General features: G+C 58.0%; 46 protein-coding genes and 1 pseudogene (1 of these 47 running past the window's edge). 27 read left to right on the top strand and 20 right to left on the bottom strand.

The features are described from left to right. Positions 1 to 580: 580 nt before the first annotated feature. Positions 581 to 1,603 carry a zinc-dependent alcohol dehydrogenase family protein gene (locus tag C4J94_RS13235; protein WP_124386574.1) on the bottom strand — a complete coding sequence of 341 codons (1,023 nt, stop codon included), beginning with the start codon at positions 1,601 to 1,603 and terminating at the stop codon, positions 581 to 583. 269 nt (positions 1,604 to 1,872) lie between these two features. On the opposite strand from C4J94_RS13235, the gene C4J94_RS13230 reads away from it, so the two are divergent. Next, the gene (locus C4J94_RS13230; protein WP_010210548.1) at positions 1,873 to 2,787 is read left to right on the top strand and encodes a LysR substrate-binding domain-containing protein; all 915 of its coding nucleotides are present in this window, start codon (positions 1,873 to 1,875) and stop codon (positions 2,785 to 2,787) included. 224 nt (positions 2,788 to 3,011) lie between these two features. Here C4J94_RS13230 and C4J94_RS13225 read toward each other — a convergent pair whose 3' ends face one another. Then, a complete protein-coding gene (locus tag C4J94_RS13225) occupies positions 3,012 to 5,348 on the bottom strand; it encodes an FdhF/YdeP family oxidoreductase (protein WP_124386573.1) in 2,337 nt (778 codons plus the stop codon). 738 nt (positions 5,349 to 6,086) lie between these two features. Here C4J94_RS13225 and C4J94_RS13220 point away from each other — a divergent pair. The 8 genes from C4J94_RS13220 to C4J94_RS13185 all read left to right on the top strand — a co-directional run bounded on the left by C4J94_RS13220 (position 6,087) and on the right by C4J94_RS13185 (position 13,170). After that, positions 6,087 to 6,617, top strand: coding sequence for a DJ-1/PfpI family protein (locus C4J94_RS13220; RefSeq protein WP_124386572.1), 531 nt, complete (start codon positions 6,087 to 6,089; stop codon positions 6,615 to 6,617). 53 nt (positions 6,618 to 6,670) lie between these two features. Next, the gene (locus tag C4J94_RS13215; RefSeq protein WP_124386571.1) at positions 6,671 to 7,423 is read left to right on the top strand and encodes an SDR family oxidoreductase; all 753 of its coding nucleotides are present in this window, start codon (positions 6,671 to 6,673) and stop codon (positions 7,421 to 7,423) included. Between the two features lie 68 nt (positions 7,424 to 7,491). Then, positions 7,492 to 8,238, top strand: coding sequence for an SDR family NAD(P)-dependent oxidoreductase (locus tag C4J94_RS13210; RefSeq protein ID WP_256657699.1), 747 nt, complete (start codon positions 7,492 to 7,494; stop codon positions 8,236 to 8,238). Positions 8,239 to 8,325: 87 nt separating this feature from the next. Further along, positions 8,326 to 9,342: an alpha/beta hydrolase gene (locus tag C4J94_RS13205; protein WP_124386569.1), complete on the top strand. Its 1,017-nt coding sequence runs from the start codon at positions 8,326 to 8,328 to the stop codon at positions 9,340 to 9,342. Between the two features lie 117 nt (positions 9,343 to 9,459). Then, positions 9,460 to 10,308, top strand: coding sequence for an alpha/beta fold hydrolase (locus C4J94_RS13200; protein ID WP_164485578.1), 849 nt, complete (start codon positions 9,460 to 9,462; stop codon positions 10,306 to 10,308). Between the two features lie 59 nt (positions 10,309 to 10,367). Further along, positions 10,368 to 11,789: a mechanosensitive ion channel family protein gene (locus tag C4J94_RS13195; RefSeq protein WP_256657698.1), complete on the top strand. Its 1,422-nt coding sequence runs from the start codon at positions 10,368 to 10,370 to the stop codon at positions 11,787 to 11,789. A 97-nt stretch (positions 11,790 to 11,886) separates the two neighbouring features. Beyond that, the gene (locus tag C4J94_RS13190; protein WP_124386566.1) at positions 11,887 to 12,534 is read left to right on the top strand and encodes a hypothetical protein; all 648 of its coding nucleotides are present in this window, start codon (positions 11,887 to 11,889) and stop codon (positions 12,532 to 12,534) included. Between the two features lie 69 nt (positions 12,535 to 12,603). Continuing rightward, entirely contained in the window at positions 12,604 to 13,170 is a 567-nt protein-coding gene (locus C4J94_RS13185; protein WP_164485577.1) for a thioredoxin domain-containing protein, read from the top strand. A 21-nt stretch (positions 13,171 to 13,191) separates the two neighbouring features. On the opposite strand, the gene C4J94_RS13180 is transcribed toward C4J94_RS13185, so the two are convergent. Next, positions 13,192 to 14,148, bottom strand: coding sequence for a LysR family transcriptional regulator (locus tag C4J94_RS13180; RefSeq protein WP_124386565.1), 957 nt, complete (start codon positions 14,146 to 14,148; stop codon positions 13,192 to 13,194). A 100-nt stretch (positions 14,149 to 14,248) separates the two neighbouring features. Between C4J94_RS13180 and C4J94_RS13175 the strand changes: the two genes are divergently transcribed. Next, positions 14,249 to 15,007 carry an SDR family oxidoreductase gene (locus C4J94_RS13175; RefSeq protein ID WP_124386564.1) on the top strand — a complete coding sequence of 253 codons (759 nt, stop codon included), beginning with the start codon at positions 14,249 to 14,251 and terminating at the stop codon, positions 15,005 to 15,007. Between the two features lie 34 nt (positions 15,008 to 15,041). Continuing rightward, positions 15,042 to 16,130, top strand: coding sequence for an alkene reductase (locus C4J94_RS13170; RefSeq protein ID WP_124386563.1), 1,089 nt, complete (start codon positions 15,042 to 15,044; stop codon positions 16,128 to 16,130). A 38-nt stretch (positions 16,131 to 16,168) separates the two neighbouring features. Here the strand turns inward: C4J94_RS13170 and C4J94_RS13165 are convergent, their stop codons facing one another. The 8 genes from C4J94_RS13165 to C4J94_RS13130 all read right to left on the bottom strand — a co-directional run bounded on the left by C4J94_RS13165 (position 16,169) and on the right by C4J94_RS13130 (position 27,835). Then, the gene (locus tag C4J94_RS13165; RefSeq protein WP_124367008.1) at positions 16,169 to 17,077 is read right to left on the bottom strand and encodes a LysR family transcriptional regulator; all 909 of its coding nucleotides are present in this window, start codon (positions 17,075 to 17,077) and stop codon (positions 16,169 to 16,171) included. Between the two features lie 2,510 nt (positions 17,078 to 19,587). Beyond that, positions 19,588 to 21,078, bottom strand: a complete 1,491-nt coding sequence (locus C4J94_RS13160; RefSeq protein ID WP_124386562.1) for an aldehyde dehydrogenase — start codon at positions 21,076 to 21,078, stop codon at positions 19,588 to 19,590. A 1-nt stretch (position 21,079) separates the two neighbouring features. Beyond that, complete coding sequence (locus C4J94_RS13155) at positions 21,080 to 21,982, bottom strand: dihydrodipicolinate synthase family protein (protein ID WP_027616461.1); 903 nt, start codon at positions 21,980 to 21,982, stop codon at positions 21,080 to 21,082. A 160-nt stretch (positions 21,983 to 22,142) separates the two neighbouring features. Further along, positions 22,143 to 23,462: an FAD-binding oxidoreductase gene (locus C4J94_RS13150; RefSeq protein ID WP_124386561.1), complete on the bottom strand. Its 1,320-nt coding sequence runs from the start codon at positions 23,460 to 23,462 to the stop codon at positions 22,143 to 22,145. 102 nt (positions 23,463 to 23,564) lie between these two features. Continuing rightward, positions 23,565 to 24,635: a GlxA family transcriptional regulator gene (locus tag C4J94_RS13145; RefSeq protein WP_124386560.1), complete on the bottom strand. Its 1,071-nt coding sequence runs from the start codon at positions 24,633 to 24,635 to the stop codon at positions 23,565 to 23,567. Between the two features lie 98 nt (positions 24,636 to 24,733). Continuing rightward, complete coding sequence (gene proX, locus C4J94_RS13140; RefSeq protein WP_164485576.1) at positions 24,734 to 25,759, bottom strand: glycine betaine/L-proline ABC transporter substrate-binding protein ProX; 1,026 nt, start codon at positions 25,757 to 25,759, stop codon at positions 24,734 to 24,736. Positions 25,760 to 25,800: 41 nt separating this feature from the next. Further along, complete coding sequence (gene proW / locus C4J94_RS13135; protein WP_027616458.1) at positions 25,801 to 26,754, bottom strand: glycine betaine/L-proline ABC transporter permease ProW; 954 nt, start codon at positions 26,752 to 26,754, stop codon at positions 25,801 to 25,803. 46 nt (positions 26,755 to 26,800) lie between these two features. Then, a complete protein-coding gene (locus C4J94_RS13130; protein WP_124386559.1) occupies positions 26,801 to 27,835 on the bottom strand; it encodes a glycine betaine/L-proline ABC transporter ATP-binding protein in 1,035 nt (344 codons plus the stop codon). A 365-nt stretch (positions 27,836 to 28,200) separates the two neighbouring features. On the opposite strand from C4J94_RS13130, the gene C4J94_RS13125 reads away from it, so the two are divergent. From C4J94_RS13125 to C4J94_RS13110, 4 genes are all read left to right on the top strand, one after another. After that, positions 28,201 to 29,157 (top strand): LysR substrate-binding domain-containing protein, encoded by a 957-nt coding sequence (locus C4J94_RS13125; RefSeq protein ID WP_124386558.1) that lies wholly within the window; start codon positions 28,201 to 28,203, stop codon positions 29,155 to 29,157. Between the two features lie 131 nt (positions 29,158 to 29,288). Then, entirely contained in the window at positions 29,289 to 30,650 is a 1,362-nt protein-coding gene (locus C4J94_RS13120) for an MmgE/PrpD family protein (RefSeq protein ID WP_124386557.1), read from the top strand. A 193-nt stretch (positions 30,651 to 30,843) separates the two neighbouring features. Next, complete coding sequence (locus C4J94_RS13115) at positions 30,844 to 32,079, top strand: aromatic ring-hydroxylating dioxygenase subunit alpha (RefSeq protein WP_124386556.1); 1,236 nt, start codon at positions 30,844 to 30,846, stop codon at positions 32,077 to 32,079. Between the two features lie 140 nt (positions 32,080 to 32,219). Further along, the gene (locus tag C4J94_RS13110) at positions 32,220 to 33,365 is read left to right on the top strand and encodes an MFS transporter (RefSeq protein ID WP_124386555.1); all 1,146 of its coding nucleotides are present in this window, start codon (positions 32,220 to 32,222) and stop codon (positions 33,363 to 33,365) included. A 378-nt stretch (positions 33,366 to 33,743) separates the two neighbouring features. Here C4J94_RS13110 and C4J94_RS13105 read toward each other — a convergent pair whose 3' ends face one another. From C4J94_RS13105 to C4J94_RS13080, 6 genes are all read right to left on the bottom strand, one after another. Then, the gene (locus C4J94_RS13105) at positions 33,744 to 34,226 is read right to left on the bottom strand and encodes a hypothetical protein (RefSeq protein WP_256657697.1); all 483 of its coding nucleotides are present in this window, start codon (positions 34,224 to 34,226) and stop codon (positions 33,744 to 33,746) included. A 129-nt stretch (positions 34,227 to 34,355) separates the two neighbouring features. Beyond that, on the bottom strand, positions 34,356 to 35,273 hold the full coding sequence (locus C4J94_RS13100) for an alpha/beta fold hydrolase (RefSeq protein WP_124386553.1): 918 nt from the start codon (positions 35,271 to 35,273) through the stop codon (positions 34,356 to 34,358). Then, a complete protein-coding gene (locus tag C4J94_RS13095) occupies positions 35,266 to 36,912 on the bottom strand; it encodes an ABC transporter ATP-binding protein (protein ID WP_124386552.1) in 1,647 nt (548 codons plus the stop codon). Before C4J94_RS13095 ends, C4J94_RS13100 begins: the two co-directional genes overlap by 8 nt. Continuing rightward, positions 36,909 to 37,736 carry an ABC transporter permease gene (locus C4J94_RS13090; protein WP_124386551.1) on the bottom strand — a complete coding sequence of 276 codons (828 nt, stop codon included), beginning with the start codon at positions 37,734 to 37,736 and terminating at the stop codon, positions 36,909 to 36,911. The genes C4J94_RS13095 and C4J94_RS13090 overlap by 4 nt, the downstream gene beginning before the upstream one ends. Continuing rightward, positions 37,736 to 38,713, bottom strand: a complete 978-nt coding sequence (locus C4J94_RS13085) for an ABC transporter permease (protein WP_124386550.1) — start codon at positions 38,711 to 38,713, stop codon at positions 37,736 to 37,738. Before C4J94_RS13085 ends, C4J94_RS13090 begins: the two co-directional genes overlap by 1 nt. Beyond that, on the bottom strand, positions 38,710 to 40,293 hold the full coding sequence (locus tag C4J94_RS13080) for an ABC transporter substrate-binding protein (protein ID WP_124386549.1): 1,584 nt from the start codon (positions 40,291 to 40,293) through the stop codon (positions 38,710 to 38,712). Before C4J94_RS13080 ends, C4J94_RS13085 begins: the two co-directional genes overlap by 4 nt. Positions 40,294 to 40,609: 316 nt before the next feature. Here C4J94_RS13080 and C4J94_RS13075 point away from each other — a divergent pair, with 316 nt between their 5' ends. Next, complete coding sequence (locus C4J94_RS13075; protein ID WP_124386548.1) at positions 40,610 to 41,950, top strand: tetratricopeptide repeat protein; 1,341 nt, start codon at positions 40,610 to 40,612, stop codon at positions 41,948 to 41,950. A 41-nt stretch (positions 41,951 to 41,991) separates the two neighbouring features. Here the strand turns inward: C4J94_RS13075 and C4J94_RS13070 are convergent, their stop codons facing one another. Further along, on the bottom strand, positions 41,992 to 42,984 hold the full coding sequence (locus C4J94_RS13070) for a P1 family peptidase (protein WP_124386547.1): 993 nt from the start codon (positions 42,982 to 42,984) through the stop codon (positions 41,992 to 41,994). A gap of 308 nt (positions 42,985 to 43,292) precedes the next feature. Between C4J94_RS13070 and C4J94_RS13065 the strand changes: the two genes are divergently transcribed. Genes C4J94_RS13065 through C4J94_RS13035 form a run of 7 tightly spaced genes read left to right on the top strand, consistent with a single transcriptional unit; the run spans position 43,293 to position 52,105 of the window. Continuing rightward, entirely contained in the window at positions 43,293 to 45,728 is a 2,436-nt protein-coding gene (locus tag C4J94_RS13065; RefSeq protein ID WP_124386546.1) for a TonB-dependent siderophore receptor, read from the top strand. 57 nt (positions 45,729 to 45,785) lie between these two features. Further along, entirely contained in the window at positions 45,786 to 47,120 is a 1,335-nt protein-coding gene (locus C4J94_RS13060; RefSeq protein ID WP_124386545.1) for an LLM class flavin-dependent oxidoreductase, read from the top strand. Continuing rightward, positions 47,117 to 48,031 carry a 5'/3'-nucleotidase SurE gene (locus tag C4J94_RS13055; protein ID WP_124386544.1) on the top strand — a complete coding sequence of 305 codons (915 nt, stop codon included), beginning with the start codon at positions 47,117 to 47,119 and terminating at the stop codon, positions 48,029 to 48,031. The genes C4J94_RS13060 and C4J94_RS13055 overlap by 4 nt, the downstream gene beginning before the upstream one ends. After that, a complete protein-coding gene (locus tag C4J94_RS13050) occupies positions 48,028 to 49,008 on the top strand; it encodes an LLM class flavin-dependent oxidoreductase (protein ID WP_124386543.1) in 981 nt (326 codons plus the stop codon). Before C4J94_RS13055 ends, C4J94_RS13050 begins: the two co-directional genes overlap by 4 nt. Continuing rightward, positions 49,005 to 49,982 carry an LLM class flavin-dependent oxidoreductase gene (locus C4J94_RS13045; RefSeq protein WP_124386542.1) on the top strand — a complete coding sequence of 326 codons (978 nt, stop codon included), beginning with the start codon at positions 49,005 to 49,007 and terminating at the stop codon, positions 49,980 to 49,982. The genes C4J94_RS13050 and C4J94_RS13045 overlap by 4 nt, the downstream gene beginning before the upstream one ends. A gap of 16 nt (positions 49,983 to 49,998) precedes the next feature. Further along, positions 49,999 to 50,976, top strand: a complete 978-nt coding sequence (locus C4J94_RS13040; RefSeq protein WP_124386541.1) for an LLM class flavin-dependent oxidoreductase — start codon at positions 49,999 to 50,001, stop codon at positions 50,974 to 50,976. Next, entirely contained in the window at positions 50,969 to 52,105 is a 1,137-nt protein-coding gene (locus tag C4J94_RS13035) for an LLM class flavin-dependent oxidoreductase (RefSeq protein ID WP_124386540.1), read from the top strand. Before C4J94_RS13040 ends, C4J94_RS13035 begins: the two co-directional genes overlap by 8 nt. Before the next feature lie 7 nt (positions 52,106 to 52,112). On the opposite strand, the gene C4J94_RS13030 is transcribed toward C4J94_RS13035, so the two are convergent. Then, positions 52,113 to 53,192, bottom strand: a complete 1,080-nt coding sequence (locus C4J94_RS13030) for a sigma-54-dependent Fis family transcriptional regulator (RefSeq protein WP_124386539.1) — start codon at positions 53,190 to 53,192, stop codon at positions 52,113 to 52,115. Between the two features lie 298 nt (positions 53,193 to 53,490). On the opposite strand from C4J94_RS13030, the pseudogene C4J94_RS28145 reads away from it, so the two are divergent. From C4J94_RS28145 to C4J94_RS13005, 4 genes and pseudogenes are all read left to right on the top strand, one after another. Further along, positions 53,491 to 54,227: pseudogene (locus C4J94_RS28145) on the top strand (SDR family NAD(P)-dependent oxidoreductase). Between the two features lie 13 nt (positions 54,228 to 54,240). After that, on the top strand, positions 54,241 to 55,074 hold the full coding sequence (locus tag C4J94_RS13020; protein WP_124386538.1) for a CmcJ/NvfI family oxidoreductase: 834 nt from the start codon (positions 54,241 to 54,243) through the stop codon (positions 55,072 to 55,074). 415 nt (positions 55,075 to 55,489) lie between these two features. Then, the gene (locus C4J94_RS13010) at positions 55,490 to 56,059 is read left to right on the top strand and encodes a DJ-1/PfpI family protein (protein ID WP_124386536.1); all 570 of its coding nucleotides are present in this window, start codon (positions 55,490 to 55,492) and stop codon (positions 56,057 to 56,059) included. 17 nt (positions 56,060 to 56,076) lie between these two features. Next, a complete protein-coding gene (locus tag C4J94_RS13005; RefSeq protein ID WP_177413453.1) occupies positions 56,077 to 56,328 on the top strand; it encodes a hypothetical protein in 252 nt (83 codons plus the stop codon). Between the two features lie 47 nt (positions 56,329 to 56,375). Here C4J94_RS13005 and C4J94_RS13000 read toward each other — a convergent pair whose 3' ends face one another. Next, positions 56,376 to 57,671 carry the 3' portion of an ABC transporter ATP-binding protein gene (locus tag C4J94_RS13000; protein ID WP_124388972.1) on the bottom strand. Its footprint extends 513 nt past the window's final position, so the window shows 1,296 of its 1,809 coding nt (coding positions 514-1,809); its start codon lies beyond the right edge, outside the window — the gene reads right to left on this strand; it ends in the stop codon at positions 56,376 to 56,378.

The raw sequence follows: 57,671 nt of genomic DNA, 5'->3' as shown, positions 1-57,671 counted from the left end.
TGCAATAAGTTTACCGGAGCCGGCACCTGAACCACATGCACCTGACCCCGAGTACAGGCGGGCTAATCCTCGGCCATGTGCGGTCAAGACGCGAGCCTTAGGAATATTCCGACGACCTCCTACAGCGCGTTAACTAATTAACTAGCGAAAAATCCGACAAATATTAAATCAGTCGCTTAATCCTGTTTCTTGCAAAAAGACGCGATGTTTTGAGAGTTCGCCGGCGAACAGGATGTCGCCTCGTTAGTTCGCTGATGCGAGACAGTAATGTCGGATAGCTAATCATTGCTCAATCCTTGAGATGACGGTTAAGCCACAATTATCGGCACTCAAATAATGATTAATAGATACAGAACGACACAGGAAAGCAGTTCAGATGCTCCACGGCACTCACGTCAGCGGCGCCCACACACCAACGCCGCGCTGGATTTCAGGGCGGCGTAAGGGCCAAAGGTATAGTTTGCGGGGGCGCAAGGCCCTCGGAGTGGCTCAACCCTCGTGCGGGTTAAGCCCTGACAAATGGCGCATCTGCCGCATCTGCGCAGACGCTGGAGTATTCATTTGCGAATACTCCTACAGCTCAAACAGCTTCCACCTGCAACGCAACCCGTTCGCGGCAAGGGCATTCGTCCATATAGCGGTGGGCTTCGACGAACTGGCTGAACGGAAACACTGTGGTTTTCAACGGCACCAGTACCCGGTCGGCGGTCAATTGGTTGATATCACGCAACGCGCGCTGCAACGCTACCTGGTCCTGGATGATCCCCAACTCCGGCTTGCCGGTGAAGTTGCCGATGCAATGCACAAAAAACTGAATATTCTTCTGAAAAGCGGCGCAGGCCGGGAACGGGGTCTGGTTACCACCTTGCAGGCCGTACAACACCAGGCTGCCACGCGGCGCCAGCACATCACCGAGCAACGACATCTGCGGCCCGCCCAAACCGTCGAACACTACATCGACGCCGCGGTCGCCAGTAATCTTGTTGATTTGCAAGAGCAGGTCCTGCTCTTCGGTGACGATGACTTTTTCCGCCCCAAGGGACAGCAGGTACTCACGCTCCGTGCTGTCTTTGGTGGCGGCAATCACCCGTACACCCAAGGCTTTGCCCAACTGCACGAACGAAGGTCCGGCACAGTGGCTGGCATCGGTCACCAGGGCAAATTGCCCAGGCTTGACCCGCGCCAGATCCATATAGGCAAAGTAGGCAATCAACAGCGGCGTGTAATGCACGCTGGCTTCAATCGGGCTCAAGACATCCGGGTAACGGGTCAGGGCCGAACGGGGCAAGACGATCTGCTCGCCGTACACCGGGTAATCATTCGGGCTTTCGGCTGGAAAACTGGCGACCTTATCGCCTACCGCCAAGTCATCCACGCCTTCGCCCAGGGCGACCACGACGCCGGCCATTTCATGACCAAGGCCGGACGGCAGGCGTGCATGGGACGACGCCAGGTTCTGGCGCCACAGAATGTCGTACCAGCTGATACCAATCGCGTCGACACGCACCTGCACTTCGCCCGGTGCGGGCTGCACGGCCGCATGCTCTTCGCATTTGAGCACCTCGGCCGGACCAAACTTGTGAAAACGAATCGTGCGGGACATCGCAAACCTCGTCAAAGTAACCTCTAATGCCATGAACTCTATCTGGGCTTTCCCGGTAAGACCACCGGTCACCATTAATAGTCGACATGCCTGCCATTGATTCCGCTTCTGAGGAATAGACCTCAGCTAGCGTAGGAAAACTCAATTATCCGGTGCAGAGTACCAGCCTTTCCCCGTAAGATTCATGCCGGTCATGCTTCTGAATAGAACCTTGGAGGTTCTTGATATGGCCGCTCTCGTCAAGTTCGCTGACTCTTCCAGGACACAAGATGAACCGTAACGACCTGCGTCGTGTCGACCTTAACCTCTTGATCGTATTCGAAACCTTGATGCACGAGCGCAGCGTGACCCGCGCCGCCGAGAAACTGTTTCTCGGCCAGCCGGCCATCAGCGCCGCCTTGTCACGTCTGCGCGGGCTGTTTGACGACCCGCTGTTCGTACGCACCGGGCGCAGCATGGAACCCTCGGCCCGCGCCGTGGAGATCTTCGCCCTGCTCTCCCCGGCCCTGGACTCGATCTCCACCGCCGTCAGCCGCGCTGCCGAATTCGATCCCGCCACCAGCACCGCGGTATTCCGCATCGGCCTGTCCGACGACGTCGAATTCGCCCTGCTGCCGCAATTGCTCAAACGCCTGCGCGCCGAAGCCCCCGGCATCGTGCTGGTGGTGCGTCGTGTCAACTACATCCTGATGCCCGGCTTACTCGCCTCCGGCGAAATCTCCATCGGCGTCAGCTACACCGCCGACCTGCCGGCCAACGCCAAGCGCAAGGTACTGCGCCGCAGCCTGCCAAAACTGCTGCGTGCCGACAGCGTACCGGGCTCATTGAGCCTGGACGACTTCTGCGCCCGACCGCACGCGCTGGTGTCATTTGCCGGTGACCTGAGCGGGTTTATCGATGAAGAGCTGGAAAAACTCGACCGCAAACGCCACGTGGTGCTGGCCGTTCCGCAGTTCAACGGCCTTGGAACGCTGCTGGCAGGCACCGACATCCTCGCCACCGTGCCGGATTACGCGGCCGAGGCGCTGACATCAGCGGGTGGTTTGCGAGCGGAAGACCCTCCGCTGCCAGTGCGTTCGTTTGAATTGCATATGGCGTGGCGCGGGTCGCAGGATAACGATCCGGGGGAGCGGTGGTTGCGGTCGCGGATTCAGATGTTTTTCGGCGACCCTGAGAGTCTCTAGGCGTCGTCGGGCAGGCTGTTCGGCTGATCATTTCTGCCTTTCCACAAACCATGGAGCTCCATCCACCTCCAGTGGATTGCTACATTGAGGGCATATTTGAGGGCATGCTTTGGATGGTTTGAAAAGGATGCCCCCAGCCCCGAGATGGCCCAGCTCCGCGAGCAATTGAGCTTCTTGGTAATTCTGACGTGTGCCTGGCGGTGTCCTTTTGGTTTTCCGCGATATCACGGAACCGAAACATAAGAAATCAAGGGGCCACCCGCCTCAACGGCCGACCTTACAAGTTTTATAGCGACAGACTTGGACGTCGGTGTGAAGGTTCGATGTCCGTAACTTTCCAATGGGACAAGTGGGTTGGTCTCGGGATAATAAGCAGCAGCCTGGCCTGGAGGTATGTCGTAGGCGATGAGCGTAAAACTGGTCACCCGACGCTCTCGCTTATCCGGCCAGAGCGAGACAATATCGACCTGTTCTCCCGGTTCAAATCCTAGCCGAGTGATATCTTCAGCGTTTACGAATATGACATGGCGAGTACCGTGAACACCGCGATAACGGTCATCGAGCCCATAAACAGTCGTGTTGTATTGGTCGTGAGAACGAAGGGTTTGCAGGAGAAGGTCTGCCCGATCGCCGGTTTCTTCTGCGAGAGAAGTAATCTGGTCGCCCGGCAACCGGTTCGAAATGAAGCGCGCCCTGGATGTCGAAGTGCGCCAGATACGCAGGGCAACGTCGTTGCCTAAGTGAAATCCGCCACGCGCTTTAAGTCGCTCGTTGAAACCGGCGAATCCGGGAATGACGTCGGCAATCAGTGCACGAATCCGACCGTAATCCTCTATCACCCAACTCCAATCGATTGGATGCGTGTCTAATACCGCTTTCGCCAATCCCGCAACTATCGCCGGTTCGGACTTGAGTTCAGACGACTGGGGGCGCAAAGGACCGTGGGACAGGTGGACCATGCTGAATGTATCTTCGACCGTGACGCCCTGTGGACCCGATGCCTGCATGTCAATTTCAGTCCGCCCCAGGCAAGGCAAGATAAAAGCGTGTTTTCCAGTGACCAGATGACTGCGATTGAGCTTTGTGGAGATGTGCACGGTTAATTCGCAGCGCCTGAGCGCAGCATGAGTACGAGGCGTGTCCGGCGTTGCCTGCGCAAAATTTCCGCCCAGACCTATAAAGATTTTCGACTTGCCTTCCTCGAACGCCTTGATGGCGGCCACCGTGTTATGCCCCGAATGGCGCGGCACCTTGAACTGAAAGCGGGCTTCAATGGCATCCAGCAACTCTTGGGGTGGGAGCTCGTTGATACCCATCGTGCGGTCGCCCTGGACGTTGCTATGACCACGTACAGGACAAATACCGGCGCCGGGCCGTCCCATATTCCCGGTCAGCAGTTGCAGGTTGATCACCTCCTGGATTATGGCGACCGAATGGGCATGTTGAGTCAAGCCCATGGCCCAGCAAACGATCACATTGCTTGCCTTCTGGTAGACGCGCGCAGCCGCCTCTATGTCCTCCAGCGTCATGCCCGACAACGTGAGTATCTCGTCCCAATGCGTCGATTCAACGGTCTCCACATACGCTTCCAGGCCCGAGGTATGTTCTTCGATGAAGCGCTGATCAAACACCGGCTTTGTGCCGGTCGCCTGCGCTAACCTTTCCCACTGCAAAAGGAATTTCGCCATTCCGCGCATAGCCGCCATATCGCCGCCCAAGGCTGGACGAAAATACGCTGTACTGGTCGGCTTCGATCCATTGCTCAACATCTCCAGCGGATGCTGAGGATGCTGGAATCGTTCCAGGCCGCGCTCCTTCAGGGGATTGAACACGACGACCTGAGCGCCTCGAGTAACCGCTTCGTGCAGCGTCTCCAGCATCCGTGGGTGATTGGTCCCGGGATTCTGCCCCATCACGATAATCGCATCGGCCTTGGCGAAATCGTCCAGGGTCACCGTACCCTTCCCCACGCCCAAAGATTCATACATTCCAATGGCGCTGGCTTCATGGCACATGTTGGAGCAGTCCGGAAAATTATTCGTCCCATAGGCGCGGACGAACAGCTGGTACAGAAACGCGGCTTCGTTACTGGCCCGGCCGGACGTATAAAACTCGGCCTGGTCTGGGGACTCCAGCTGATTTAGCTGCTGGGCGATGAAGGCAAACGCCTCATCCCAACTCACTTCAACGTAATGACCAGAAGCCGCGTCGAACTGCATCGGATGCGTCAGCCGCCCTTGCTGTTCCAGCCAGTAATCACTTTGGCCGGATAACCAGGAAACGCTATATCTTCTGAAAAATGCCGGCCCCGCGTGCCGGTTGGTGGCCTCCCAGTTCACTGCCTTCGCACCATTTTCGCAGAATTTTACGGGACGCTTTTCAGGGCTCTCACCCCAGGCACAACCGGGGCAATCAAAGCCGTTACCTTGATTCACTGCCAGAAGCGCGCGGACATTTTTCATTGCATTACCACTTCGCATCCAATATTTCGCAACGGACAAAAGAGCTCCCCATCCTGCTGCGGGGCCGCGGTAAGGTTGATAACGCTTTTCGAAGCTCATTCCTTTTATTCTCCCGGATGTAGGACACTCAGACGTTCCCCACCACAAAGCTCAAATCTGCCCCTCGCTGCAACAGATCAATGCGGCATGTTGCTGAATAAGGCAATTGAAAAGAACTTGAATCTGTTCACTACAGTAATGACGATCACGGTCTTCCTCGTCAGTCCATACACCCATAATCGACCATTGGAATGCACTATGTGTCCAATAGCTTAATGCGTAATTAACGCATCCAGGCAACGATGCGAGGCGATCAAGGGCATCTTGCAGTTCAGGGCAAGGCCGAGGTGGACAGGCATGGAATTGCACCCGGATTTGATTATAGCTTACGAACACCTGCAGTTTTTCCGATGGCTCGTTCATTCAACACCTCACGGATTACCTTCACATATTCAATTGACGACATGCCGCCTTAGAAGGGTCACCGTGCAGATTGATCAACGAGTAAACCCTTTGCAGTTGGATCATATTTCCAAGCAGCGGAGAAGAGAACGCACGCCAGCATTTAGGACTTAAATGAATTTAGTGCTAATGCCGCTACGCTTTTAAAGCTCTGGGCTGCACGCATTTACATCGCAAGAGTTTAGGTGTTAATCCGTAGCGCACCTGTATTTTTAAATGCGACAGGGTGATGCTCACTCCAGAGCTGCAGTCGGTGCAGCGGCTACAGGTAACGGCGATAGCCAATATGCATTTTCATACGACACCTTTAGTTGGCTGCATTGTTAGGATATATCTATGAAAAGCTTAGCCATCATTATCCCGCCGAAACGGATAGACGCACCGATGCTCTTGTCGTGCCTGGGTGTATGGCGCAAAGAATATAACCTGAAAATTTTCTCAGTCGATGCACGCACTACGCAAGGAATGACTTTTGAACACATCAAGACTCAAGATTTGGAAGAACTGTACAGCGAATGTTTCGATGCCATCGCTGTCATGGGGGGAGCGGGGACTAAAGAATATTTGTGGAATAACATCAATGTTATCGCTCAACTACAAGAATTCGATAAAGCCCGAAAGTTGGTTGCCGGCATCGGACTTGGCGCAATAGTTCTTGCCCAAGCAGGCATCTTGGTTGGAAAAAAAGCAACCATCAATAACTCCGTCGAATTGGTGATTCAGTTGAGTAATTATGGCGCGATATTTATGCCCGACGATGTTGTGGCCTTGAAGTGGATCATCACTGGCAATGGAAAAGACGTTGAAGCCTTTGCACAGGCCGTATCGAACTGGCTCCGAACGTCCCTACGGCAGACCATCAAGTAGCGTCGGGCAAGACTTCAAAAATACACCACCCGCGATCAGCATGAGGATTAAACATGAACTCTATTACTTCCACGCAGGACGCCATAACCGGTGATTTAGCCGGCAAAAATATTGTTGTCTTTGGGGGGACCTCCGGAATTGGCCTGGCTGTCGCGATTCAGGCCAAGGGTCGGGGTGCAAAGGTCATTGTTCTGGGTTCAGATCCGCAACGCGCAGAGCAGGCCGCCATGACCCATGAGCTGGACGGCTGGCGTGCGGCCGATATCACCAAGCCCGAACAGATCCATGCCGCGCTGGCAGACACACAGCAGGTTGACCATTTGGTGCTGTTGGCAGGGACCTTCGTCGCCGGCAAAGTCCTCGAAGCGGACATCCCGTACTTGCAGCGCGCTTTTGATGAGCGGATCTGGGCGTCGGTACATGCCTTGCGGGCTCTCGGCGATCATCTTTCCAAAGAGGGCTCGGTGACTTTTATTTCAGGTGCGTTGGCAGATCGGCCAAACGCTTACGGCACCGCGGTGCTCGCCGCCGCATCGGCTGCCATGGAGGCATTGGCCCGTGGCCTTGCTCTGGAACTTGCACCTATCCGGGTCAACACCCTGTCTCCGGGGCCCATCAACACGCCGATCCTTGCCAAGGCCTTGGGCGATGCGCGCGATGGCTATGTCGCCGCGCTGGAGCAAGCCCTGCCGCTGCATCGCCTCGGCACGGCGGACGAAGCGGGTGCAGCCGTGGTGTTTCTGATGAGCAACGGCTTCATGAACGGCGCCACGATCAATGTCGATGGCGGTTCGCGGTTGGTTTGACGTCGAGACACCTCACGCGCTGCGTCGTCCTGACGTGGCCATGTCTTATTAGAAAAAGGGAAATCATGATGAGCAACGTCGTTCTTGTGACCGGCGCTTTAACCGGGATTGGCCGAGCCGCCTGCCTCGCATTTGCCCGCAACGGTGCATCAATCGTCGCAACCGGCAGGCGTACCGACGCGGGTGAGTCCTTGCGTAACGAACTGCTTCAGGAAGGGGCTACCGACGCAGACTTCGTTAACGTCGATGTTCGATTCGAGGACAACGTGGTGACGGCTGTGCAATTTATCGACGCCAAATACGGACGCCTGGATGTTGCCGTGAACAACGCAGGCATCGAAGGTACGTTCACCGACATCCACCAGATTACTGCAGAGATCTACCGCGAAGTATTCGACACCAATGTTCTGGGGCTGGCCCTCAGCATGAAGCACGAGTTGATCGCCATGAAACGACAGGGCTTTGGCAGCATCGTTAATTTGTCATCCATCGGCGGCAGCGTCGGCTTTCCCGGCAGCGCCCTCTATGCCGCCAGCAAACACGCGGTGGAAGGCTTGACCAAGTCCGCAGCACTGGAGGTCGCCACGATCGGCATTCGAGTCAATTGCGTCGCCCCTGGCCCGACCAACACGCCGATGGTTCACAGATTGGCCGAGATCGGCCTGACGGAAGAAGCGCTGAGCGGCCTGATCCCGGCCAAGCGTCTCGGGACCCCCGAGGAAGTAGCGCAGACCATTCTGTTTCTCGCCTCCAGCGCCGCCAGTTTCGTGACCGGACAAAGCCTGGCCGTTGATGGCGGTTATCTCGCCCAATAACACCCCCATACGAGGCTGACCGGATGACACCGATAGTCGCCGTCGTTCTTACACGCTTCATACAAACCAATAGCTTCAGGAGGCAACATGAAACACGTCGTGAAAGCAGTGCCGGCGATGATCGCCCTATCGGTTGGGTCCGCAATGGCCGCTGGCAATCCAATACCGGAACATCAAACCCAAGCCTTTCTGAATGCGTTGGCGGCGGGTGGCGGCAAGCCGCTCGAGCAATTGAGTCCAACAGAAGCCCGCGCGGTGCTGACGGGCGCGCAAAACTCGGTAAAGGTTGATCTATCGGGCGTTGAGGTGAGTGACAAGACCATTACCGCCGATGGCAAGACGATCAAGCTGACGGTGGTTCGGCCTGAAAAAGCCAAAGGCGAGCTTCCAGTCTTCATGTTCTTTCATGGTGGCGGCTGGGTCCTGGGGGATTATCCCACCCATGCGCGCCTGATTCGCGACCTTGTCGTCTCCTCCGGTGCGGTCGCGGTGTACGTCGATTACACACCATCCCCTGAGGCCCATTATCCCACCGCCATTAACCAGGCTTACGCGGCCACCAAGTGGGTGGCGGAAAACGGCAAACAGATCAACGTAGATGGAAAGCGCCTGGCGGTGGCCGGTAACAGTGTCGGCGGCAACATGGCCGCCGTCGTGAGCCTGATGGCTAAAGAAAAAGCCACTCCGAAAATTCGATTTCAGCTGCTCCTCTGGCCGGTCACGGACTCCAACTTCGAGACGGACACCTACAAGCAGTTCGCTGAAGGCCACTTCCTGACCAGGAACATGATGACCTGGTTCTGGGACAGTTACACAACCGACCTGAAAGCCAGGGCGGAAATTCATGCCTCCCCGCTCAAGGCCAGCATCGATCAGTTGAAAGGACTTCCACCTGCCCTCGTACAGACTGCGGGGCTGGACGTGTTACGCGATGAAGGCGAAGCCTACGCGCAGAAGCTGGACGCGGCCGGGGTCGATGTCACGGCGGTTCGCTACAACGGCATGATCCATGACTATGGCCTGCTGAACCCGTTGAGCCAGGTACCTGAAGTCAAGGCGGCCATGAGGCAGGCGGGCACAGAACTCAAGGCTCACCTTAACTAAGCAAGCCTTGCGCATGCCGTTCACCCGGCCGGGTCCGGCATGCATCACATTGCACACCCGCCTTACGCTCCCAGGCTCGAAAGGCCCGGGTCAGACGGGACAAAAAAGGCACTCGCCATGACCAACCTGACGCACAAACGCGCCACCGTTAACGGTGTTCGACTCAACTACGTGGTTGCCGGGAAAGGCCCCGTGGTCCTCTGTATGCACGGCTGGCCACAAAATCATCGAGAGTTCATGCCGGTCATCGACAGGCTCGCAGAGCATTACACGTTCATCGCCCCCGACCTTCGCGGCTTCGCCGATAGCGATAAGCCGTATCAAGGTTACGACCCCATCAATATCGCTAAAGACATGCTCGGTCTGCTGGAGGTTGAACAGGCTCATACATTCCACATCCTCAGCCATGACCTGGGAGGTCCACCTTCGGTTGCCCTGGCCTACCTGGCCGCTGAACGCGCTTTGTCGTTGGCCACTATCGAAACACCTTTTTTTGGCCTGGATTTTCCAGGTTATGTCGATCCGCGGGTGCCCTACTGGCATCTGAGCATGCACATGAACATGGACATCAGCCGTGCCCTTATTGAAGGGCGCGAGGATATGTACCTGCGGCACTTCTTCAGAGATTTTGCCTACAACCCGACGGCAATGCCCGAAAGCGACATCGACTATTACGTCATGCAGATGCGCCAACCGGGCAACCTGCGCGCGAGCCTGAACCATTATGGTTCTATCCCGCAAATGGCGGAGCAGACCGCGCAACTGACCAAAGGGAAGCTAACGATCCCAGTGTTGGCCTGGGGTGGCGAAGTGTCATTTGGTGACCATTGTTTTACCTCGGCAAAACACATCGCCTTGTCGGCAAAAGGTGGGGTCATCGAGCAGTGCGGACATTGGGTATTTGAGGAAAAGCCTGAATTCATCAGTGCTGAACTCCACCAGTTCTGGCGCGGCGTCGCCGTTTAATCGCGTGTTCCGCCCTTGTGTGAAAGCACGAACGCACCAGACTCCTGGAGGGTCACATCGTGACACTTGAATGGCTGTGCGCCCTCCTCGGGGCGATATTAATCGCCGATATTATTGGTTGGTGGGTGGTTCCCCGAAGGCTGCAGGGGTTGCGCGTGGGCATTAATATTTGTCTCTACGCCTGTTACAGCGCTGCCATCTTTCTGTCCGGCAACTCACCCTTGCAACCAGTGCACGATCCTGACGCTGGTTCCTGGCAGTTGGCTGCAACACTGCTGGTGATCGTCTGGTGGTTTTTAAGCGCGCGGATGCTGACGGAGTTGCTCGGCGCAATCCTGATATCCAGAACTGAGGGAGGCGGTCGCTTGCTCAGGGAAGTGCTCGGCGCTCTAATTTTCCTCGTCGCCACCGTCGCAGCGGCAGCCTACGTACTAGAACTTCCCGTCAAAGGATTGCTCGCCACTTCTGGCGCGTTGGCTATTATCGTCGGCCTGGCTTTGCAAAGCACACTCAGCGATGTGTTCAGTGGGATCGTCCTGAATGCCACTCGCCCTTATCAAGTGGGCGACTGGATTCAAATCGATGGCATGGAAGGCAGGGTCACCGACATCGATTGGCGCGCCACGTTGTTGCTGACCTCGCAAGGCAGCACCGTCGTCATACCCAATTCGGTGGCGGCGAAAACCAAAATACAAAACATGAGCAGGCCCGAAGATCAACACGGGGTGACGATCAGCCTGCACCTGCCTCTGCGATTTCGCCCCGAACGCGTCCAGGAAATACTGGAGCAGGCGCTGCTGGGTTATTCAGCGCTACTGCCAGTTCCTGCGCCCAAGGTCATTCTGAAAAACATAACGGAGGGCTTATTGGAGTATGAGGCCATCGGTTTTGTCGGCACGCCTGCCGAAAAAATTGCAGCACGTAATCGCCTTTACGACATTACTTACAGGCATCTACGCGCATCCGGCGTTGATATCGCCAATGCCGCTGAAATCCCGGTGGCCGGTATCACTCGCTTTGTGCTGGACGACGTGCGCATTTTCGCAAGTTTCACTTCAGAGGATAAAGACCGTCTCGCCATGAATCTGCTATCAACCTGGCTGGCAACTGGCGACTTTGTGTTGAAAGCCAACGAAATCAGCGACCACCTGTTGGTTATCGGCAGTGGTGTGGTGTCCGTCCAGTTGTACGATCGGGCCCATTGGGTCGAGGTCGCGCGGATGGGACCAGGGGAAGTATTAGGCGAAGAAGGCGTCATGGATAACAAGCCAAACGGCGCGCAATTCATTGCGCTTTCGGCCGTGAAAGTACTTCAACTGCACCGGGATGAAGTACGTCGGTGTATGGGCGAAAGGTCGCAATTACGCACGTCCCTCACCCGTCTCCAAATGCTCCGCCAGCAACATGCCCGCTCCATTCTTATGCAGAAAGCGCCGTCGGCGGTACCTGGAGGGTTTTTGAAATGGCTAAGGCACCACTGACCAGCTTCGAGCCTAAAAATCCATGACTTCGGGCAAACAGCTGCTTTCAAATCGTCAGCAGCATCACGCCTGAACTTTAACGCCCCAAGAGATCGACATGATAAAACACGCATCCTGGCCGCTACTCACGGAGCTGCCCAAAGATACCATCACTCCGACTGAATATAACTACGAGCAATTGGAACGTAACGATATTGACCTTCTATGCGCGCTTATCAAGTCGTGGTATCAGGACATCAGTGTCGGATCTGGGAAAAAGTATATTGACCCACGATTCTACGAGACGAAGGTTTACTTTTCGGGTGAAGAGGCGAAGGACGTTATCGTCTACATCGGTCGACACGGCGAGGAAATTGTCTGCGCCTTGTGCCTGGAAGTGGATCGAGACGCGCTGACTCTCCATAGCCGCTATGGTGTATGCGCTCCGGCGCATCGGGGCACGGGGGCTACGCTTTTTGCGGCTTATATCGTGGATGCGCTGGCTCAAGCGATGGGTATCGCAATGGCTTTTTCATACGTCACGATGAAGTCGAAAGCCATGCAACAGTTCACTGAGCGTGCGGGGTTCGAAGCTGTAGGTATCCTTCGATTTTCCGATGTCGAACTGGATGAAAACGGCGAGGTCCGGCACGTAACTGAAGCGATTTACGCCAAATATTTCAAAGAAGTCATAACACTTCAGAGCGTGTCTGAAACCAATATGACACTCAAGTTAAAACGGCTCTGGGATGTGCTCTATGCCTGAGTGTACTCAGGCTATTTTGTCTCCCGCAGGGGCCCCTCACTTCGTTCTGATTCACTGAAAGGTACTTTTATGCAAAAACCTGAAAACGACCGGCTAGTGAAAGTGGATACGCTTTCGTGGGGTCAGGGCCCTCACCTGTTTGAAGTTTTTCTCGAGCCCACCTGCCCCTATTCCGTCAAGGCGTTCCTCAAGTTCGATGCGCTCCTCGCAGAGGCGGGCGAAGACCGGATCACGTTGATCATTCGCCTGCAGTCCCAGCCCTGGCATATGTTTTCAGGCGTCATCATTCGGTGCATCCTTGCCGCAGCGACGCTTGAGGGCGGCAAAGAAAATGCCAAGAATGTCATGGCCGCTGTCGCAGCGCACCGGAGGGAATTCGAATTCGACAATCACGCTGAAGGCCCCAATCTGGACGTAACGCCCAGAGACATCATTAAGCGCCTCGAGCATTACAGTGGCATCAAACTGGCAGAGGCCTTCGCAATTCCAACCCTGGATCAGGCCATCAAATGGCAGTGCAAGTATGCTCGACAAAACGGCGTCCACGTTTCGCCCACGTTCATGATCAACGGGATTATCCGGCCGAACATGAGCAGTGGTGACCCGGTGTCCTCCTGGATCGAGCAGCTCAGTTGAGCGCTGCGCTTTCGAACGTCCTTAGCGCTGAGCATTACCCGCCGATTCGACTATCACATCCCAAGAAGCCGGTACCGGGAACACTTCTTGTAGGAAGTCTACAAATACCTTCACGTTTGGATTGCCTCTCCGGCTTTCGGGCCAGAGAGCGGTGATGACGAACCTGTCTACCGCATATTCGGGAAACACCGGTACCAACTCACCCCGCATCACATAAGGCGCGGCAACATACGTCGGAGAGATACCAATACCGCCGCCTGCGGCGAGCGTCGCCGCAACTGCATCGCTTACATCAATGGTTATGGTGGCGTCGGGAGTGATCTCGACGACGCGCTCCCCCACCTGGAATGGCCAACGTAGCGCCTGCCCCGAACTCTGATAACGGAAATTGATGCAGTCATGATTGACCAGATCATCGATATTGCGCGGTTTGCCCTTTCTCGCGAGATAGCCGGGCGATGCGAAGGTGCAGATTCGATGTGGGCCGAGAGGCTTGGAAACCAGCCTGGAGTCAGCCAGATTGCCGACCCGGATGGCGACATCTATCCCCTGCTCGATAATGTCGGCGAATTGATCGCCGAGCCGCAGGTCCACCACCAGCTTCGGGTAACGCTCACGGAAGGCCGGGAGCGCAGGAGCAAGAATGTTGACGCCGATGGGAAGCGGTGCGGTTACTTTCAGAGTGCCTGACGGCTCGCCCCTCGACGCTACCGCGGTCTGTTCAATGTCCTCGATTTCCCGGATCACCCGCAACGCACGTTCGTACAGTTCACGTCCCTCGGGAGTCAAGGTTAGCGAGCGGGTAGTGCGACTGAAGAGGCGCAGACCTAAATGCTCTTCCAATCGCTGAACGCTTTTGCTGACGGCCGAGGGTGACACGGAGAGATCCCGTGCAGCGGCTGTATAGCTGCCCAGCGAGGCCGTGCGAGCAAAGGCAATAAGACCTGTCAAACGGTCCAATCCAATTTGTGCTTTCATGGCACAATAGTAACCACTTGAAACCCTATTATCAACTTTGAAGGTTACGCATAGGCTGTCCTCACAGCATCAATTCGATGCCCTAGAGGAGCCACCAGCGATGATCGATATTTCCAACCCAGGCCATAGCAACGTACACCCACACCCCCTTCTGGATCGAACGGTGGTAGTCGTCGGCGGCACATCGGGTATCGGCCTTTCAGCTGCAATTCAGGCCAAGGCGTCTGGTGCAAAGGTCTTCGTGATCGGCTCCAACCCAGACCGGGCACAGCAAGCCGCCAATACCCACGAGCTGGATGGCTGGCGTGCCGCTGATGTCACTAAGCCCGAACAAATCCAGGCCGCTCTGGCCGACATCCCAAAGGTTGATCACCTGGTGCTGCTGGCCGGTACGTTCGTCGCCGGCAAAGTGCTCGAAGCGGATGTGGCGTATTTGCAACGCGCTTTCGACGAGCGAATCTGGGCCTCGGTATATGCCTTGAGAGCGCTTGGCAATCGCCTTTCCAAAGACGGCTCAGTCACCTTTATTTCCGGTGCGCTTGCAGATAGACCTAATGCGCACGGCACGGCGGTGCTCGCCGCGGCATCAGCTGCCATGGAAGCATTCGCCCGCGGCCTGGCCCTCGAATTGGCGCCTATCCGGGTCAACACCCTTTCTCCAGGCCCTATCGATACGCCGATCCTCGCGAAAGCCATGGGCGATGCGCGCGATGGCTTTGTCGCTGCACTGGAGAAAACCTTGCCTCTGCACCGCCTTGGCACTGCCGACGAAGCGGCCGCGGCAGTGGTTTTCCTAATGAGCAATGGCTTCATGAACGGCGCCACGATCAACGTAGATGGCGGCGCACGCCTGGTTTAAACCTGCCATTTTCGTCAACACAAAGGAGATCCACATGGCCACACTGTTCGAGCCCCTGCGTCTGGGCGCCATGACATTACCTAACCGCATCATCATGGCCCCAATGACTCGGGCCAGGGGAACGCAGAATCACGTCCCTACCCCCATCATGGTCGACTACTATGCCCAACGTGCGACGGCGGGGCTTATCATCAGCGAGGCGATCGGCATCAGCCAGCAAGGCCTGGGATGGGCCTATGCAACCGGTATCTGGTCCGCTGAGCAAATTGCCGGCTGGCGATTGATTACCGACGCCGTGCACGCTGGCGGTGGTCGAATAATCGCTCAACTGTGGCACATGGGCCGGGTTGTACATCCCAGCTTCCTTGATGGTGCACAACCCATAGGTCCCTCGGTGACGACAGCACCTGGACTGGCCCATACCTACGCGGGGAAACAACCCTATTCCCAGGCTCGAGCGCTACCGCTCGAGGAGATCCCGCCACTGATTGCCGATTTCGCCCAGGCAGGCAGGAATGCGTTGCTGGCGGGGTTTGATGGCGTCCAGATTCACGCCGCCAACGGATACCTGATCGATCAGTTTTTACGCGACAGCGGCAACTTTCGCACCGACGCCTATGGAGGCTCAATTAAGAACAGGGTCAGGCTGCTCAAGGAAGTGACGCAAGCGGTCGCGGGAGTCGTTGGAGCAGATCGGACGGGTGTTCGGTTAACCCCCAGCAGTCATGACCAGGGCGTGAGGGACAGTAATCCTGTGCCTTTGTTTACCCACGCCGCTGAAGTGTTATCCGAGATCGGTATTGCCCATCTCGAGCTTCGCGAGCCGCCGGCTGACGGGAGTTTTGGCGTCTCGGAATACCCTCCAAGCGCAGCCATCATTCGTAATGCCTTCAAAGGCACGCTTATCCTTAACTCAGATTACGATTCGGCTCGTGCCGAGGCGGTTGTGGAAGCGGGTATTGCCGACGCCGTGGCGTTCGGACGTCCATTTATCGCCAATCCCCAGCTGCCAGAGGTACTTCGCCGTCGCTTGCCGCTGAGGCAAGAGGATCGTTCGACGTGGTTCAGCCAAGGGAAGGAAGGGTACACCGACTATCCCGGGCTTTCTGTCCAGCTAGATTGAAGCAGATAGGTGTTGGCACAATAACGTCTGGCGCACGCCTAGGCGTGCGTCATCAACAGCGATTCACACTTATCTTTCAAGTACGCGTAAAGCAAACGAATCGCCGGGGTAAACTGTTTCCTGTGCGGGCAAACGAAACTCAAAGGGTAAAGCTCACCTGGAACCTCAGGTAGTAATACCTCCAAGTGACCGGCACTGACATCTTCACAAACGTCCATCCATGATTTGTACAAAATCCCCTCCCCCGCGATGGCGCATCGTCGAATGACGTCTGCGTCATCGCTTAGAACAGGGCCGTTTACAATAACGAAGTCGCTCTCCGGCAACTTGGGAAATATCCATCTGTCGTAGAGTTTTCCATTCATATGGAAACGAAGACACGCATGAGTCTTAAGATCTTCCACGGACTTGGGCCGCCCGTGCAGCGCTATATAAGCCGGCGATGCAGCCAGTACACGGCGATTGCCAGGCACTAAGGGCAAAGAGATAAAGTCGGCGTTTTGTACCGTGCCATACCTGACGGCTACATCTATCGGATCGCGAAAGATGTCCGAGACGCTATCGGACAACATCACTCGAAGCACCAGACCAGGGTTGTCTCGACGAAAATCGATCAGCCAAGGAAGCAACACATTTCTCCCGAAATCTGAGGCACTGGCGATCTGCAAGACGCCATGGAGTTTACGATCGTCCTGTTGTAACCCGGCTCGCCCCTCACTGAGTGTGTTCAAAACCTCCCGAGCATAAGGCAGATAACGTTCGCCTTCGGCTGTTAGGCGCAGACTTCGTGTTGATCTCGCAAACAGGCGCGTATCAAGTTCACACTCCAAGCGTTTGATAGCGGCGCTGATTTGAGCAGGAAAGAGATCCATTTCCCTGGCCACGACGGAGAAACTGTCAACGGTTGCCACACGCACAAAAATGGCTAGGTCGTTAAATCTGATCATTACTGCGCTCTCTTAATATGAAACCCATAGACATTTAGTTAAAAGTCCATATAAGACGGCAGAACAAAGATAGGCATTCCACGTGAGGCATAATTTTTTGATCATTTCCCTGAATCAATTCATGTGCGTTAACCGCATACCCGAGGCTGCGTACTACGTCGTCACAGCCCGAACGCGCATTTCGCATCTGGACGCCAAGCGCTTTGCAGGGCTGCTCAACAGTGGACGAGCGCTACTTGAAGAATATCTCTCATCCTTCAAACACATACGTAGGCGTCTAAATTAGGGGTTTCCGGGAGCCAGGGAAATGCGATCAGATGGAATTTCAGACATGCCGCGATGGCACAAATGGGCTTGGTCACCGGTCCTGCCCGCCGCAGAGGGTGTAAGCTATTTGGTACTAACGCTGATCTAACATGCGGTGAGATCCGGTATCGGCCTCTGGAAAGCGCGTCGTCCACTGCGTTTAGCGAAGACCAAGGCGCCATTCCTGCAGGTAGGCGATAGCCGCCGAAATCGCGGATGCCGGCGGCGACTGGGGGCAAGCCAAAACTTTAACGGTCTGAAAACACCGTCCTAGAGCCCCAGTTCAAATGTCTTTTTGGCGACCCTGACAGTCTTTAGGTGTTGTCGGATAGGCTGTTCGGCTGATCATTTCTGCCTTTCCACAAACCATGGAGCGCCATTCACTTCCAGTGGATTGCTACATTGGGGGCATATCTGAGGGCATGCTTTGGATGGTTTGAAAAGGATGCCCCCAGCCTAACGCTCGACAATTCCCTTCTTGGAAAATCACTCGCTGCTCGCTGCCGAACACTTTGCAATTGACCTAAAAGGGGTTCAATCCAACTTTTCGATATTGGCGCGCAACATGCCGAGTTCAAGCGTGACCTGTCGCGCCCCAGCATGCGCGATGGGCTGGTGAATCACTTTGCCACGAGTTCTTTATCGGCAACACGATAAACGCGCCACAACTCGTAGCGGCCCCTTCACGTAATGCCTTTTCAAACTCTCTGCGAGGCCATTCAAACCTGCCAGCCACGCCTGGCGTTGATTCCAGTTCAACCCACCGAGGCTGCCAGTTGGTGCCAATGGAGCGGATGTCATAGTCGGCGACCGGCTCGTCTTGCGATGTCCATACGACATACAGCCCAGGATTCGCGTAGCCGACATATCTCGCACTTTCTGAAACTCAATGTGATAGACCAGTTCCTCGCCACGTTGCCCCACGCGACGAGCCCATTCATTCTCTGAAGTCAAGGATGGTAGCCAGACATTCGTGGTTCAACCGCCACCGCCCCTCCTCCGCGCGGTTCTATTTTCTACTCCTCGGGTCGGCGCAACCGTTAGTGAGACATGGGCAATGCAGCCGATCTCGGTCACGCCGAGTTCGAAACTGGCTTTGCAACCACCAAAATCATCGCAGACCAGCTTGCCCCGCCAGTCTTGCAGGAAGTTGCGTATTCACCGGCGCGGCTGGAGGCGACAGCGAGTCGATAGCATGGAAACAGGCCAGGAGACTTTCGTCAGCAAGTCGCACGGGCTGGACGCGGAGGCGGAAGGCCGTGTACTGAAGATATCCCTTGGGTATCTCTAGGAAAGTCTAAAGAGATTAAGAAACCATATTGAGCAAGTCTTCTATGGAAAAGCTGCAAGGACGGTTGCAAAGAAAGCGGCCGGCGTATCGGTCCACGAGATCCTGAGAGGGCTTCAGCCCACTCTTAATCTTCGCACGGGCTAGCTTAAGCGCGTCAGGCACGCACCAAGGCACCTGACATTACACTCCAACGGCCGATGACGGACACGCGGATCGATGCCCTATCAACCAGTGCCCTCGCAACATCACACAGCAACACAAGCATCTCGATTCAATTTCTGGATAGGCGCTAAGAGATAGACCCCACAAGTCCGCATAGGGATATCAACTCATATCCCATATCCTCTTCCGAACGACCACAGATTTGCCAGATATGGGTTGCTCATCCAGTATACGGAGGGGCACTGAATACCAGCCACGGCCACCCAGGTCCGCGTCAGAAATCGCCATTCGCGATCGTTCGCACACCCAGTGCGATTGGGGGCAAAACTGGGGGCACAATTCGTTTTTTTCAGGCCTTAACTACCGTCCTAGAGCCCTGTCAAAATGTTTTTTGGCGACCCTGAGAGTCTCTAGGCGTCGTATGGCAGGCTGTTCATCTGATCATTTCTGCCTTTCCACAAACCATGAAGCTCCATTCACGTCCGGTGGATTGTTACATTGGGGGCACATCTGAGGGCATGCTTGGAATGGTTTGAAAAGGATGCCCCCAGCCTGATGCCCATTCAGAAAGTCGCGGCGTATTGCCTGCCCCATTGAGCTGACTCTGGCGCCATGATGAGATTGGATGACCACCTGTCTTTCAACTGACCGGCGGCGATGGATATCCCAGCTCGCCCCACCCCTTTACAGCCCCGAAATTGCCCCAGTCCCCGCGACTGGGGCGATAAGGCCGTCACGCCCTCTGCAGCACTCAGGAGGCGTCGATCCAGATGGTTTTTATCTCGGTGTATTGGTCATGCGCCCAGATGGATTTGTCCCGCCCACCGAACCCCGACTCCTTGTAACCACCGAAGGGTGTAGACGCATCCCCCTCTCCAAAACAGTTGACGGTCACAATGCCGGCGCGGATGCCGCGTGAGAGCTTCAGCGCATTACGCAGGTTGCCGGTATACGCCGACGCTGCCAAACCATAGGCCGTATCGTTGGCCAGTTTGATGGCTTCATCAAGGGTATTGAAGGTGGTGACACTTAGCACAGGGCCGAAAATTTCCTCTTGGAACAGGCGACTGCTACGCCCTACTCCGTCCAGGATGGTCGGTTCTACGAAGATATTGTCAACAGTATTGCCGCCCGCCAGAACAGTCAGCTTTTCGTCCTTGGCATGCTCGATGTAGGACCGCACTTTCTCAAAATGCGCTTTGCTGACCATTGAACCCAAGCGGTTGTCCGGGTCAAGTGGGTCGCCCATTTTCCAGTCTTTGAGGTGCACCTGAATACGCTCAAGCAACGCTTCCTTGATATCGGTATGAACGAGCAGGCGCGAAGACGCCGAGCAGTTTTCGCCCATGTTCCAAAAGGCACCGTTCACCACATGCAGCGCGACTTGGTCAATATCCTCGGCATCATTCATCACCACCGCTGGGTTTTTGCCGCCACATTCCAGCACGATGCGCTTGAGGTTGGATTCACTGGAGTACTTGAGGAAAATCCGGCCCGTATCGGTCGAGCCGGTAAAGCTGACCATGGCCACGTCACCATGCCGGCCCAACGGTTCACCTGCCTCCTTGCCGCCACCAGGCACCACATTGAACACGCCGGCGGGAACACCGGCCTGATACGCCAGCTCAGCGACACGCAGCGCGCTCAGCGAGGTTTCCTTTGCTGGCTTGACCACGATCGAGCAACCTGCGGCCAACGACGGACCGATTTTCCAGGCGAGCATCAGCAGCGGAAAATTCCACGGCAGCACCAGGCCCACTACGCCGATGGGCTCGCGTACCACCATAGTCACAGCGCCCGAACCCACCGGCGCGGTAGCGTCGTAGATTTTGTCGATCAGTTCGGCGTGCCAACGCAGCGTGTGGATTGTCTCTGGTACATCAACGTTCTGGCACTCGCGGATGGGTTTGCCGCTGTCCAGGCTTTCAAGTACCGCCAGTTCGTGCGAGTTGTCTTCCAACAACTGGGCAAAACGCAGCAGCACGCTTTTACGTACAGCAGGTGAAAGACCCTGCCAGCGTGCATCCTCAAACGCGGCCTTGGCAGCCGCCACCGCCACGTCTACGTCCTCGGCATCACAGGCCGAAATCTCGGCCAGTACGTCACCGGTGGCCGGGTTGGTGGTGGTGAACGTACGGCCTGATTTCGCGCTGCGAAACTGGCCGTCAATGAACGCCTGAGTGCGAAACTCAAGCTTGCCGGCCAGTTCGCGGTAGGCTTCTTTACTCAGCAAATCGGCCATTTCAAGCACCTCCCACAATGTGCGCAACGTTTTGTTTAAGCGTTTGGATCACCGCCTTCAGCGCCTGCTTCTCGGATTCTTCCAACGCTTGCAATGGCGCGCGGACACCACCGGCACGCAAGCCAATCAGCTCACTGCCATGCTTGATCGATTGCACAAACTTGCCGCCTTCAAGAAAGTCCATCAACGGCAGCAGGGCCGACATGATGCGGCGGCCTTTGTCGAAGTCCTTTTCAATCACGCAGGCCTCATACAGCGCAACGTGTTCGCGAGGAATGAAATTGGAGCCGGCGCATACCCAGCTGCGAGCGCCCCAGGCGAAGAACTCCAGGGCTTGATCATCCCAACCGCACGAGATCTGGATCGAAGGATGGGCGCAGGCCAGGCGATGCAGGCGATTCATTTCCCCGGAGCTTTCTTTGATTGCTTCAATGTTCTTGCACTGCGCAATCGCTTCGAAGAACTCATCCCCCATCGCCACCCCCATACGCGCCGGGTAGTTGTAGAGCATGATGGGCAGGCCTGCTGCCTTGTCTACCGCCAGCACATGGGCGGCGATTTCTTTTTGGGTGGGCAAGGCATAAGGCGGCGAACCCACCAGGATCGCATCTGCCTTGATCGCTTTCGCTTGCTCAGCGAAATACACCGAATCCTCGGTTCTGATCCCGCCGGTGCCGACAACCAGCGGCAGACGACCTTGCAGGACACTCTTCGCCCGTTCAGCCACCGCCAGACGCTCAGCAGGCGTATGAGCGTAATACTCGCCCGTGGAGCCGCCGATAATGATGCCGTGAACCTTGGACTCGACCAGGTATTCAAGCACTTCATCAAAGGCCGAGTAATCAACTTGACCATCCGAAGAGAGCGGAGTTATCGCGGGGGTAAAAATGCCGTCAAAGTTCATGCTGTTTTCTCCAGTAATTCCAAGGGTTGATCCAGGGGTTGCTAATTCAACGAGGCGGCTTGTTGCAGGTTGAGTGACCGCGTTTCAGGCGCCAGCACCCAAGACAATATTCATTTCTTGTACTTATCCTTAATGCTTGCAATAGCCAGCTAAAGTGACCTCAGCTTTCTCGACCGGCGCGGTACTGCCCCCATTTAAGATTTGCGTTGACACCCAACGAGAGAAACGGCTGCGGCGGATTACTGTTCGGCCCGGGTGCGTTCAATAGAAAGTCGATCCGTTCATCACGTTGGCCCGCGAGCCACTCTGCAAGCAGTTGCCCTGTCACTGTGCCGCGGGTCACACCTAGGCCATTGCAACCCAATGCCCCATAAACGTTGGGGGCCAACTCACCAAAGAAACCGTTGTGGTTTCGAGTCATGGCCAATGCACCGCCCCAGGTGTATTCAAAATTGACGTTGGGCAACATGGGAAAGCGTTTATCAAACGAGGCTTTATGTCGGCGTATGAATCGCTCGTTATATCGACTGTCGCTGCGGCCGTCGGGATTAAAGCTAAAACTGTTTCTGATCAGTAAGCGGTTATCCGGTGTACGCCTGACGGTGGTCCCGAATGGATCAGCTGGGATCGCGCCCCAATACGGTTTTCCACCGAGTTGTGTCTGCTCCTCTGGCGTCAACTGCCGCGTAATACTGCCGTAGGTATAGATGGGCAGCATCCGGCCCTTGAGGAAACCAAAGCGCATGCCAAATGAGTTGTTCGCGAGGATCAGCTTGTCGGCGGTGATACTTCCATTGGCATGTTTCAGTACGGTTTTCGCACCGTACTCAACTTCGAGAATCGGCGTACGCTCATACAACGTGACGTTGGCTGGCAGATGGTCAGCGAGCCCCTTGACCAGTGCCGATGGCTGAAGCAGAACGGCACCTGGCGTATATAAAGCTTTGCGGTAGAAGTGCGTACCCAGGTGATGAGGCAGCTCATCTTGCTCAATCATCTGATAAGGCTGATCCAACTTATCCAGCCCACGCCGATAAGCTTCGAGTACCGCGATGCCGCGGTCCTCCACGGCCGCCTGATACTTGCCGCAGGCCTTCATCTGACAGTCGATGCCATGTTGATCGACCAAGTCGCGCAGAATGGATTGCCCCGCCAGATTGAGCTTCAGGCTGGTCCTGGCGAGGGTGATGTCACCGATGTAATCCTCTGCCCCAATATCATGGGGCAGATCGATAGCGAACCCGGCATTCCTGCCGGATGGCCCCAGGCCGACCTCCTGAGCCTCAACCAGCACGATCTCGTCATTCGGAAAACTCAACGCCAGTTGCCGTGCTGCCGCCAACCCGGTAAAGCCCGCACCAACAATCACCCAACGGGCAATACTGTGCCCCTGGTGGGCGGGATTAGGCTTACGCGGGCGGCTTAAATGAAACCAGCCACAGCTATTATCGTCGGCGGGTAACGAGGTAACTTTCATAATAGTAGGCCGTTAAGTTGAATGCATTACCGGGTCCAACACAACACAATGCGCAGGACGAAATAAACTGAGTAACTAACCGACGACACAGCGGCAAAACGCGTTTCAAAAACCTGCCGCAATTGCATAGCGTTCCGAATTGCTAAAGTCGCTGGAATAGTAGTTATCCCGGAACGTCATGGGCGGCAGGCCGAACAAATCCTTGAAGCGCTTATAAAAGTGCGGATAGCTGACAAAACCGGTAGCGAGTGCCACGTCCGTCAACGAGCGATTACTTTGAATAATCAGTTGGCGGGCGCGGGTAAGTCGCAGTTCCAGGTAGTAGCGGTTGGGCGCCGCGTTTAAATAGCGCGCAAATCTGCGCTCAAGCTGTCTACGCGAAACCCCCACATGGCTGGCGATCTCATCGATTTCCATGGGTTCTTCAATGTGGTTTTCCATCAGGGAGACCGCAACGTTCAGAGGGCGAGGTACCGGTTTAACCAGGCTGACAGCACCTAGGGTTACAGTATTGAATTGAGGCTTTTTGGGTTGATGTACACGTTTGATTTCGTCCACCAGATCAGCATCGCGCTGTGAGCTGAGGTCCTGCATGATTGCCAGGATCATATCCAGCGCGGATGAAGCACCGGCGCACGTCGCGCGCCGCTGGGTAAAGGTGTATTCGGACTCCCCCGTTTTCACTTGGGGGTAATACTCGTTTATCAACGCACAACTATCGGCATGACAGGCGCAATCCTGGTCATCGAGCAAGCCCGCATCGGCCAGGTAAAACGCAGCATTCCATACACCAGCGACGATGCCCCTTCCCCCTGCCGCCTTTTTCAATGCGCGGCGAATGGTGGGGTTGCTGGACAGCCTTACCCGCTGGCCACCGATGACCACAAGTGCATCGTGATTGATTTTTTCAACGTTCAAACGTTCCGACGACAACGGTATGCCGATATCACTTTCAACCAGTCCGCCCAAGAGCGAATACGTCGATACTTTGTAGACGGTATTACTGTTGATCAGATTGCCGGTCGCCAGCGCGTCCATCGCTGTTGAGAGTGCGGTTAATGAAAAGTGTTCGAGCAAAATGAATGCCACCCGTACGACTTTTTCATGACCGACCGAGTCGGTAGTTTGCCGAAATCCAATATTCTGGAACTTCAACGAGCTTTGGAAGGTATCCATTATCTTCGCCACCTGATCACTTTATTACGTAAAACAAACGCAGCCGGTCCCGCGTACGGCCAGCTCAGTCGAGCTGGCAGCACTTTCCTTGCTGTTTTCTATTGCTTGGCTGCGGCGCGCGCGTCACTCAACCAACCATCGTATTGCGCCTGGTGAGCCTTGATCCATTCGGCCGCATGGCGCTTGATGTCAGCGAGTGATTTCTCACCCTTTTGCATGCGCAGGTTCTGGGCACTTTCGTCGTCCGTGGTGATACTGACTTCCGACAGAAACTTGCGAGCCACCGGGTTCTTCTCGGCAAACTCTTTGTTCATCACAGCGTTAACGGTATCCACCGGGAAACCGAGATTTTTGCCCTGATAAAAGGTGTCTTTACTGTCTTGGCCATCAGGCAACGAGGTGAACGGAACCGGCAGCCATACGACGTCGCGCCCTTCCACCAGCACGCTGGAGATCCATTGCGGCACCCAGGTGAAATACAACACGGGTTTGCCCTGCTGGAACCTGGCGATAGTGTCTGCCATCAGCGCGAAGTAAGAACCCCGGTTGTCCACGACGGTTGGGCTCAGGCCATAGGCTTTCATGTGGTATTCAACCATCACTTCGCAGCCCCAACCGGGGTTGCAGCCTGTCATGTCTGCCTTGCCATCGCCATTGGCGTCGAACAGCTTGGCGATCTCCGGCCTCTTCAAATCCGAGAGATCCTTGATGTTGTACGCGTCGGCTGTTTTCTTGTCGATCATGTAGCCCTGCAGCACGCCCTTCATGACCTGACCAACTTTCACCATGGTGTCGTCGCCGCCGCCTTTCTTATAAAAGGCAGCGTGCAGGTTCTCCCATTCATGCACGGTGAAATCCGCATCGCCATAGGAGAGCGCCAGGAACATCGCGGGATAATCAACTTCCTTTGGGGCCTTCACGTCATAGCCAAGGTCTTTCAAGCCTGCAATCGCCACCTCACCGCGAAAACGCTCTTCAGCGATAGTCGGGAAAATGGGCGTGATGGAAACACCGTCACCCGGTTTGTTTGCATCAGCGGCGTACGCTGCCGAACATGCAGTTGCACCCAACATGGACGCCATCAGCGTCGCGACGACGGTTTGCTTGAGATTTGCAAGTTTCATATTTCACCACGCTTGAATTTATAGTAGGTGAGCAGGTGTGCTTAGTTAGTCACTGGGTGTGCTACGTTCTTTTTCTTCTTGAATTTCATCACTAGGCCAACCGGCCCGGTTTCGTACCAACGCTGGCCGGTTGCCAGATCACTGCTGCGCTCACCCATCGCTTGGGTCAAACGATCGAGGAAGACAGCCAGGAGTACCAGGCCGGCACCGCCGACGCTGGCCAGCCCCATGTCCAGGCGGCCGATGCCGCTCAATACCATCAGCCCAAGCCCGCCAACGGATATCATCGAAGCAACGACGACCATCGAAAGTGAAAGCATAAGTGTCTGGTTCAATCCGGCCATCATGGTCGGCGCCGCAAGGGGCAGTTGGACCTTCAACAGCATCTGGGTGGCGGTGCAGCCAAACGCACGTGCGGCTTCGACCTTATCGGCGGGTACCTGGCGAATGCCCAAGTTGGTCAGGCGCACCAAGGGCGCAACCGAGAAAATAATCGTCACGATGACGCCTGGAACGTTACCGATGCCAAACAACATCACCACAGGCACCAGGTAAACGAAAGCGGGCAATGTCTGCATCGCGTCCAACACCGGACGCACGATCACTTCCATTCGGTCGCTGCGGGCACAGAGGATGCCCAGGGGAATGCCAATAACCGCACAGAAGAGTAATGAAGTCAGGACCAAAGCGAGAGTCACCATGGCATCGGCCCATACACCGATCAAGCCTAGTCCGGTCAATGTAGCGATACTGAAAATTGCGATTCGTTTACCGCCGATCTGCCAACTGATCAATCCGGCGATAAGAATGAATACTGTGGGGGGCACGGAAAGCAGGCCCCACTGAACACCATCAAGCACTTGGTCAACCGGCCATCGAATCGAGCGAAAGACTTCCCGAAAGTTATGTACCAGATAAGTCAGCGTCGCTTCAACCCAAGCGCCCAATGGAACAGTGAAACTTTGGAACGGGTCCAAATAATTAAAGTCCGACATGATACTTCCTCGCCCTCAGAACTTGAGACTGCTCTGATTATTCAAATTAACTATTATTCAGGCAGCTCAGAAGATGGCCTTGAGAAATCGTGCCCTTATACAGGCCAACTTCATCCACCACCGGCATAGGCGTTGCGCAGGCCGCGACGATATGCAGAATCTCTCTGAGCGAAGCTTCTGCTTTTAGGGGGGTGTGACGACCAGGCTCATAGGTGATGCTGGTGTCCTGTTGAGCGATATCGCCCGCTTTCAGGATTCGACTGGTGTCGAATCCATTAAAGAAATCGCGCACGTATTTATTGATGGGGTTGCACAGTAACTCACGCGGTGTACCAATTTGCACCACCCGACCGCCTTCCATGATTGCGATGCGGTGGCCGATCCGTACGGCCTCTTCAATGTCATGGGAAATGAAGATGATGGTGCGGTTCTGCTCGGCCTGAAGCTTAATCAATTCGCCCTGCATCTCGCTACGAATCATCGGGTCGAGGGCCGAAAACGCCTCGTCCATCAACAGGATCGCCGGGTCATTGGCCAGGGCTCGGGCGAGGCCGACGCGCTGTTGCATGCCGCCGGAGAGTTGATGGGGAAAGCTGAACTCCTGACCAGCAAGCCCAACCTGCGCCAGCGCGCCCATGGCGCGGCAGTAGCGTTCTTTCTCGGCGACGCCGCTGATCTCCAAACCAAAGCTGACGTTGTCGATGACGCTCATGTGCGGCATCAACGCAAAGGATTGAAAGACCATGCCCATGTCTTTCCTGCGCACTTGCAGAAGGTCTTTATCCGCCAGACCGGTGATTTCCTTACCATTCAGAAAGATCGAGCCACTGGTGGGTTCAATCAAGCGGTTGAACAAGCGGACCATGGTTGACTTGCCGGAGCCCGACAGCCCCATGATGACAAAGATCTCGCCGCGGCGGACGGAGAAGTTCGCATCAAAGACGCCAATAGCTTGCCCGGTTTTTTTAAAGACCTCTTCTTTAGAAGCCCCATCAGCCAGCAACTTCATTGCAAGGTCCGGTTGAGTGCCGAATACCTTATAGACATTTTTGACGGAAATGATTTCGTCGGAATTAGTCATACCTTGCCCCTTCGTGTTCAGCACTATTCGCTTTAAGCGATGCGCAAACGATCGAAAATAGTTTTAAACGGCAGCGGGAATGAATAGAGAGTTTCACGACGGGTTTCCTTTTATTATTTTTTGGCCCCTAGGAAAGAGGGATGTTTCAAATTTAGTAGTAACCCACCGTCAATTCCAACTACATTTACAGGGACAATTGGATAACGTCGGGTTATAGATCGCCTCAAGCGGACAGTTTTCTTGCTGCGGTACACAGGAACGACCCGTAATGTCTCAAAAACGACCTGCACACCGTTTTTACCGCCTGGCTTCAGTTACTCTCGCGTCGCTTCGCTGGGGAGCGGCTGCATGAGGAGAACGTAAGGATGTCAAAGCATGTCGACCCTGACAGCATTCTGCTGAAAATGCCGTCGTTGAGGGCCGTGAAAGCGTTTGTAGCGGCTGCCAAGTACGAGAGCTTCACCCTCGGCGCCGAGGCGCTTTGTGTTTCGCAGGCGGCTATCAGCCGGCAGATTCGCGAGCTGGAGGAGTACTTGGGTGCGCAGCTTTTCAACCGCGTAGGGCGTGCTGTCGAACTGACTTCTGCCGGGGCGGTGTTCTTTGATGCCGCGCAGCTGTCATTTGTAAACATCGCCCAGGCAGCCGAGCGAATCCGCAGCAGCCAGTCCTCCAAAAAAATGCTGACCGTCTGCTGCTCTCCCGCCTTTTCCGCCTTATGGCTGTCAGACCACCTGCCCGAATTCATCAGACAAAACCCCGGCATTGAGTTGAACCTGGTCACGACGCAGAACTTCCTGACCATGGAGCCCGGGGTACAGCCGGACGTCTACATTACCAAAATGGCCCGTGTCCGGGACGACTATAAAAGCTACCCGTTGTGCCATGACGTGATCTATCCCGTGTGCAGCCCGCAATTTTTGGAGCAACACCCGGAAATCTCGACGATCGAAGGCCTGAGAGACTCAGCCCTGCTGAACCTGAGCCCCTACGGACGATCCCAGGTAGCCGAGCACGTTGACTGGGGTGTCTGGTTTGCCTTTCAGTCGATTGACATTGATGATCGCCCGCAAGACAGCGCCCAGATTTTCAATGCCAACGACTACAACTTGCTGATCAGCATGGTGCTGACCCACCAAGGTATCGCCCTGGGTTGGAACCACCTGGTTACCCGGCTGGTAGAGCGTGGGGTGTTGGTGCGGCCGATCCAGCAGCAAGTTCAGCTGCGCAACAGTTCGCACTACTTAAGCTGTCGAGAAAACGCCGAGAACGAAGATGAGCTGCGCCGGTTTCGCGAGTGGCTCCTGGCCAAGTTCCCCCGCTGACGCCGCATGCCTTAGAAGCAGAGTCGTCATTTTTGTTATCGATTGCCCTACGAAAATGTTGCTGGAACGGTGAGCCCTCGCTGGATCATCGTGCAGCGACACCATAATGATTTTCGTAAGGAATGCCCGGGATGTCACTGTTCGAATTTTGTCGCGATTTCGATCTCCAACAAGCACCCGCCCACACGCAAGCGATACTCAGAAACAGCCTGTTGGATATCGTTGGTGTGATGGCCGGTGCGGCATCCAATGACACCAGCGAGATAATGCGCAGCTATGCACGCCTCCACTACCCCGGTGGTGTGTACACCAGTCGGCTGATGTTCGATGGCCAGCGCGTCAGTATGCTTGGAGCCGCCTGGGCTGGCGGATTTTCCGCAGACAGCCTGGACGCTCACGAAGGGCACTTCAAATCCAAAGGGCACGCCGGCGCAACGGTGGTTCCGGCGTTGCTGGCCCTGGCCGACGCATTGCACCACAACGGCCAGGAGATCAGCGGGCACGAACTTCTTTCGGTGCTGTGCATTGGCTATGAAACCGCGCTGCGCGCTGGCACTGCATTGATGACAACCTCACCCACCTACCACGCTTCTGGTGGTTTTTCCGCCATGGGGGTAGTGTGTGCTGGAGCACGATTGCTTGAGTTCGATGAGCCGACCTTTCGGCACGCATTGGGCATTGCCGAGTATTTCAGCGCACGCTGCCCAATGATGCGTGTGGTGCTGGCACCGACCATGTTGCGCGATGCACATGGAGCAGGCGCTTACGTTGGCTTGAATGCACTGTTGATGGCGCAGGCAGGCATGACCGGTGCCCCCGCGGAGATCGTGGAAGACCCAAGTGTCGCGCCGCACTGGGCGGATATAGGAAACCGCTGGGAAATCGATAGCCAGTACTTCAAACCATGGCCCGTATGCCGATGGGCACAACCCGCCTTGACGGCAATGCTTGAATTACAGCGCCAGCATCCCGAAGTGAGCGCGAGCACCCTTGAAACAATTCGCGTGGAAACGTTCTTCGAATCGATGTGCCTGCAGGGCCATACCCCAAGTAACGCAGATGAAGCCCAATACGCGTTGGCGTTTCCGCTGGCAGCGCTGATTGTGCGAGGCAAGCTGGGGCCTGATGAAATCACGGGGGGCTCAATCAACGCACCCGATATTCTCTCGCTGAGTTCACGCATCGAGATTGTCGAAGCGGCGGATATTTCCGCGCGTTTCCCGGATGAAATTCTTTCCAGACTTACCCTTACCTTTAAAGACGGTACGATCTTCGTCAGCCCTGTGACAGCGGCAAAAGGTGATCCGCACACCGCGATGACGGCCGCTGAGCTGGATGGAAAATTCGACCTGTTCAGTAGCAATCTCGGAGTTGAACGAAGCCTTGCCGTGAAGCACGCGATTCATTCATTGGGTCAGGCTCACTCAGCCATTACGACGCTGGAGCCTATATTTTCAAGCGTTACGCATTCCGAGGAAGCGGCTGATCGATAACCTGGAATTATTGATTGCCCCTACGAAATGTCGTTTGCGGGCGTCGCGACAGCCCCCTAGGCTGTCATCTATCTAAAAAGGCCATGAAGTTATTGCACCGCGATTAAGCAGCCAACCGATGCCGAACTTTTAGAGCACTATAAAAGTCACCGTTAAAGGTGAGCGCTCACGTTATTTATCCTGGGAGGATAAGATGGATAATAAAGAAACCGTGTTTGACCTGATTGCCCAACGTAAACCATGGCACTCACTCCCGGGAAAGCTCTATAGCAGCGAAGGCGTCTATCGCCAGGACCTTGAGCAAATTTGGCACAAAGACTGGATCTTCGCCGGACACACGTTTGAACTGGAAAAGCCCGGTCAGTACTTCACGCTGCAAGTGGGTGACTACCCGGTGGCCGTGGTACGCGGCAAGGACGGCCAGGTGCGAGCATTTCACAATGCTTGCCGCCACCGTGGCGCCAAGATTTGTGAAGCCGACCATGGCAAAGTCGCCAAAATGGTGTGCCCTTACCACAAGTGGACCTACGAGCTGGACGGCAACCTGCTATTCGCCGGGAACATGGGGCAGGATTTCGACAAATCCGAATACAACCTCAAAAGCGTTCACTGCGAAATCGTGAACACCTTTATTTATGTGTGTGTCGCGAGCAAAGCACCGGATTTCGAACACTTCCGTACCGCCGTGACCCCCTTTGTCGCCCCGCATAACCTCGATGACTGCAAAGTGGCCTTTGAGTCCAATATCGTCGAGAAAGGCAATTGGAAACTGGTCTTCGAAAATAACCGTGAGTGCTACCACTGCGACGGATCTCACCCCGAGCTGCTGCAATCGTTCGTGGACAACCTTTCCGTGGGCGGCACCAGCGGCGACGACGACCCCGAGCTTTCCGCTTACTGGAACAAATGCGAAAAAGCCGGCTTGCCGAGCCGCTTGGTGATGGACATCAAAGGCCAGTTCCGCATGACCCGCATCCCATTGTCCAACGGCGCGGTGAGCTACACCATGGACGGCAAGCCCGCGGTGACCAGCCGCCTGGATACCACCGGCGAAGCGGATATCGGCGCACTGCTGTACTTCAACTATCCGTCGACGTGGAACCACTTCCTGGGGGACCACGCTCTGAGCTTCCGCGTGCTCCCCATCAGCGCGACGCAAACCTTGGTGACCACCAAGTGGTTGGTGCTCAAAACTGCCGTAGAAGGCGTGGACTACGACATTGATCGGCTGACAAAGGTATGGATCGCGACCAACGATCAGGACCGCACTCTGGTAGAAGGCACGCAGCGTGGTGTGACTTCACCCTCTTATGAGCCAGGCCCGTATTCCGAGACCGCAGAGACCGGTGTCTGCCAATTCGATGATTGGTATTGCGCCACCATGATGGAAAGGATCAAGGGGCCTATCCCCTTGAAGTCTGTCGGATAAGAACGATGCCTGATGGGTAAGGCTTTCAATACAGTCGTGCATTGAAAGCCTTACGCCTTAGCAACTTGCCCCTTCCTCCTTCCAGGCCTCAGCGCAGTCGCTGCCAGGCCTTTCTTCGTGTGCCTGTTTGGGTGATTCAAATGACTACGTCATCGTTAGCGATCAACGCCAATTACGGCGAACGCACGTCAACCCGTATTGCTTTCCTGATCGCAGGGCTTGTCATGTCGGCATGGGCGCCCTTAGTGCCGCTTGCCAAGGCGCGCACGGGGTTGGACGAAAGCGGGTTGGGGCTTTTGCTGCTGGGCCTGGGCGTGGGGTCGATTGTTGCCATGCCGTTTGCCGGGCACCTCACCGCACGTTACGGCTGCCGCCCAGTCATTGTGTGTTCCACTGCGACTTTATGTGTATTGCTTGTACTGTTGAGCAGCCTCAGTTGGCTGCCGGGCCTGGCATTGGCCGTAGTGCTGTTTGGCGCGGCTATGGGCATGCTGGATTGTGCGATGAACATTCAGTCCATCATTGTGGAAAAAAACAGTGGCGAGGCACTTCAGTCGGGGTTCCATGGCCTGTACAGCGTCGGAGGCATTCTGGGTGCCAGCGCGTTGACTGCACTGTTGAGCATGGGATTAGAACCGGTGTTTTCAGTGCTGTGCGTCGTCATCGTGGTAATGGGGTGCCTGTATAAAGCGATTCCAAGTTTATTGACCTATGGAACCGAAAAAGACGGCCCGATCTTTGCTACCCCAAAAGGCATTGTCTTTTTACTGGGCGCGCTGTGCTTCATCGTTTTTTTAACCGAAGGCGCAGTACTGGACTGGGGTGCTGTCTTTCTCGTATCCAGCCGGAACATGGAGCCCACCTTGGCCGGCTTGGGTTATGCCAGTTTTGCGGCGGCGATGACCCTGGGACGGCTGACAGGAGATGCCCTCGTACGCAGATTCGGCGGCGTGCGCGTGGTGGCTTATGGCGGAATGATTGCTGCCACCGGCATGCTCGTATCGCTTGGATTCGAGGGCTGGTCCGCCTCGTTACTGGGATATGCATTGCTCGGCGCAGGATGCTCGAACATTGTTCCCGTGCTGTTTACCGCCACCGGAAAACAGGACCGCATGCCCCAAAGAGTCGCCATACCGGCGGTTATCTCCATGGGCTATGCAGGAATTTTGATAGGCCCGGCGGTGATCGGTTTCGTTGCCCATATGAGCAGTCTTTCATTTGCGTTAGGGGGCCTGGTGTTTCTTCTACTATTTGTGAGCGCTGCCGCGCACTGTCTGCGCGTGTGATCCATCAATATTTGGATAACTAGAGATGATCGCTGAATAGGGGCTGAGAAACAGGCCCGACAAGTTCGCTTAGGGATATCCACTCATATTCCATACCCTTTTCCGAACGACCACGGATTTGCCACATTCGAGTTCCCAACCAGTATCGGGAGGCGCGGAACGGATGTTACCGGACCTGTGATTGTGAGATTGCCTTCACGCAACACTGGCCACTGACGAAAACCATCCCGCGGTGCACCACGTAGGTACATAGTCCCGGCGCGGGCGGGTCGGGGAGCACGACACCGAGTTGGGCAAGCTTTGCGCACGAGAGCATGTGGATTCTTGTGATGGACAGACCGTCGGGAGCCGACAGCCTACTATCCGGAAACCTGCGGTTTACTTGCCCAGAATGTTCTTCAACGCAGCGGTATGGTCGGCCGGGTCGTTTACGCTGGACATCACTTCGATGATGGTGATCTTCTGATCGTTCATCGTCATCAACGAGGCCATCAGTAGTTTCAGACCGTTGAAATCGTCGGTGCCGTCCAGGCGGTACATCTTCAAGCCGTTCACCTGAATGGTCTTCTCGCTAGTTATGCGAAAGTTGGGTGACGCGGCCTGCTGCTTTTCCTTCAAGGTATCTACGGCAAGGCCAAACGCAGCGTCCGGGGTGGTGCCCGCAGTCGACGCCGGACCTTCGGTAACGATGATGGCCTGCTCGCTTTCCGGATCGAAGTACATCGTGCCGCCGTTCTCGCTGTTCAAGGCACGGGCCTCAACACCTTTGAGCACGAACTTCAGCTTGCCGCCTGCCAGGGACACGGATTGCGTGTCCGACGCCGCCGTAGCGTTTTTTTCAGGCGGGGCAGCAACTGCCATCGTGGCCGCGCCGCTCAAGACAGCAAGCACGCACAAGGAACGGGGCCAGCCCAACAGCAAATGCTTCGACATTGTATAGCGCCTTTGTTTTCAGGCCGTCGAGTACCGACGGCCTGTCGTGCGAACAGCCTAGCTTACTTGCCCGCTCACTTGCCCAGGATGTTGTTCACAGCCACAGGACGAACCTGGACGCTGATCAAGTTTTTTCATCAGCCTATGGAACGCCGCCAGCACCTGCGCAGGCCGCTCCAACATCAATTGATGACCACACCGCTCCAACACCTCAAAGCTACCCGTCGGCAGCTGTCGGGCGAGCGCTTCGCCCCCACTTGAAGGCGTCAGCCCGTCGCTGTCTCCCGCTAACACAAAAGTCGGCAACGTCAGTCGAGCCAGGGCATCGGCGTCGGGCCATTGGGCGTTTTGCAGGAGAGACTTGAACACATACAGACGATTGCGACGGGTCAGGTTTTCTTCGTAGGCCACCAACCGGGGATCGGCTGCGGGGTGCCACGCACGCTGACGAAAGCCCTTGGCCAGCAACGGCCGCAGCAGCTCCAACGCCCAGGCAGGCAGCGCCATCAGACCACCACGGCTCAACGGGCGATGCAGTTGTGTGCCTAGCAGCAGGGCGCCATCTATGGTCACCTGCGGCAACCTGCGTGGAAGCTCCAGCAAGGCACTCAACCCCAGTCCGGTACCAAAGGAATGTGCGATCAGGATATTGCGCCGTGCAGCGTAGCGGCTCAGTATTTCCAGCTGATCTGCCACCAGTTCCGACCAGGCATAGGCCTGCGGTTGGCGCGGCTTTTCGCTATCGCCGTGCCCCAACAGGTCCCACGCCACCAGGCTGTATCCCTGATCGGCCAACGCCTGCCATAACTCGCGCCATTGATCCTTGTGACCACCACCACCATGCCCGAAGAACAAGACGGTATCTGCCTGATGCGTGCCTGGTTGATAAGCGATGCTCAGGTGCCGCCCGGGACGGATTTCCACCCGCTCGCCCCGCACCAGAGGTAAATCAGAATATGCGTGTAAATCAGCCATGAGTGGGACAAGCCTCTTGGGATTCAAGGTTTTGAGGGATGATTGTCGAAGGGGATGCTGCCCGGGAAACACCACGCAATAGGGTCTGCGTATAAACATGTTGCGGGTGGGTGAGCAGCGTTGCCGTTTCCCCCTGCTCCACCACATGCCCGTCCTGCATCACGGCAATGCGATCACACAGTCTGGCGGCCACTCGCAAGTCGTGGGTGATGAACACAATGCTCAGCTTGAGTCGACGTTGCAGGTCTTCAAGCAACTCGAGAATCTGTACTTGGATCAACGCATCCAGAGCGGAAACGCATTCGTCCGCGATGAGTATTTTCGGCTCCACAGCCAAGGCACGGGCGATACCGATACGCTGGCGCTGGCCACCGGAGAACTCATGAGGATAGCGTTCGAACGCGGCTGTGGGTAGCCCAACCAACTCCAGTATTGTCCGCGCGCGCCGCTCGGCCTCGGCCTTTGAGTGTCCCTGCACCAGCGGGCCGGTCATGACGATACGCCCGACGGTCTGGCGCGGATTCAGCGAGGCAAACGGGTCCTGGAAGACCATCTGCACGTCGCTGCGCAATGCTCGCAAACGCCCTTCGGACAGCACCGTTACATCCTGACCCAGCCATTGAATTTGACCACTGTCAGCACGTAGCAGCCGAACAAGGCAACGCCCCAGCGTGGATTTCCCCGAGCCTGATTCCCCAACAATGCCCAGGGTTTCACCCTCGCGCAGGGTCAACTGAACCTGCGCCAGGGCCTGGATGGCACGCTTGCGCCACCAACCGCTGTGGCTGTGAAACACTTTATTGAGTTGCTCGGCCTTGAGCACCACACTCCCGTCCACCGCCGTGCGCGGGGCCCGCGGTTGCGCCGAGACCGCTGCCAACAGTTGCTGGGTATAAAGCGCCTGAGGCTTGCGCAATACTTGATGGGCGCTGCCCTGCTCCACCAATTGACCTTTTTCCAGCACCAGCACGCGGTCGGCAATGGCCTCGACCACGGCGAAGTCATGGGTGATGAACAACAGCGCCATGCCCTTGTCCTGTTGAATCTTGCGTAACAGGTCGATGATCTGCGCCTGAGTGGTGACGTCCAGCGCCGAGGTGGGTTCGTCGGCGATCAGCAGCGAGGGATCGAACGCCAATGCCATGGCGATGACCACGCGCTGACGCTGGCCACCGGAGAGCTCAAAGGGATAGACCAGGCGCAGGCGTTCAGGCTCGGGCAGGCCGACATAGCCCAGCAACTCCACAACCCGTCGGCGACGTTCCAGGGCCGATTTCCTCCCGTGGGCGCGCAGGGTTTCATCGATCTGCTCACCCACGCGCAACAGCGGGTTCAGCGCGCTCATGGGCTCCTGGAACACCATGCTGATATCGCGCCCGCGCAGCTGGCGCATCGCGGTCTCACTGAGTGTCGCCAAGTCTTGATCACGAAACACCATGCGCCCGCTTTCCACGCTCAGCGGCGTCGGTAACTGGCGCAACAATGCCTTGGCCAACATCGACTTGCCCGAGCCGGACTCGCCTACTACACACAGGCATTCGCCGCTGCGCAATTGCAGCGACAGGTCATACAGCGCGTGACTGCGGTCGGCACCGGCCGGCAAGGCGATACGCAGGTTATCCACACTGAGCAACGTCATAGCGACCTCCCCGGTTCAAAGGCCAGGCGCAGGCCTTCGCCCACCCGGTTCACCGCCAGCACGCACAGCACAATCGCCAACCCCGGCAGGAAGCTCATCCACCAGGCATCCCGCAGCAGCCCACGGGACGCATTGATCATGTAACCCCAGCTCATGGCCTCAGGGTCGCTCAGGCCGAGAAACGCTAGCGCGGCTTCCGTGAGGATTGCAGTGGCCATCACAAAGGTCATGGTCACCAACAACGGCGCCAAGGCATTGGGCAGGATTTGTTGGCGGATGATGCCTAATGGAGATTGCCCCAGCACCCGCGCCGCCTGCACAAACTCACGTTGTCGCAGGGTAAGGAATTCGCTGCGCACCAGCCGCGCGACGCCCGGCCACGCCACCAGCGAAATCGCCAGCACGATGGAACCCAGGGACGGTTCCAGCACCGCCACCAGGATCACCGCCAACACTAACTGCGGAATGATCTGAAAGAACTCGGCGATCCGCATCAGCACGCCGTCGAGCCAGCCACCGAAATAACCGGCGACAGCGCCGACGAGCAGCCCCACCAGCAAGGTCGCCAGACTGGTCAACACCCCCACGGCCAGGGACACACGGGCGCCGTAGAGCAAGCCGCTGCCGAGGTCGCGGCCAAGCATGTCGCTGCCCAGCCAGTGTGCCGAATCGTGGAACGGCGGGAGCATCGGCTGGGTGTTCATTTCCCAGGGCGAGCTGCTGGTGAGCCACGGCGCGGCAGCCGCCAGTGCTGCCAGAACCAGCAAAAACACCGCGCCGGCCAGCGCCGACGGCTGGTGAATAAAGCGTGTGAGCACCGCCATCAGCCCTGCCCTCCGGCGCCAATACGTGGGTCGAGCAAACGGCAAATCGCATCGGTCAACACATTGAAGCCCACCACCAGAACCGAGATCACCAGAAAGCCGCCCATCAATACACCGTAGTCACGCTGGGCCAATGAGTCATACATCAAGCGGCCAATGCCAGGCCAGGAGTACACCACCTCCACCAGTAACGCACCGCTGGCCAGTTGGCCGAGTTGCAAACCCGCGAAAGTCACCACCGGCAGCAGTGCATTGCGCAACACATGTACATACAGAATCCGTCGTGGATGCAGGCCTTTGGCATGAGCAGTGCGCACGTATTCCTGACCAAGGGCATCGAGCACGGCGGCTCGGGTGAGGTGGATATACAGGGCCAGAAACAGCACGCTCAGGGATAGGCACGGCAACAACAGATGCCGCAGGCGATCCAGCAGCGAGAAGTCCCGGCCCACGGTCTCCATACCGAACGCCGGCAACCAATCCAGACTTACGGAGAACAGCAAAATCATCAGCATCGCCAGCCAGAACGGCGGCATCGCGTACAACAACAAAGCACCGTGGGAGATCACGTCGTCCAGCCAATGCCGCTTCTGCCGTGCCCGCGCCGCCAGCACACCCAAGGTCACACCGAGCACGGAAGACACCACAAAGGCCGAGCCCATCAGTGCCAGCGTCGCCGGCAACCGCTCGGCGATCAGCGACCACACCGACGTCTGGTTTCGGTAGGAATAACCCAGGTCCAGGTGGGCGATATTGCCCAGGTATATCAGCAACTGCTGGAGCAGCGGTTTATCCAGGCCCATGGTCTGGCGCAGATGCTCGATAAACTGCGCATCGTCGACGCCCGCCTCTCCTGCCAACAGCAATGCAGGATCGCCCGGCGCCAGTCGAATCAGCAGGAAACTCAGCACCAGCACCGCCACCACCATCAGCAACGCCTTGACGAGCCGCCCGCTGAAATACAACACGCCGTTCATGGTGCCAGGGCCTCGAGGTACACACTCTCGTAGTCCTCGTTAAGGCTGGTAGCGGTCTGCAGCAGGTTTTTCACCTGTTTGTGAAACAGCGTCGGGTAACGCATTTCGAAGATCGGTGCGATGGGCAGGTCGGTGTTCAGCAGGTTCTCCAACTGGCTGTAGAGCTGTTTGCGCTCCGGGCCTTCCGGGGTATCGGCGACTTTCGCCCACAAGGCATCGGCCTCGGCGCTGTTGTAGCCGCTGACGTTGGCGAACGGCGAGGTTTTGAGTATGTAGTCGGAGCGGAACAGGTAGGCGCTGGTCAGGTAGGGATCGCCGATCTGGAAAATAAAGTTGTAGGTCAGGTCGAAGTCCCAGTCGCTCACGCGTTGGAACCAGGTCGCCGCGTCGGACGTCACCACCTGCACCTTGAAACCCAGGGGCTGCAAGGACTGCTTGGTGTATTCGGCCAGGCGCTCCCAGGCACCACCCTTCTCGCCATTGAGCAGGCGAATACGCACCGCGCCGACATCCACACCGGATTCGGCAATCAGCGCTTTGGCCTTTTTCACGTCGTAGGCGTACTGCGGCAACTGGGGATCATGGTAAGGCGAGCTGGACACAAACGGCCCCTGGGCGACCTTGCCCGAGCCGAAGAAGATGTTATCGACGATGAACTGTCGGTTCAGCGCATACAGGATCGCCTGGCGCACCTTGGGGTTGTTCAGCGGCGGCTTGCGCGTGTTGATTTGCAGGAAGGCCAGGCCCGAGTACAACTCCCAGCCCTTTTCCGACGACTGCACATCGGGCAAGGCGGTCAGGCGCTTGAGGTCGGAGTAATCCGCATCGCCGCTGCGCAGCACTTGCACGTCGTTACGCTCGAACGCGGCGGCACGCGAAGAGGCATCAGGAATGACGTGGAAGATGATGCTGTCGAGGTGCGGCAGGCCCTTTTTCCAGTAGTTGGGGTTCTTGGCCAGTTTGATGTAGGCGCCGCGTTTCCACTCGACGAACACAAACGGCCCGGTACCCACCGGTTTCAGGTTGTAGGGGTTGTTACGAAAGTCGGTGTTCTCGTAAAGGTGCTTCGGCACCACTGGGCGCAAGCCGCTGCCCAAGGCCGAAAGCAACGGCGCGAACGGTTTCTTCAGGTGAAAGACCACCTGCAGCGGACCTTTGGCGGTGATGCTCTGGACGTACTCGGTGATGATCCCGCCGAGACGTTTGTCCACCTCGGGGTAGAAGGCCTGGAAGCTGAACACCACGTCATCGGCGGTGAACGCTGGGCCGTCGTGCCAGTGCACGCCGTCCTGCAGGTCGAAGGTATAGGTGAGGCCGTCAGGGGAGATCGTCCAGGCTTTGGCCAATACCGGTTTGGGCGCAAGGTGTGTGTCGAAGGTGAGCAGGCCCTGGAGCACCTTGCCGCTCACGTATTGGGTCGACACATGGCTGACTACACCGTGCATCAGCGAGGGCGGCTCCGGCTGGGCCACCAGATTGAGCACGCCGCCCTCCTGCGTTTGCGCCTGAGCCTGGCCGGCCAGCAACGCGGTGCACAGTGCCACGGACGTGAGGGCACGGCGGAAAGAAAATGGGCGCATGGAGGCTCCTCGAATCGAAAAATATAACGAGGGTTTTGCAAGCGCTGTGCCATGGGGGTTTGGGCGGGTATTGCTGGGGTTGGCGGTGATCGCGCTGATGAAAAAACCACAGAGCTGCGCCTGAGTGTGCAAAAAGCAGCAGCAAAGCCTTTCAAATGTGGGAGGGGGCTTGCCCCCGATAGCGGTGGGTCATCGATGAATGAGCCAACTGACCCGCCACTATCGGGGGCAAGCCCCTCCCACAGTGGTTCACCGCTGGCCGATGGCACAAGGTTTGCCCCTGTAACCGTCATCTGAATCAACGAGCCTCGCCACCATGTCACTGGATTACCTGGGCAACCCCATCGACACCACCAACCCCGTCACCCGCCAGGGCCTGGATGATTTCATGGGCGGCTTCCTCGGCTACCAGCCCCGCGCCGAACGCATCCTTGCCACCGCCGATGCCGATCCCGACTCCGCGCTGGCCAATGCGTTTGCCGGCTTGCTGCTGATGTTCATCGAGTCGCCCGAAGGCCCGGCACTGGCGGAAAAATACCGCCAACGTGCGGCGCACGCCGCTCACCCGCGCGCCCTGCTGTACCTTGGCGTGCTGCAAGCCTGGATCAAGGACGACCTCGATCAAGTCCTGCATTTGAGCGAACACCTGCTCGACCGCTACCCCCGCGACCTGTTTGCCGCCAAGCTCAACCAGTACCTTGAATTCAACCGCGGCAACTGGCCCGCCCTGTTGCGCATCGGCCTGAAGGCCACCACTGGCGCACCCGATATTGCCCACAGCCACGGTCTGCTGGCGTTCGCCTACGAGCAATGCCACCTGCTCGAAGAAGCCGAAGCCAGCGCGCTGCAAGCCTTGCGCCTGCAACCCTCGGAGCCTTGGGCCCAGCACGCCCTGGCCCATGTGATGTTGACCCAGGGACGCATCGAAGAAGGCACGGCATTCCTGCAAAGCGTGACCCATCACTGGAACGGTTTGAACTCGTTCATGTACACCCACAACTGGTGGCACCTGGCGTTGTTCTACCTGGCGCGGGGCGAGGATCAGCGCGTGCTGGAGATTTACGACCAGCACGTGTGGGGCATCCTCCCGGAATACTCTCAGGACCAGGTCGGCGCCGTGTCCTTGCTCGCGCGATTGGAACTGGCCGGCATCGATGTGGGCGAGCGCTGGCAGGCGCTGGCACCGTACCTGCAACGCCGGGTCTGCGATACGGTACAACCGTTCCTGAGCGTGCAGTACCTGTATGGCCTGGCCCGGGCGGGCAAGCCGGAGGCGGACAGGTTGCTGGCGGCGCTGCGGCAACACAGCTTCGGCGCACGGCCGGTGTGGGGCGAAGTGACCCTGCCGTTGGCGAAGGGCTTATTGGCCCATGCACGTGGCGACTGGCAACAGTCGCTGGCGCAACTGACGATCGCCCTTCCCCGGCTGAATGAGATTGGTGGCAGCCACGCACAACGCGATCTGTTTGCCCTGGTGGAGCTGGATGCACGAGTGAAGGCCGGTGATTGGTTGGGGGCGCAGCAGACACTGGAATTGCGGCGCCGGTATGACGGGTGGGATGTGCCGACGAATCGGCGTTTGGTGCGGGTGTATGAGGCGTTGAGGTTGCCGGCGCTGGCGGCGAAGGCACAGACGCGCCTATCACGTTTCACCTGAACAGCAGGAGCCGGCTTGTCGGCTCCTACAGTTGATCGCGGCTAGCCCCTGGCATTAAACACACCTCTGGCAATCGCCCGCGCCACGCAATCCGCGGCCGCCGAGCCAATACAGCCAATCTCCACCTGCCGCCGTGGGCCATCGGTCAACTCAACCGCCGCCGACGCCAAGGCAAATACCGTGTCCCCATCAAACGGCAAATGCGCCGGACGCACCGCACGGGCAATCCCGTCCTGAGCCATGATTGCCACGCGCTTGCACTCAGCCACAGTGAGCCGAGCGGTACTGGCGACTACCACCAGCGTCGTGTTGGCCCCGGCTTGCAGGCGGCCCATCGAATCCAGGCGTGACAGCTCCGGCATCGGGTCGCTGCAGTCCATCTCGGCTTCAGGACGCTGCCCACCGAACTCCCCCGCCACTTCCCAGGGCCAGGCCCAGAACGTTTTACCGTCGGGCATGTACACCGAGCCAATGGGGTTGGCGACGACCAGTGCGGCGACGACCAATCCGTCACCCAGGTCCAGCGAGGCGGTACCCAGCCCGCCTTTCAATACACCGGCCATGGCGCCACGGCCGGCGCCCACCGAGCCCAACCTGAAATCTTCTTCAGCATTGGCCAGCGCTTCAAAGCCCAGGCGTCGGTAAGGCGGGTCCAGGCCCCAGTCCTTGTCGCCGCCGTTGGCCAAGTCGTGCAACACGGCAGCGGGCACTATGGGGATTGCCGGGGCGCCGGGTTTCAAGTGCAGGCCCACCTCGTCCTGAGACAGTTTTGCCGCCACGGCATCCGCCGCGCCCAGGCCGAACACCGAGCCGCCGGCGAAAACCAGAGCGTGGAGCTGGCCGACCATGTTTTCCGGCTCAAGCGCGGCCGTTTCGCGCCCGCCAGGGCCACCGCCGCGAATGTCGATGCTGGCAGTCCAGAAACCATTGGGGCGAATCACTGTGACGCCGGTGTCGACGCGCAGGTCCGTGGCGTGGCCGACCGTGAGGCCTGGGATATCGGTGAGGGCATTGCGCGGGCCGGGTCTAGGCATACAGAAATAGCTTCCTTGGGTCAGGGTGTCGCGTGGGGAGAGCAAGTCGTGTGCCAAGCACAACCACCCAAGCCTTACGGCTCAATACCCGGTTGCCGATGAAAGCCCCTGCACGAAAACCAACACCCTGCCCTTCAGCCTGTTAAAAAAACACCAACCCCCCGTTTAATACCCAATAAGCCTATGTTTTTAAACAATTTTAACAGATGGCACAGCCCTTGCTCTCCAGCCTTCCCACCAGAGCTTGAACTCAACAAGCCGTCCTCTATCAAGGCCCAACACCTTAAACCACTGGAGTATTTCCCATCATGAATGCATCACGCGCCATAGGTCGCCGACCCGGTAAGGCCTTCGCCCACACGTTGTTGTTTATTGCCCTGTACGAAGCCGCCAGCTACAGCAGCCTGACGCTCGCCGCCGACGCGCCGGCCAGCGATAACCCCTTGGACACCGTTGTGGTGATCGGCAACCGTGGCCAGGCGCGCACCCTGGCCGAAAGCCCGGCGCCGGTGGATGTGATCTCGTCCAAGCAATTGCTCGCCACTGGCCAGGGCGACCTCACCCGCGCCCTGAGCAAGGTACTGCCATCCCTCAATCAGCCAGCATCGTCAGGCTTCGGCTCAACATCGGTGGTACGCCCGATCAGCCTGCGTGGCCTCAACGGCGACCAGGTGCTGGTACTGGTCAACGGCAAGCGTCGCCACAATAGCGCGCTGCTCAATAACGGCACCTACCTCAACTCCGGCTCGCAACCGGTGGACTTGGACATGATCCCCACCGCTCTGGTGGATCATGTCGAAGTGCTCCGTGACGGCGCCTCGGCCCAGTATGGTTCGGATGCGATTGGTGGCGTGGTCAACATCGTGCTCAAGCAGACCGACCACGGCGGCAGCCTGTCCACCAGCTACGGCCAGAACTATGAAAACGGCGATGGCGAAACCGCGCGCCAAACCGGCAATGTCGGCCTGGCGCTGCCCAACGACGGCTTTATCAACCTCGCCCTGGACGTGAAAAAACAGAAGATCTCCGACCGCTCCGACAACGCGCCGTATACCGACTCGGCCGGCAACACCAGCCTGCAACACACCTACTACGGCACCGGCCTGCCCGAGGCACGCAACTTCAGTTTCGGCTACAACGCCGAGCTGCCGGTGGACGATGCCCTCACGCTCTACTCGTTCTCCACTTACACCCGCCGCAACTCGGAAAAACCGCTGGCTTTCCACCAGCCCGCCAGCTTCGATGGCATCCGCACACCCTTCCCCGAAGGCATCGAAGACACCCTGCGTTTTATCGAAAATGACTTCCAGGTAGCGTTTGGCGGCAAGGGCGAACTCGCCGGCTGGGACTATGACTTGTCCAGCACCTATGGCCAGGACCACGCCGAAGCGACCCTGCGTCACACCTACAACCTGAGCTACGGCCCGGACTCGCCGACCTCGGTAGACACCGGCGTCAAAACCTTCAGCCAATGGACCAACAACCTCGACCTGACCCGCGCCTTTGACTTCGGCCTGCACAAACCCACGCAGATTTCCTGGGGCCTGGAGCAACGCTACGAGAACTACAAGATCGGCAAGGGTGACCTCGCCTCCTACGCCAGCGGCCCTTTCACCACCGGCGCCAGCGGTGGCCTGATCGCACCGGGCACCATCTCCGGTGCCGGTACCACGCCGCAGGATGCTGCACAAAAAGGCCGCACCAGCCTCGCCGGGTACGGTGAGATCGGCCAGGACTTCACCGAAAAATGGCACGTCGACCTGGCCGGTCGCTACGAGCACTACAACGATGGCTCGGGCACCACGACTAACGGCAAGTTCTCCACGCGCTACCAACTCACACCGATCCTGGCAGTACGCGGCACCTTCAGCACCGGTTTCCGTGCGCCTTCGCTGGCCCAGCAGATCTACAGCTCCACCTCGCAGAGCAGCGTCAACGGCCAGCTGTTCGACTACCGTAACGTGGCGGTCAACTCCGACGTGGCCAAGGCGCTCGGTGCCGAAACGCTCAAACCCGAGAAGTCCACCAACTTCAGCCTGGGCCTGACCCTGCAACCGACGGACGCCACCAGCATCACCCTGGATGCCTACCAGATCAAAATCAAGGACCGCATCGCGCAAACCGGCTACCTGGGCGGCACACCGCAAATCAGCGCAATCCTCGCAGCAGCGGGTCTGAACCCGAACCAGGCGGTGACCTATTTCACTAACGCCCTCGATACCACCACCCGTGGCGTCGACCTCGTCGGAGACTACCGCCAGAGCATCGGTGCCTACGGCAACCTGCGCTACACCTTGGGCTTTAACTGGAACACCACGCAGATCGACGACATCCACGCCTCCAGCGTGGCCCAACAAGCCCTCGGCCCAACCGGTGGTTATGACCGTCAGCGCCAGGGCAACCTCAAGTACGGTTTGCCGCAATCCAAACTGCTGCTGGGCACCACCTGGACCGTCGACAAGTTCGAGATCGGCCTCAACCTGACCCGCTACGGCGAGTACACCCAATACGGCACCGCCGAATCCTTCGACCGCACGTTCTCGCCAGCGTGGATCACCGACCTGAACATCGACTACCACCTGACCCCGGCGATCACTCTGAATGCAGGCGCCAACAACCTGTTCAACAAGTACCCGGAACGCACTGACCTGGCCAGCAGCTCGGGTGGCTTTCCCTATGGCAACTTCTCGCCCTACGGCACCACCGGCGGCTACTGGTACACCGGCGTGACGTACAACTTTTAATCCAGCCTGCGGAGCCGGTTCACCAGCTCCGCAGTTGCCCCTGATGGGAGCCTGTTCATGACCCGCCGCACCGACACACTCAAACTGGGGGCCTTCCTCGCCAACAGCGGCCACCACGTCGCCGCCTGGCGCCACCCGCTGGCCCAAGCCGATGCCAGCCTGGATTTCGAGCATTTCAAACACATTGCGCAGACCGCCGAGCGCGGCAAGTTCGATGCACTGTTTATTGCCGATGTGGTCGCCTTGTGGGGCCACCATCACGATGCCCTGAGCCGTACGGCGCGCGCCGAACACTTCGAACCGCTGACGTTGATGTCGGCCCTGGCTGCCGTCACAAACAACATCGGGCTGATTGCAACCGCGACCACCACCTACAACGAGCCGTACCATATCGCGCGCAAATTCGCGTCCCTGGACCATCTGTCCAAGGGACGCGCCGCCTGGAACCTGGTGACCTCGGTGGTTTCGGATGAAGCGTGGAATTTCGGCCGCGAACACCACGTCGACCATGGCGACCGCTACCAGCGTGCCGAAGAGTTCCATGACGTGGTCAAGGATCTGTGGGACAGCTGGGACGACGACGCCTTTACCCGCGATAAAGCCAGTGGCGAGTATTTCGACCCGGCCAAATTGCACACCCTCAACCATCGCGGCAAGCACTTTGCCGTACGCGGCCCGCTCAACGTGGCGCGCCCGCCCCAGGGCCACCCGGTACTGGTGCAGGCCGGCGCCTCGGAGCCGGGCAAGCAACTCGCCGCCCGGGTTGCCGAACTGATCTTCGCCCACTCGCATAACGTGGAAGGCGCCCAGGCGTTCTACCAGGACATCAAGGCACGCGCCGCTGCGCTCGGCCGCGACCCGGATCACGTCAAAATCCTGCCCGGCGTCACACCGTTTATTGCCGGTACCCGTGAACAAGCCAAGGTGCTGTTCGAAGAGTTCCAGGCGCTGATCGACCCGGTGCTGGGCCTGCGCCTGCTGGCCGACACCTTGGGCGATGACATCGACCTCTCCGGCCACGACCTCGACGGCCCATTGCCGGACACCCCCGTGGGCCAACGCGGCAGCCGTCGGGATAAGGTGCTGGAACTGGCGCGCACGGAGAACCTGAGCATCCGCCAGTTGTACTTGCGCCTGGCCGGAGGCAACCCTGTAGTGGGTACCGCCGAGGACGTTGCCGATCACTTTGAGGCGTGGTTCCAGGCGCGGGCATGCGATGGCTTCAATGTGTTCTTTCCCTACTTCCCTGGCGCCATCGACGTGTTCGTCGATCAGGTGATTCCGCTGCTGCAGGCGCGTGGGTTGTTTCGCCAGGAATACGAGGGCACCACCCTGCGCGAAAACCTCGGCCTGCCGCGCCCGGACAACCGCTTTACGGGAGGGAGGGCATGAAACGCAGCGCCTGGATGCTCGCCTTCGCCAGCATGATCGCCCCCAAAGCCTTCGCCTTGAATATCTTGCTGAGCAACGACGACGGCTATCAGCATCCGAACATTCGCGCACTCTACACAGCGCTGAAAGCCCAGGGTCACAACGTGAAAATCGCCGCGCCTCAGAGTGATCAGAGCGCGCGAGGCGGTTCGTTCTTTTTCGGTCGCGAAGTGAGTGTTGGGCGCGATACCGACCCCGCTTACCCCGACAGCTATTACATCAGCACCACCGACAAAGGCCTATGCCAGAGCACCGAGTGCGCCGGCAAAGCAGTACAGATCGAAATCAGCGGCACGCCGGTGATGGCACTGCTGATGGGCCTGAAAAAAGTCCTGCCACATCCCGACCTGGTAATCGTCGGCCCCAACCCTGGCAATAACCTCGGCGCGATCAATATGGCCTCCGGTACCTTCAATACCGCCAGCGTGGCGTTGCAGTCGGGCATTCCGGCATTGGCGGTGAGTACTGATCTGAAGGAGAAAGACCCGCAGCGCGCCGCCCAACTGGTAGCAAACCTGGTGCATGCCCTCGACCAGCATCGCCAACCCCATGGCGCGCTGCTACCGCCGGGCCTGGGCTTGAATATCAACCTGCCCAAGGATGCGCAGATAAAAGGCGTCAAACTGACCCGCGTCGGCAGCTATGTGGGTTTTGAGGCGCTGTACACCGATGATCTCAAGCAGTTCAACCTGCCCGGCAAACCCGGCATCGGCTTCCAATACAGCCCCGCCGCTACCGCTGCGCAACAGAACGATGAAGCGGTGTGGCTGAACAAAGGTTACCTGACCATCAGCCCGTTCAGTGGCCTGCCGGAATCCGTCAGCGCAGGGCCAGCACTGCAAAAGCAGTTGGCCCATGAGGTGAAACCATGAGTGCAGGCTTTTCCCTCGGGTTTCTGAGCCGGGTCTATAGCCCGAGTGCTGATCCCAAGGTCTACCGCGACACCCTGGAACTGTTCAAGGTTGCCGAAGCGCTGGGCTTTGACAGTGGCTGGTTAGCGCAGCACCACTTCGCCAGTGAAAATGGGCGCTTGCCGTCGCCGTTGGTATTGTTGGCGGCCGTCGCCCAGCAGACACGGCATATCAGCCTCGGCACCGGAATTATCGTATTACCCCAGGAGGCGCCGCTGCGCCTGGCGGAAGACGCCGCCGTGCTGGACGTGCTGTGCAACGGCCGACTGGAACTGGGCCTCGGTGCGGGTTTTGATCCTGAGACCTTCGTCGCCTTCGGCCGCGAGCATGAAACACGGCATCGTGACTACGAGCAGCACCTTCAACAGTTGCTCAATGCATTTGGCAACGCGCCGCTGACCGACAGCGGTTCCCGCCTCCTGCCACGCACCAACGGTTTGAGCCAGCGTGTGTGGGAAGCCACCGCGCGGGTGGAGCTGGTAGCCGAACGTGGCCATGGCCTGATCATGGCACCCAATCCGCATTTGCCTGCCCAAGCCGATATTGAACGGGTGAACCGTTACCGCAACGCCTGGACCGGCGACAACGGCACGCCCGCCCGCGTAGCACGGGTGCAGGCCTTGCTCCCCGCACCGGACGACGCCACACGCCGCGATATCCAGGCCTATGTGCAACGCCAGCAAAGCATCGGCGTACTCAAGGGCACGCTGGACGCTGACTTCGACACCACCCTCAAGCGCCTCGGCGTGTTGCACGGCCCGGTGGAGCAGATCATCGAGCAATTGCAACAAGGCCCGCCATTGACCGCCCACGACCAACTGATCCTGCAAGTACAAACCACCAGCACGCCGCTGCGCGAGGCGATCCGTGCCCTGGAGATCATCCGCGAACACATCGCACTCGCACTGGGCTGGCAACCCACAGGAGCCCAGTCATGACGTTCAAATTGGGTTTCCTCAGCCACGCTTTTGGTGATGACCCCCAGCAGGTTTACCGCGACCTGATCGAACAATTCGAAGTGGCTGAAGCCCTGGGCTTCGACGGTGGCTGGATTGCCCAGCACCACTTGAGCAATGGCTTTGGTCGTCTTCCCTCACCCTTGGTGCTGCTGGCGGCCGTTGCCGAACGCACGCGGCACATCGAACTGGGCACCGGAGTGATTGTGTTGCCATTCGAAGACCCGATCCGCCTGGCCGAGGACGCCAGTGTGCTGGACGCCTTGAGCAGCGGGCGCGTGCAATTGGGCCTGGGCAGTGGTGGCGCCAACCTCGATAACTTCAGCGCCTTTGATCGCGACCCAAGCCGGCGCCAGGCGGATTTTGCCGAGCGTCAGCAACGTTTGCAGCGCCTTCTGGAAGGTAAACCGCTGACCGGCGAATTGACGTTGCAACCGCCTGCAATCGGTCTGGCCGAACGCCTTTGGCATTCCCACGGCACCACTGAAGGCGCGCTCTATACCGCTCGACAAGGCAATGGACTGCTGCTGGGCACCGCCACCCATGATCCGCTCACCGTGCAAAAGCCTTTGGCGGATGCCTACCTGCAAGCCTGGTCCCGCACTGACCGCGCACCGCGTATCGGCGTAGTGCGTGCCATTTTCCCCGCCACCGACCGCGTCAGCGCCCAGGCCGAACTGTCGGTGGATATCGAGCGGCATATCCCGCGCCTGCAACGCGAGGGCCTGATCGAAGAAGCCTTGGATTTGCAGGAACACCTGCGCTTGATGAACGTGCACCACGGCCATCCCGATGAAGTGATCGAAAGCTTGCAACAGGACCCGTCGCTGCTGCCTTATGCTGACTACCTGATTGCTGTGGTTCAGGCCGAAAGCTCGACCCAGGCACAAATCCTCAAACGTTTGGAAATCCTGGCCCAGGACATCGCTCCGGCCTTGGGTTGGAAAAAACGATGAATAATGGAGCGTATGCATGCCTCTGGAATTCAGCTGGTTGATGCCCCTGTGTACGCCTGACTGGGCGGCGCGGCCGGGACAATGGATTCAATTGGCCCAGGCTGTGGAATACGCCGGGCTCGATGGCCTCTGGATTCCCGGCGGCGCGTTATGTGCCGACAGCCTGGGCGTGGCGGCAGTCTTGTGCGCGCATACCCGTAGCGTGCAGTTGTCGGTGAGTGTGCCGCCGGAAGTGATGCTGCCAGCCGCGCTGGCCACTACCCTGCAAAGCCTGCAGTCGATCAGCGGCCACCGTGTACGGCTACATTTACCCAATAGCGAACACAGTGCCTTTGGGGAGTGGCTCAACCGCGACCAACGCAGCGAACGCATTGGCGAATATCTGGAAATCCTGCAACACCTGCTGGCGTCCAACACCGAAGGGTTCGACTATCAGGGCCGATATTTCCAACTGGAGAGCGCCGGCGTCACCCGCCGCGAAATACCCGCCCCCTCGTTGCTACTGGACGACACCCAGAGCCATACGCTGGTGGCGGCACATGCGCGGACCTGCCTGTTAGCGCCTGGCCACCCACTACGATTGGCCCAGGAGATACAGCGTTGGCGGCAGATCCGACCTACGCTCGAGTTTGCCTGCACGTTTGGCTTGATCCTCGGCGAAAGCGAAGACCTCGCCTGGGAGACCGCCGCCACTTTATTATCGGTTCCTCAATTGCCCGAGGAACCCCTAGCCACCCTGCTCCGAGCACGCCACCCGCTACGCCGGTGGGAAGTGCATCCCAACCTGCTGCAACGGGAAGCCGGCCAACCACTGATCCTGGTGGGCACCCCGCAACAAGTCGCCACACGCCTGCAAGAACTGCACGGAATTGGCTTGAATCACCTGATCCTGGAGGGCGGGCCGTCAGTCAGCGAAGTGCTGCGCTTTGGCGAACAGGTTTTACCATTGCTTTTCCAACAGGGTTTGCGCAAGGAGCGCCTGAACCATGACTGATGATGTACGCCCACCGATCCAACTGGACTGGTTTTTACCCACCAATGGCGATGGCCGTCACCTCACCAGCAGCGGCTTGCCAAAGGTCGGGTTGTTCCAGCAAGGCGAGCGTGCACCGACGCTGGACTACCTGCGCCAGATTGTACGCGCCACCGAGCAGGCCGGTTTCGACAGCATCATGGTGCCCACCGCTGCCGGGTTTGAAGACCCGTGGCTGATCACTGCGGTGTTGGCCCAGGAAGTGCGCCGCCTGAAATTCCTCCTGACGCTGCGACCGGGCACCGAGCTGCCAGCCTATACCGCCCACCGCGCGGCGACGTTGCAACTGCTCAGCGAGAACCGCCTGGCGTTGCATGTGGTGACGGGCTCCAGCCGTTTTGAACAGCGTTCCCTCGGGGATTTTCTCGAACACGATGAACGTTACGCGCGCACCGCAGAATTTCTGCAGGTGTTCCAGGCCGTGTGGGCGGGCCAGCCACCCTCGCATGCAGGACGTTACTACCGCAGCGGCATTCAAACGCCGATTGCGCCAGGCGCACGAGTACCGGCGATTTACTTTGGCGGTGCCTCCGAAGCCGCCGAGCGTGTCGGTGCGGCCCATGGGCAAACTTATCTGATGTGGTGCGAACCGCCGGCGATGATCGCCGAACGCATCCAACGCATGCGTGACCTGGCGGCAGCCCAGGGCCGTACGCTGCGCTTCGGCCTGCGTCTGCACGTGTTCGCCGCAATCACTGACGACGCGGCCTGGGCCCACGTGGAACGGCTGCTGGAAGAAATCCCGACGGATACCATTGACCATGCACAACGGCAGATGGCGGCGTATGAGTCGGTGGGGCAAAGCAGGCAGACGCAGTTGATGCAGGGCCGTGGGCGCGGCGCTCGGGAACTTGAGGTGTCAGCCAATCTTTGGGCCGGTGTAGGCTTGGTACGCGGCGGCGCAGGAACAGCGTTGGTCGGCAGTTATGCGCAGGTGGCAGAGCGAATCGAGGAGTATCACCAGTTGGGGGTGGACAGTTTTATTCTGTCGGGTTTCCCCCATTTGGAGGAAGCGATTCACCTGGGCGAGCAGTTGCTGCCTCAGCTACGCCGTATCGGCAATGCCCCCGGCCAGGTCAAACAAGGTTGAACGCAGATCAGGGTTTTGCTCGACCTTTGAGCATGCCGTGATTGACCAGTAAGGTGCGCATGGCGTTGCGGGTAATACCCAGCAGTTGCGCGGTGCGCAGCTGGTTGAAACCGCAGTAGGCAAAAGCCTCGCGAACCATCAACTCCTCAATATCGTGCAAGAGTGAATCACCTGGCACATCGAACAATCGCAAAAACTGTTCGCGAAGCACTTCCTGAGGAAGCTTTTGCACCCCGCTGGAACTGGCGCCCTGCAATGCACTAAGGCCTGCCGAGAATTTCAGGTGCTCGGGGCGGACCGGTCTGTCGCCAGCCACCAGTAAAGCCAAGTGAACAACGTTCTCGAGCTCGCGGATATTACCCGGCCAGGGATAATCGAGCAGCGCCTGAGTAGCCGACTCCGAAAGCATAGGCTCATTGATTTTAAGGCGGGCGCTGTAGAGTTTCCTGAAGTGTTCCACCAACGGCAGAATGTCCAAGGGACGTGCCCTTAACGGCAAAACTTCCACTTGGGCGACGTTTATTCGATAGAACAGATCGAGCCGGAAATTTCCGGCTTCAATGGCCTGTTCCAGATTGACGTTGGTCGCCGTCACCAATCGAATGTTGATCTTGATCGGTTTGCGCGAGCCGACCCGAACCACCTCCTGCTCCTGTAGAACACGCAGCAATTTAACTTGCAAAGGCAACGGCAGATCACCGATCTCATCGAGAAACAGCGTCCCTCCATCCGCCTCCTCAAACCAGCCAGCTCGCCGGCCGACAGCGCCTGAGAAGGACCCGGCCTCGTGGCCAAAAAACTCACTTTCAGCCAGGGTCTCACTGATCGCACCGCAGTTGACCGCAATAAAAGCGCCAGCGCGGCCACTGCTCGAATGGATGTAGCGCGCCACCAACTCCTTACCGGTGCCCGTCTCTCCATTGATCAACACTGGCGCGTCACTGGGCGCCACCCGCTGCAGATACTCAAGCAACTGCCGAGACCGAGGGTCGGCAAATACCAGCGCTTTAGCTCGGATTGAAAGAGGGTCTTTATCGCCCTGAGGCAATGTCAAAATCGGGCTGGGATGTCCGCGCGGGATGTTCATAGACAATTTCCAATGGCGGCCATGAAGGAATTAGCAGTACTTTACTGCTCGCCCCATATAACAAGAAATATTAAAAAAACATGAGGATATAACCACGCAACAAGAATGCTATTCGACCTGCCATACGCCAGTCGCTCACATGGGCGAAAGATAGAAACGATCCAGGGGCTTAATTGCAGACCGGGCTTTCTGATCCCCTATGCCTGACCTGAAAAGACGAGCATAACCTTAGCTGTCGATATTCTTATTCCTCCCGCCCGGCCATGGGTAGATTGGTAGCCACTTACCCCATTGGAGGATGTGGCGCATGGCGCAATCAGTGGTGTGGATTGCCGGGGTCGGCGCGGTTGCCGGGCTGGGTGCAGCCTTGGCGCGGCGTTTTGCCCGCGAGGACTACCGCGTAGCGGTCAGCGGCAGGAGCCTGGACAAGTTGCAGGCGGTAGTGGCCGATATAGAAGCGAACGGCGGCAAAGCCAATGCAATCGTGGCCGACGTGGGTATCGAAGCCGATGTGCTCGCCGCCATCGCCCAGGTCAATCAGCTCGGCACACTCAAGGCGGCGATCTTCAACGTGGGCAATTCGGTGTCCAAGCCGTCGCTTGAGTTGAGCGCCGAGTTGTTCGAGCAAACCTGGCGCGCCTCGACATTGGGGGCTTTCTGTTCGCCCGCGAGGCCACCCGCGCGCTGCTTGCCAATGGCGGCGGCAGCCTGTTGTTTACGGGCGCCACCGCGTCATTGCGCGGCAAGCCGCCGTACACCGCGTTTGCGGCAGGCAAAGCCGGGTTGCGCTCGGTGGCACAGTCGTTTGCCCGGGAATTCGGCCCACAGAATGTGCATGTCGCCCATGTGGTCATCGACGGTTCCATCGATGGCGAACGCGTGCAAAGCCGCGCACCGGACTACCTGGCCAAGCTGGGCGAAGAAGGCGCATTGCGGCTCGAAGACATCGCCGACGCCTATTGGTATCTGCACACCCAACCGCGCAGCGCCTGGACCCAGGAGCTGGACTTGCGGCCATTCAAGGAACCGTTCTGACCCGGAGGTTTTTATGGGCACCCATCAGACCCAACTCGCCCCCACATCCGTGCGCGCCGTGCTCAATTACCTGCAGGACAACGGCCAGCGCCCGGTGAATTACACCTACCCGCCACCAGACGGCGAGGCCCTGCGCAGCGGCGTGCTGGACCCGACCCAGGTGACCATTCATAACGCCCGGTTGCTCGACGAACCGGCGAATATCAACCGCCAAGGCTTCGAAAAAGTCGATCACACCAGTGCCGTTGCGAACCTGGAGGATGACGAACAAGTGCGCCTGCATTACTACCCGGAAACCGAAGCCCTGCTCAAACAGCAGACTGGTGCGATAAAGGTGGTGATTTTCGACCATACGATTCGCGTCGATGCCCCTGGCCGTGAGGCCCGTGGCCTGCGCGAGCCGGTGCGCTACGTGCACAACGACCAGACCGAACGCTCGGCGATTCGCCGTGTGCGCGACCACCTCGACCCGGGCGAAGCCGAACAGCGCCTGCTCAAACGCTTTGCGATCATCAATGTGTGGCGCCCCATCGGCGCGACAGTGCTGAGCACGCCTCTTGCCTTGTGCGACGCGCGCAGCATGGCCGATAGTGATTTGTTGCCCAGCGACCTGGTGTATCGCGACAAGGTCGGCGAAACGTTTTCGGTCAAGGCCAACCCGGCCCACCGCTGGTATTACTATCCGCGGTTGCGGCCGGACGAGGCCTTGCTGTTGAAGATCCACGATTCGCGGCGGGATGTGGCCAGGCTGAGTGCACACACCGCGTTTGATGACCCCACCACGCCAAAGGACGCGCCGCCACGACGCAGTATCGAATTACGCGCACTGGTGTTCTTCGACACGTAAATCAAGGCTTCACCCAGCAACGGATCGCGGCTAACCTTGGCCACCGGCCAAGCCTGCGATCCGCGCTTGCCGAACATCATGATTTCGGAAGCTGCTGCCACCATGGATATTTCTTCGACGCCTTCTCCGCCTGCCAGTATGTCCGTAACCGTCCAACGGGACGAGTGGGTTGGCCTCGGGGTAATAGGTAGCGGCTTGGCCTGGAGGTATGTCGTAGGCAATGAGTGTAAAGACGGCCACCCGACGCTCTCGCTTATCCAGCCATAGAAAGAGTTGTGGGCTGTGTATGCCCGCGCGCAATTACTAGTGCAACATTCCACCCGTGCAGCGTCCACACTCGGCGGTCACTACGCGCCACAGCAACCCTTCTGGACATTGCTGCTGATCAACATGGATATTTGATAAGGAGATTAAAATGATACGTGCCGTCACGATTTTGACCGAGAACTTCTCCGACTGGGAGCCCGCCCTCATCAACTCCACGGGGCGAGCCTACTATGGCTTCGACACCCATTTTGCAACCCCAGGCGGCAAGCAGGTCACTTCATCCGGAGGAATGATGATCGTCCCGAACCTGGCCGTCGAAGCCATCCAACTGCAAGAGGTAGACTTGTTGATCGTGACCGGAAGTCCTATCTGGAAAACCGACAAAGCACCCGCAATCGAGGCGCTGGTTCGCGAAGCGCACGCAATGAACATCGTCGTTGCAGGCATCTGCGACGGCACCCGTGTTTTGGCTCAGGCGGGAATACTGGATCACTTGCAGCACACCTCCAACTCTGCCGAAAACCTGAAACAAAGCCATTACTGCGGAGCGGATTACTACCAGGACGTACCCTATGCCGTTGCCGACCAGGGTGTGGTGACAGCGCCTGGCAGCGCCCCTGTCAGCTTCATGACGCAAATTCTCAACACGCTGGGTTTGGAAGACGAGAAGCTCGATGCCTACGTAGCCATGCATGCAGCTGAGCACATTCACTGCTGAGCAGCCGCCGCAGCGGTATGACGGTCGCCGTCGCCGCGACCGTCATGGCCGTGATGGGCACCGGCATCGATCACCTGCCAGCACAACGCTTGGCACTCCTGGCGCTGGGTGTAATCGGCATCGCGGTGGTATTGCGTCGTTGCACGCGTTCGGAAAACGGCATTATTCCCGCACGCCTGATGACGCGCTCTCCGCGCCTGGCCGGTTACGCCATCGTGGCTATTGGTGGGTCGGGGCGCGCAGGGCTTGAGGTGACAATGTCATCCTAAAACGTTGAAACAATACGCTTGGCCGGATTGGACGGGCGCTCGGGGACCTAGCGATAGCCCCGCGCCTGAACATCGAACAACTCGGCATAGCGCCCACCCGCCGCCATTAGCTGGTGATGGCTGCCCTCCTCCAGGATTCGCCCGCCGTCCAGCACGATGATGTGGTCGGCATTGCGCACACTGGAGAATCGATGGGAAATCAACAACGTCATGCGGCCCTTGGCGTGTTCGCGAAAGTGCTCGAACACCGCCGCCTCGGCGCCGGCGTCCAGCGCAGCCGTCGGCTCGTCAAGAATCAGCAGGTCCGCCTCCTGGCGCATATACGCGCGGGACAAGGCGACTTTCTGCCATTGCCCACCCGACAACTCCTGGCCGCCAAGCCAGCGCCCCAACTGTGTGCCGTAGGTGCTGCTCAGGCGCTCGATGAATTCGGCGGCCACCCCCTGGGTTGCGGCAGTGCGCCAGCGCGCCTCGTCGTTCAGCGCATCGACGTCACCCACGCCAAGGTTCTCGCCGACGGTCATCTGGTAGCGGATGTAATCCTGGAAAATCACCCCAATGCGCTGGCGCAGTGTCTGTTCATCCCAGTCTTGCAAGTCGCTGCCATCCAGCAGAATGCGCCCCTCGTGCGGATTGTAAAGGCGCGTGAGCAGTTTGATCAGGCTGGTTTTGCCCGAGCCATTCTCGCCCACCAGGGCCAGGCTTTGCCCCGGCGCCAGGTGCAGGTTGATGTCAGTCAATGCCGGCTGCTCAGCGCCGGGGTAACTGAACCCCACGTGCTCGCAGCGCAGGCCGTCGCCGGGACGCGCGCCCTGGGTAAGCCGGCCACTCGGCACGACCACAGGGGTTAGCAGGTACTCATAAAGGTCCGACAGAAACAGACTGTCGTCATACAAGCCGGCAATCGCGCTGAGGCTGGCAGTGATTGCGCTTTGCCCCTGCTTGAACAGCACGATGTACATGGTCATCTGTCCCAGGCTGGTCTGGCCGCGCACGGTGTCCAGCACCACCCAGGCGTAAGCCACATAAAACGCCGCGGTGCCCAGCAGGCCCAGGACGAAGCCCCAGGCATCCCGGCGCACCGTCAACTGGCGGTCTTCGGTGTACAAGCGCCAGGCGTTGTCGCGGTAGCGCTTGAGGAACAGCGGCGCCAGGCCGAACAGCTTGACCTCTTTGGCATGGGTCTCGTGGGACAGCAGCGATTCCAGGTAATTCTGCTGACGGGTCTCGGGCGCGCGCCGGTGGAACAGGCGAAACGCATTGCCCGAGAAATGCGTCTCGGCGAAGAACACCGGTAAGGCGCCGACCACCAGAATCACCAGCGCCCACGGCGAAAAGTGCAC

The organism is Pseudomonas sp. R5-89-07 (assembly GCF_003851685.1).
Lineage (GTDB): Bacteria > Pseudomonadota > Gammaproteobacteria > Pseudomonadales > Pseudomonadaceae > Aquipseudomonas.
This window is presented reverse-complemented; position numbering and strand designations above follow the sequence as displayed.

Excerpts from the sequence above, each read along its gene's own strand:
- C4J94_RS13125 (WP_124386558.1), top strand. The coding sequence starts at position 28,201 with ATGTCAAAGCATGTCGACCCTGACAGCATTCTGCTGAAAATGCCGTCG.
- C4J94_RS13105 (WP_256657697.1), bottom strand. The coding sequence starts at position 34,226 with ATGGCAGTTGCTGCCCCGCCTGAAAAAAACGCTACGGCGGCGTCGGAC.
- C4J94_RS13155 (WP_027616461.1), bottom strand. The coding sequence starts at position 21,982 with ATGAACTTTGACGGCATTTTTACCCCCGCGATAACTCCGCTCTCTTCG.
- C4J94_RS13005 (WP_177413453.1), top strand. The coding sequence starts at position 56,077 with ATGACGGTCGCCGTCGCCGCGACCGTCATGGCCGTGATGGGCACCGGC.
- C4J94_RS13110 (WP_124386555.1), top strand. The coding sequence starts at position 32,220 with ATGACTACGTCATCGTTAGCGATCAACGCCAATTACGGCGAACGCACG.
- C4J94_RS13010 (WP_124386536.1), top strand. The coding sequence starts at position 55,490 with ATGATACGTGCCGTCACGATTTTGACCGAGAACTTCTCCGACTGGGAG.
- proX (WP_164485576.1), bottom strand. The coding sequence starts at position 25,759 with ATGAAACTTGCAAATCTCAAGCAAACCGTCGTCGCGACGCTGATGGCG.
- C4J94_RS13045 (WP_124386542.1), top strand. The coding sequence starts at position 49,005 with ATGACGTTCAAATTGGGTTTCCTCAGCCACGCTTTTGGTGATGACCCC.
- C4J94_RS13095 (WP_124386552.1), bottom strand. The coding sequence starts at position 36,912 with ATGACGTTGCTCAGTGTGGATAACCTGCGTATCGCCTTGCCGGCCGGT.
- C4J94_RS13065 (WP_124386546.1), top strand. The coding sequence starts at position 43,293 with ATGAATGCATCACGCGCCATAGGTCGCCGACCCGGTAAGGCCTTCGCC.
- C4J94_RS13200 (WP_164485578.1), top strand. The coding sequence starts at position 9,460 with ATGACCAACCTGACGCACAAACGCGCCACCGTTAACGGTGTTCGACTC.
- C4J94_RS13160 (WP_124386562.1), bottom strand. The coding sequence starts at position 21,078 with ATGGCCGATTTGCTGAGTAAAGAAGCCTACCGCGAACTGGCCGGCAAG.
- C4J94_RS13225 (WP_124386573.1), bottom strand. The coding sequence starts at position 5,348 with ATGAGCTTCGAAAAGCGTTATCAACCTTACCGCGGCCCCGCAGCAGGA.
- C4J94_RS13185 (WP_164485577.1), top strand. The coding sequence starts at position 12,604 with ATGCAAAAACCTGAAAACGACCGGCTAGTGAAAGTGGATACGCTTTCG.
- C4J94_RS13215 (WP_124386571.1), top strand. The coding sequence starts at position 6,671 with ATGAACTCTATTACTTCCACGCAGGACGCCATAACCGGTGATTTAGCC.
- C4J94_RS13235 (WP_124386574.1), bottom strand. The coding sequence starts at position 1,603 with ATGTCCCGCACGATTCGTTTTCACAAGTTTGGTCCGGCCGAGGTGCTC.
- C4J94_RS13020 (WP_124386538.1), top strand. The coding sequence starts at position 54,241 with ATGGGCACCCATCAGACCCAACTCGCCCCCACATCCGTGCGCGCCGTG.
- C4J94_RS13190 (WP_124386566.1), top strand. The coding sequence starts at position 11,887 with ATGATAAAACACGCATCCTGGCCGCTACTCACGGAGCTGCCCAAAGAT.
- C4J94_RS13130 (WP_124386559.1), bottom strand. The coding sequence starts at position 27,835 with ATGACTAATTCCGACGAAATCATTTCCGTCAAAAATGTCTATAAGGTA.
- C4J94_RS13070 (WP_124386547.1), bottom strand. The coding sequence starts at position 42,984 with ATGCCTAGACCCGGCCCGCGCAATGCCCTCACCGATATCCCAGGCCTC.
- C4J94_RS13180 (WP_124386565.1), bottom strand. The coding sequence starts at position 14,148 with ATGAAAGCACAAATTGGATTGGACCGTTTGACAGGTCTTATTGCCTTT.
- C4J94_RS13120 (WP_124386557.1), top strand. The coding sequence starts at position 29,289 with ATGTCACTGTTCGAATTTTGTCGCGATTTCGATCTCCAACAAGCACCC.
- C4J94_RS13100 (WP_124386553.1), bottom strand. The coding sequence starts at position 35,273 with ATGGCTGATTTACACGCATATTCTGATTTACCTCTGGTGCGGGGCGAG.
- C4J94_RS13165 (WP_124367008.1), bottom strand. The coding sequence starts at position 17,077 with ATGATCAGATTTAACGACCTAGCCATTTTTGTGCGTGTGGCAACCGTT.
- C4J94_RS13205 (WP_124386569.1), top strand. The coding sequence starts at position 8,326 with ATGAAACACGTCGTGAAAGCAGTGCCGGCGATGATCGCCCTATCGGTT.
- C4J94_RS13075 (WP_124386548.1), top strand. The coding sequence starts at position 40,610 with ATGTCACTGGATTACCTGGGCAACCCCATCGACACCACCAACCCCGTC.
- C4J94_RS13030 (WP_124386539.1), bottom strand. The coding sequence starts at position 53,192 with ATGAACATCCCGCGCGGACATCCCAGCCCGATTTTGACATTGCCTCAG.
- C4J94_RS13210 (WP_256657699.1), top strand. The coding sequence starts at position 7,492 with ATGAGCAACGTCGTTCTTGTGACCGGCGCTTTAACCGGGATTGGCCGA.
- C4J94_RS13175 (WP_124386564.1), top strand. The coding sequence starts at position 14,249 with ATGATCGATATTTCCAACCCAGGCCATAGCAACGTACACCCACACCCC.
- C4J94_RS13050 (WP_124386543.1), top strand. The coding sequence starts at position 48,028 with ATGAGTGCAGGCTTTTCCCTCGGGTTTCTGAGCCGGGTCTATAGCCCG.
- C4J94_RS13090 (WP_124386551.1), bottom strand. The coding sequence starts at position 37,736 with ATGGCGGTGCTCACACGCTTTATTCACCAGCCGTCGGCGCTGGCCGGC.
- C4J94_RS13080 (WP_124386549.1), bottom strand. The coding sequence starts at position 40,293 with ATGCGCCCATTTTCTTTCCGCCGTGCCCTCACGTCCGTGGCACTGTGC.
- C4J94_RS13115 (WP_124386556.1), top strand. The coding sequence starts at position 30,844 with ATGGATAATAAAGAAACCGTGTTTGACCTGATTGCCCAACGTAAACCA.
- C4J94_RS13085 (WP_124386550.1), bottom strand. The coding sequence starts at position 38,713 with ATGAACGGCGTGTTGTATTTCAGCGGGCGGCTCGTCAAGGCGTTGCTG.
- C4J94_RS13230 (WP_010210548.1), top strand. The coding sequence starts at position 1,873 with ATGAACCGTAACGACCTGCGTCGTGTCGACCTTAACCTCTTGATCGTA.
- proW (WP_027616458.1), bottom strand. The coding sequence starts at position 26,754 with ATGTCGGACTTTAATTATTTGGACCCGTTCCAAAGTTTCACTGTTCCA.
- C4J94_RS13220 (WP_124386572.1), top strand. The coding sequence starts at position 6,087 with ATGAAAAGCTTAGCCATCATTATCCCGCCGAAACGGATAGACGCACCG.
- C4J94_RS13055 (WP_124386544.1), top strand. The coding sequence starts at position 47,117 with ATGAAACGCAGCGCCTGGATGCTCGCCTTCGCCAGCATGATCGCCCCC.
- C4J94_RS13040 (WP_124386541.1), top strand. The coding sequence starts at position 49,999 with ATGCCTCTGGAATTCAGCTGGTTGATGCCCCTGTGTACGCCTGACTGG.
- C4J94_RS13145 (WP_124386560.1), bottom strand. The coding sequence starts at position 24,635 with ATGGATACCTTCCAAAGCTCGTTGAAGTTCCAGAATATTGGATTTCGG.
- C4J94_RS13170 (WP_124386563.1), top strand. The coding sequence starts at position 15,042 with ATGGCCACACTGTTCGAGCCCCTGCGTCTGGGCGCCATGACATTACCT.
- C4J94_RS13060 (WP_124386545.1), top strand. The coding sequence starts at position 45,786 with ATGACCCGCCGCACCGACACACTCAAACTGGGGGCCTTCCTCGCCAAC.
- C4J94_RS13035 (WP_124386540.1), top strand. The coding sequence starts at position 50,969 with ATGACTGATGATGTACGCCCACCGATCCAACTGGACTGGTTTTTACCC.